At 71.1% G+C, this 49,625-nt stretch carries 57 protein-coding genes and 4 pseudogenes; 15 read left to right on the top strand and 46 right to left on the bottom strand.

The annotated features are described in order from the left end of the window. The 5 genes and pseudogenes from ABT112_RS27050 to ABT112_RS27030 form a co-directional block, all read right to left on the bottom strand. Positions 1-324 (bottom strand): hypothetical protein (locus tag ABT112_RS27050; RefSeq protein ID WP_351513865.1); only part of this gene is annotated, 324 nt, incomplete at its 3' end. Between the two features lie 822 nt (positions 325-1,146). After that, positions 1,147-1,509, bottom strand: coding sequence for a hypothetical protein (locus tag ABT112_RS27045; protein WP_351513863.1), 363 nt, complete (start codon positions 1,507-1,509; stop codon positions 1,147-1,149). Positions 1,510-2,218: 709 nt separating this feature from the next. Next, a pseudogene (locus ABT112_RS27040) lies at positions 2,219-2,410 on the bottom strand (hypothetical protein); the annotation flags it as partial. A 227-nt stretch (positions 2,411-2,637) separates the two neighbouring features. Beyond that, positions 2,638-3,306, bottom strand: a complete 669-nt coding sequence (locus tag ABT112_RS27035) for a hypothetical protein (protein ID WP_351513861.1) — start codon at positions 3,304-3,306, stop codon at positions 2,638-2,640. A 58-nt stretch (positions 3,307-3,364) separates the two neighbouring features. Then, the gene (locus ABT112_RS27030; RefSeq protein WP_351513859.1) at positions 3,365-4,294 is read right to left on the bottom strand and encodes a hypothetical protein; all 930 of its coding nucleotides are present in this window, start codon (positions 4,292-4,294) and stop codon (positions 3,365-3,367) included. Positions 4,295-4,708: 414 nt separating this feature from the next. Here ABT112_RS27030 and ABT112_RS27025 point away from each other — a divergent pair, with 414 nt between their 5' ends. Next, complete coding sequence (locus tag ABT112_RS27025) at positions 4,709-5,191, top strand: hypothetical protein (protein WP_351513857.1); 483 nt, start codon at positions 4,709-4,711, stop codon at positions 5,189-5,191. A gap of 125 nt (positions 5,192-5,316) precedes the next feature. Here the strand turns inward: ABT112_RS27025 and ABT112_RS27020 are convergent, their stop codons facing one another. Beyond that, a complete protein-coding gene (locus ABT112_RS27020; protein WP_351513855.1) occupies positions 5,317-5,502 on the bottom strand; it encodes a hypothetical protein in 186 nt (61 codons plus the stop codon). A 109-nt stretch (positions 5,503-5,611) separates the two neighbouring features. Beyond that, positions 5,612-6,976 (bottom strand): NsdA family TPR-like regulatory protein, encoded by a 1,365-nt coding sequence (locus ABT112_RS27015; RefSeq protein WP_351513853.1) that lies wholly within the window; start codon positions 6,974-6,976, stop codon positions 5,612-5,614. 168 nt (positions 6,977-7,144) lie between these two features. Between ABT112_RS27015 and dapF the strand changes: the two genes are divergently transcribed. The 5 genes from dapF to ABT112_RS26990 all read left to right on the top strand — a co-directional run bounded on the left by dapF (position 7,145) and on the right by ABT112_RS26990 (position 11,800). After that, complete coding sequence (gene dapF / locus ABT112_RS27010) at positions 7,145-7,948, top strand: diaminopimelate epimerase (RefSeq protein WP_351513851.1); 804 nt, start codon at positions 7,145-7,147, stop codon at positions 7,946-7,948. Then, complete coding sequence (locus tag ABT112_RS27005) at positions 7,945-9,030, top strand: D-alanine--D-alanine ligase family protein (protein WP_351513849.1); 1,086 nt, start codon at positions 7,945-7,947, stop codon at positions 9,028-9,030. Before dapF ends, ABT112_RS27005 begins: the two co-directional genes overlap by 4 nt. A gap of 24 nt (positions 9,031-9,054) precedes the next feature. Beyond that, positions 9,055-9,606 carry a cysteine peptidase family C39 domain-containing protein gene (locus ABT112_RS27000; RefSeq protein ID WP_351513847.1) on the top strand — a complete coding sequence of 184 codons (552 nt, stop codon included), beginning with the start codon at positions 9,055-9,057 and terminating at the stop codon, positions 9,604-9,606. Further along, positions 9,603-10,994, top strand: coding sequence for a UDP-N-acetylmuramoyl-tripeptide--D-alanyl-D-alanine ligase (locus ABT112_RS26995; RefSeq protein ID WP_351513846.1), 1,392 nt, complete (start codon positions 9,603-9,605; stop codon positions 10,992-10,994). The genes ABT112_RS27000 and ABT112_RS26995 overlap by 4 nt, the downstream gene beginning before the upstream one ends. 146 nt (positions 10,995-11,140) lie before the next feature. After that, positions 11,141-11,800, top strand: a complete 660-nt coding sequence (locus ABT112_RS26990; protein ID WP_351513844.1) for a hypothetical protein — start codon at positions 11,141-11,143, stop codon at positions 11,798-11,800. A gap of 238 nt (positions 11,801-12,038) precedes the next feature. On the opposite strand, the gene ABT112_RS26985 is transcribed toward ABT112_RS26990, so the two are convergent. Continuing rightward, complete coding sequence (locus ABT112_RS26985; RefSeq protein ID WP_351513842.1) at positions 12,039-12,476, bottom strand: RapZ C-terminal domain-containing protein; 438 nt, start codon at positions 12,474-12,476, stop codon at positions 12,039-12,041. A gap of 360 nt (positions 12,477-12,836) precedes the next feature. Between ABT112_RS26985 and ABT112_RS26980 the strand changes: the two genes are divergently transcribed. Continuing rightward, positions 12,837-13,424 (top strand): Erv1/Alr family FAD-linked sulfhydryl oxidase, encoded by a 588-nt coding sequence (locus ABT112_RS26980; RefSeq protein WP_351513840.1) that lies wholly within the window; start codon positions 12,837-12,839, stop codon positions 13,422-13,424. A 53-nt stretch (positions 13,425-13,477) separates the two neighbouring features. On the opposite strand, the gene ABT112_RS26975 is transcribed toward ABT112_RS26980, so the two are convergent. The 5 genes and pseudogenes from ABT112_RS26975 to ABT112_RS26955 form a co-directional block, all read right to left on the bottom strand. After that, positions 13,478-14,203 (bottom strand): leucine-rich repeat domain-containing protein, encoded by a 726-nt coding sequence (locus ABT112_RS26975; RefSeq protein ID WP_351513838.1) that lies wholly within the window; start codon positions 14,201-14,203, stop codon positions 13,478-13,480. A gap of 84 nt (positions 14,204-14,287) precedes the next feature. Next, a pseudogene (locus tag ABT112_RS26970) lies at positions 14,288-14,452 on the bottom strand (ATP-binding protein); the annotation flags it as partial. A gap of 53 nt (positions 14,453-14,505) precedes the next feature. Continuing rightward, positions 14,506-15,471 (bottom strand): hypothetical protein, encoded by a 966-nt coding sequence (locus ABT112_RS26965; RefSeq protein WP_351513836.1) that lies wholly within the window; start codon positions 15,469-15,471, stop codon positions 14,506-14,508. 323 nt (positions 15,472-15,794) lie between these two features. Continuing rightward, complete coding sequence (locus tag ABT112_RS26960) at positions 15,795-16,013, bottom strand: LexA family protein (protein WP_351513835.1); 219 nt, start codon at positions 16,011-16,013, stop codon at positions 15,795-15,797. Beyond that, positions 16,010-16,255 carry a DUF8825 domain-containing protein gene (locus tag ABT112_RS26955; RefSeq protein ID WP_351513833.1) on the bottom strand — a complete coding sequence of 82 codons (246 nt, stop codon included), beginning with the start codon at positions 16,253-16,255 and terminating at the stop codon, positions 16,010-16,012. Before ABT112_RS26955 ends, ABT112_RS26960 begins: the two co-directional genes overlap by 4 nt. Before the next feature lie 184 nt (positions 16,256-16,439). Between ABT112_RS26955 and ku the strand changes: the two genes are divergently transcribed. Then, on the top strand, positions 16,440-17,195 hold the full coding sequence (gene ku / locus ABT112_RS26950) for a non-homologous end joining protein Ku (protein WP_351513831.1): 756 nt from the start codon (positions 16,440-16,442) through the stop codon (positions 17,193-17,195). Positions 17,196-17,247: 52 nt separating this feature from the next. On the opposite strand, the gene ABT112_RS26945 is transcribed toward ku, so the two are convergent. Then, on the bottom strand, positions 17,248-17,442 hold the full coding sequence (locus ABT112_RS26945) for a hypothetical protein (protein ID WP_351513829.1): 195 nt from the start codon (positions 17,440-17,442) through the stop codon (positions 17,248-17,250). Positions 17,443-17,808: 366 nt separating this feature from the next. Here ABT112_RS26945 and ABT112_RS26940 point away from each other — a divergent pair, with 366 nt between their 5' ends. Continuing rightward, complete coding sequence (locus ABT112_RS26940) at positions 17,809-18,117, top strand: hypothetical protein (protein ID WP_351513827.1); 309 nt, start codon at positions 17,809-17,811, stop codon at positions 18,115-18,117. A gap of 402 nt (positions 18,118-18,519) precedes the next feature. Then, entirely contained in the window at positions 18,520-18,708 is a 189-nt protein-coding gene (locus tag ABT112_RS26935) for a hypothetical protein (protein WP_351513825.1), read from the top strand. Between the two features lie 798 nt (positions 18,709-19,506). Here ABT112_RS26935 and ABT112_RS26930 read toward each other — a convergent pair. From ABT112_RS26930 to ABT112_RS26915, 4 genes are all read right to left on the bottom strand, one after another. Continuing rightward, the gene (locus ABT112_RS26930; protein ID WP_351513824.1) at positions 19,507-19,905 is read right to left on the bottom strand and encodes a restriction endonuclease; all 399 of its coding nucleotides are present in this window, start codon (positions 19,903-19,905) and stop codon (positions 19,507-19,509) included. Next, the gene (locus ABT112_RS26925) at positions 19,902-20,078 is read right to left on the bottom strand and encodes a hypothetical protein (protein WP_351513822.1); all 177 of its coding nucleotides are present in this window, start codon (positions 20,076-20,078) and stop codon (positions 19,902-19,904) included. The genes ABT112_RS26930 and ABT112_RS26925 overlap by 4 nt, the downstream gene beginning before the upstream one ends. A gap of 88 nt (positions 20,079-20,166) precedes the next feature. Beyond that, positions 20,167-21,015: a helix-turn-helix domain-containing protein gene (locus tag ABT112_RS26920; RefSeq protein WP_351513820.1), complete on the bottom strand. Its 849-nt coding sequence runs from the start codon at positions 21,013-21,015 to the stop codon at positions 20,167-20,169. A 9-nt stretch (positions 21,016-21,024) separates the two neighbouring features. Then, positions 21,025-21,342, bottom strand: a complete 318-nt coding sequence (locus tag ABT112_RS26915) for a DUF6879 family protein (protein ID WP_351513866.1) — start codon at positions 21,340-21,342, stop codon at positions 21,025-21,027. A 98-nt stretch (positions 21,343-21,440) separates the two neighbouring features. Here ABT112_RS26915 and ABT112_RS26910 point away from each other — a divergent pair, with 98 nt between their 5' ends. Next, positions 21,441-22,007 carry a hypothetical protein gene (locus ABT112_RS26910; protein WP_351513818.1) on the top strand — a complete coding sequence of 189 codons (567 nt, stop codon included), beginning with the start codon at positions 21,441-21,443 and terminating at the stop codon, positions 22,005-22,007. Between the two features lie 313 nt (positions 22,008-22,320). On the opposite strand, the gene ABT112_RS26905 is transcribed toward ABT112_RS26910, so the two are convergent. The 5 genes from ABT112_RS26905 to ABT112_RS26885 all read right to left on the bottom strand — a co-directional run bounded on the left by ABT112_RS26905 (position 22,321) and on the right by ABT112_RS26885 (position 26,038). After that, positions 22,321-22,797 carry a MucR family transcriptional regulator gene (locus ABT112_RS26905; RefSeq protein WP_351513816.1) on the bottom strand — a complete coding sequence of 159 codons (477 nt, stop codon included), beginning with the start codon at positions 22,795-22,797 and terminating at the stop codon, positions 22,321-22,323. Positions 22,798-22,848: 51 nt separating this feature from the next. Next, positions 22,849-23,523 (bottom strand): hypothetical protein, encoded by a 675-nt coding sequence (locus tag ABT112_RS26900; RefSeq protein WP_351513814.1) that lies wholly within the window; start codon positions 23,521-23,523, stop codon positions 22,849-22,851. A gap of 292 nt (positions 23,524-23,815) precedes the next feature. After that, positions 23,816-24,265 (bottom strand): hypothetical protein, encoded by a 450-nt coding sequence (locus ABT112_RS26895; protein ID WP_351513812.1) that lies wholly within the window; start codon positions 24,263-24,265, stop codon positions 23,816-23,818. A gap of 418 nt (positions 24,266-24,683) precedes the next feature. Next, on the bottom strand, positions 24,684-25,250 hold the full coding sequence (locus tag ABT112_RS26890) for a hypothetical protein (RefSeq protein WP_351513810.1): 567 nt from the start codon (positions 25,248-25,250) through the stop codon (positions 24,684-24,686). Beyond that, positions 25,247-26,038 carry a hypothetical protein gene (locus ABT112_RS26885; RefSeq protein ID WP_351513808.1) on the bottom strand — a complete coding sequence of 264 codons (792 nt, stop codon included), beginning with the start codon at positions 26,036-26,038 and terminating at the stop codon, positions 25,247-25,249. Before ABT112_RS26885 ends, ABT112_RS26890 begins: the two co-directional genes overlap by 4 nt. 218 nt (positions 26,039-26,256) lie before the next feature. Between ABT112_RS26885 and ABT112_RS26880 the strand changes: the two genes are divergently transcribed. Then, positions 26,257-27,117, top strand: a complete 861-nt coding sequence (locus tag ABT112_RS26880) for an endonuclease/exonuclease/phosphatase family protein (RefSeq protein ID WP_351513806.1) — start codon at positions 26,257-26,259, stop codon at positions 27,115-27,117. 46 nt (positions 27,118-27,163) lie between these two features. Here the strand turns inward: ABT112_RS26880 and ABT112_RS26875 are convergent, their stop codons facing one another. Further along, positions 27,164-27,820, bottom strand: a complete 657-nt coding sequence (locus tag ABT112_RS26875) for a hypothetical protein (protein WP_351513804.1) — start codon at positions 27,818-27,820, stop codon at positions 27,164-27,166. A gap of 228 nt (positions 27,821-28,048) precedes the next feature. Between ABT112_RS26875 and ABT112_RS26870 the strand changes: the two genes are divergently transcribed. The 3 genes from ABT112_RS26870 (at position 28,049) to ABT112_RS26860 (ending at position 31,308) form a co-directional block, all read left to right on the top strand. Further along, on the top strand, positions 28,049-28,399 hold the full coding sequence (locus ABT112_RS26870) for a DUF8825 domain-containing protein (RefSeq protein WP_351513802.1): 351 nt from the start codon (positions 28,049-28,051) through the stop codon (positions 28,397-28,399). 543 nt (positions 28,400-28,942) lie between these two features. After that, entirely contained in the window at positions 28,943-30,226 is a 1,284-nt protein-coding gene (locus tag ABT112_RS26865) for a ParA family protein (RefSeq protein WP_351513800.1), read from the top strand. Further along, on the top strand, positions 30,223-31,308 hold the full coding sequence (locus tag ABT112_RS26860) for a ParB/RepB/Spo0J family partition protein (protein ID WP_351513798.1): 1,086 nt from the start codon (positions 30,223-30,225) through the stop codon (positions 31,306-31,308). The genes ABT112_RS26865 and ABT112_RS26860 overlap by 4 nt, the downstream gene beginning before the upstream one ends. A gap of 593 nt (positions 31,309-31,901) precedes the next feature. On the opposite strand, the gene ABT112_RS26855 is transcribed toward ABT112_RS26860, so the two are convergent. The 22 genes and pseudogenes from ABT112_RS26855 to ABT112_RS26750 all read right to left on the bottom strand — a co-directional run. After that, on the bottom strand, positions 31,902-32,339 hold the full coding sequence (locus ABT112_RS26855) for an ASCH domain-containing protein (RefSeq protein WP_351513797.1): 438 nt from the start codon (positions 32,337-32,339) through the stop codon (positions 31,902-31,904). Further along, positions 32,336-33,022 (bottom strand): GGDEF domain-containing protein, encoded by a 687-nt coding sequence (locus ABT112_RS26850; RefSeq protein WP_351513795.1) that lies wholly within the window; start codon positions 33,020-33,022, stop codon positions 32,336-32,338. Before ABT112_RS26850 ends, ABT112_RS26855 begins: the two co-directional genes overlap by 4 nt. Before the next feature lie 89 nt (positions 33,023-33,111). After that, positions 33,112-33,474: a hypothetical protein gene (locus tag ABT112_RS26845; RefSeq protein WP_351513793.1), complete on the bottom strand. Its 363-nt coding sequence runs from the start codon at positions 33,472-33,474 to the stop codon at positions 33,112-33,114. Then, positions 33,474-34,421, bottom strand: coding sequence for an AAA family ATPase (locus tag ABT112_RS26840; protein ID WP_351513791.1), 948 nt, complete (start codon positions 34,419-34,421; stop codon positions 33,474-33,476). The genes ABT112_RS26845 and ABT112_RS26840 overlap by 1 nt, the downstream gene beginning before the upstream one ends. A 38-nt stretch (positions 34,422-34,459) precedes the next feature. Then, entirely contained in the window at positions 34,460-34,840 is a 381-nt protein-coding gene (locus ABT112_RS26835) for a hypothetical protein (RefSeq protein ID WP_351513789.1), read from the bottom strand. A gap of 107 nt (positions 34,841-34,947) precedes the next feature. Continuing rightward, positions 34,948-35,523 carry a hypothetical protein gene (locus tag ABT112_RS26830; protein ID WP_351513787.1) on the bottom strand — a complete coding sequence of 192 codons (576 nt, stop codon included), beginning with the start codon at positions 35,521-35,523 and terminating at the stop codon, positions 34,948-34,950. Positions 35,524-35,621: 98 nt separating this feature from the next. After that, positions 35,622-36,101 carry a Pycsar system effector family protein gene (locus ABT112_RS26825; protein WP_351513785.1) on the bottom strand — a complete coding sequence of 160 codons (480 nt, stop codon included), beginning with the start codon at positions 36,099-36,101 and terminating at the stop codon, positions 35,622-35,624. A gap of 13 nt (positions 36,102-36,114) precedes the next feature. Further along, entirely contained in the window at positions 36,115-36,651 is a 537-nt protein-coding gene (locus ABT112_RS26820) for a hypothetical protein (protein WP_351513783.1), read from the bottom strand. 113 nt (positions 36,652-36,764) lie between these two features. After that, positions 36,765-37,409: a hypothetical protein gene (locus tag ABT112_RS26815; protein ID WP_351513781.1), complete on the bottom strand. Its 645-nt coding sequence runs from the start codon at positions 37,407-37,409 to the stop codon at positions 36,765-36,767. Positions 37,410-37,495: 86 nt separating this feature from the next. Further along, complete coding sequence (locus tag ABT112_RS26810) at positions 37,496-37,708, bottom strand: hypothetical protein (protein ID WP_351513779.1); 213 nt, start codon at positions 37,706-37,708, stop codon at positions 37,496-37,498. 254 nt (positions 37,709-37,962) lie between these two features. Then, positions 37,963-40,167: a putative type IV secretion/conjugal transfer ATPase gene (locus ABT112_RS26805; RefSeq protein ID WP_351513777.1), complete on the bottom strand. Its 2,205-nt coding sequence runs from the start codon at positions 40,165-40,167 to the stop codon at positions 37,963-37,965. Next, positions 40,167-41,210 (bottom strand): hypothetical protein, encoded by a 1,044-nt coding sequence (locus tag ABT112_RS26800; RefSeq protein WP_351513775.1) that lies wholly within the window; start codon positions 41,208-41,210, stop codon positions 40,167-40,169. Before ABT112_RS26800 ends, ABT112_RS26805 begins: the two co-directional genes overlap by 1 nt. A gap of 169 nt (positions 41,211-41,379) precedes the next feature. Further along, positions 41,380-42,678, bottom strand: a complete 1,299-nt coding sequence (locus ABT112_RS26795) for a hypothetical protein (protein WP_351513773.1) — start codon at positions 42,676-42,678, stop codon at positions 41,380-41,382. 5 nt (positions 42,679-42,683) lie between these two features. Next, the gene (locus tag ABT112_RS26790) at positions 42,684-42,956 is read right to left on the bottom strand and encodes a hypothetical protein (RefSeq protein WP_351513772.1); all 273 of its coding nucleotides are present in this window, start codon (positions 42,954-42,956) and stop codon (positions 42,684-42,686) included. 2 nt (positions 42,957-42,958) lie between these two features. Then, complete coding sequence (locus tag ABT112_RS26785) at positions 42,959-43,960, bottom strand: C40 family peptidase (RefSeq protein ID WP_351513770.1); 1,002 nt, start codon at positions 43,958-43,960, stop codon at positions 42,959-42,961. 181 nt (positions 43,961-44,141) lie between these two features. Further along, complete coding sequence (locus ABT112_RS26780) at positions 44,142-45,797, bottom strand: FtsK/SpoIIIE domain-containing protein (RefSeq protein WP_351513768.1); 1,656 nt, start codon at positions 45,795-45,797, stop codon at positions 44,142-44,144. Between the two features lie 223 nt (positions 45,798-46,020). Continuing rightward, positions 46,021-47,301: a hypothetical protein gene (locus tag ABT112_RS26775; RefSeq protein ID WP_351513766.1), complete on the bottom strand. Its 1,281-nt coding sequence runs from the start codon at positions 47,299-47,301 to the stop codon at positions 46,021-46,023. Positions 47,302-47,430: 129 nt separating this feature from the next. Further along, entirely contained in the window at positions 47,431-48,255 is an 825-nt protein-coding gene (locus tag ABT112_RS26770) for a hypothetical protein (protein ID WP_351513764.1), read from the bottom strand. 109 nt (positions 48,256-48,364) lie between these two features. Continuing rightward, positions 48,365-48,541: a hypothetical protein gene (locus tag ABT112_RS26765; protein WP_351513762.1), complete on the bottom strand. Its 177-nt coding sequence runs from the start codon at positions 48,539-48,541 to the stop codon at positions 48,365-48,367. 31 nt (positions 48,542-48,572) lie between these two features. Then, positions 48,573-48,959, bottom strand: coding sequence for a hypothetical protein (locus ABT112_RS26760; RefSeq protein WP_351513760.1), 387 nt, complete (start codon positions 48,957-48,959; stop codon positions 48,573-48,575). 117 nt (positions 48,960-49,076) lie between these two features. Continuing rightward, a pseudogene (locus ABT112_RS26755) lies at positions 49,077-49,319 on the bottom strand (WhiB family transcriptional regulator); the annotation flags it as partial. 92 nt (positions 49,320-49,411) lie between these two features. Next, positions 49,412-49,625: pseudogene (locus ABT112_RS26750) on the bottom strand (hypothetical protein); the annotation flags it as partial.

Here is a 49,625-nt window from a genome sequence, read left to right as displayed (position 1 = left end):
CCAGACACCGCAGAGCGGGGGTTCACCGCCCGCGCGGTTGCGCTCGCCGGCAGCAGCGCGTGCGGCCTTGAAGCCGGCCAGGGTCATCAGGACGACCCAGCCGCGGTCGGGCGCGTCCCAGTAGGTGGGCCGCAGCCGGTCGGTCTCCCAGCCGGTCGCGCCGCACAACGCGAGCAGGGACAGGCGGCCACCGCGCCAGGCGGAGACGGCCTGATCATGCTGGGCGATCTGGCTGACGCTGGTGTAGATGCCGAGCGCAGCGAGGTCTTCCCGGGTACCGGCGGCGTCCCGGCGGCCGTTGCGGTCGAGCTTGTCGTAGGACATGCGGTTCCTCTGTCGTCGCGGTCCCGGGGCGGCGGGCACCGCGCCGGGGAATCCCTCAAGGGCTGATGACGACGTGCTCAGTGTGGCCGCTTCGTGCGGCAGCTGCCAAAACGCTTTGACCTGCACAGTTGCACTACCGGCGGGTTGCTGCGGCGCACCCGCCGGACCGGGCTGCCTGCGCCGGCTGCCGGAGCGAGGCCGAGGACGCAGTGGTGCGGGGCGAGACCACGGTGCGGCGGCGAGGCGGCCGTACACCTGACCGCGGCCGCCGGGACGGGATCCGGCGAGGCCTGCGGCGCACTGTTCGTCGAGGCCCCCGCCGCGCTCCTGCCCGGCCTGGACTGATCGGTGACCGCCGGGGCCGCCCACCAGGCTGAGAAGGACGGCACGTTCGACGACGGGATGCCGGACGCCGTGGACCCACTCGCTGTGCCGGCCGCGGCCGGCGAGCAGGAGATGGCCCGGGCCCACGCGCGGGCTGCTCCTGCCCGGCGCCCGCGCCCTCGCGCCGCCCTGCGAACGGCGATCGACCGCATCCCGCACCGCGTTGGGCTTCCTCGCGCTCCAGGAGTGCTGCCAGAACGGTCGGGTCCCGGTGGGAGCACCATCGGCCTCACCGGCGGCGGCCTGGTCACTCCGGGGCCGGGCTGCTGGTACTGCTGCGCGTGCTCCCGGCGGCGCTGGTCGACCGGGCCGGCCGGGCGCGGTCGGTGGCCGAGGCCCTGGCCGAGGAGTGCGGCGACCCGCCGCCCGCACCGCACCGCCAGCCGTAACCGCTGGCGAGGTCATGGGGTCCGCCCGCCACCCATTACGACCAGGGGGTCAGCGCTGGTCAGCAGCCTGGACTGGGTACACGGACCCGTCACGCGTGACGTCTTCGTGTACCCGCTGGGCACGGTGACGTGCCCGGTGCGCGGCCTGTCGGCAGGCGTGCGAGCAGTAGACCGCGTCTCGGCGGTGTCCGTGGCCGCGGGCGAACCGCCGGCCGCACGCCGGGCACCGGACCACGTGCTCGGTCTCGACACCCTGGGTGTACCACAGGCCGATGGCGACGGCCTCCAGGAAGTCCCGGCGCCACCGGCGCTCGGCGGCCTTGCACGCCTTCGAGCAGAACCGGGCGTCGCTGCGGGCGGTGGCCCGCAACGGCTTCCAGCAGTGCGCGCACCGGCGCTCCCGCCCGGCCACGTCTCCACCGTACGCCCGGCCCGGCGGGAACGTACGGGTCAGCGGCGGCCGTCGCCCGGGGCCGTCAGCAGCTCGCGCGTGCAGGCCAGGGGACGCCACCGCGGCTGGTATCACGGGGCCGCTGATTCGGCATGGGCAACGCCTGGCGACCGGTTAGGACGCCACGACGTCCCACCCCAGGATCCCGCTCCGGGCCGGGGCAACAGACACCGGATCCGGCTCCTGGGGCAGCGGGCGGGGCCGCCCGTGTCCCGGCCGCGGCCGGGGTCGTTGTTCGGGAGACGCGTGCACCGCCCGTCCCCCGGGGAAGCACGCTGAGGGCCCCTGCCCACGCCTGCCTCGCAGGGGCCCTCACACCCCGCCGCACGGACCACGGCCCTCCTCACACCGCGCTCTGGGGCCTGAAACCGAACGGGTGACAGCCAGCCCCGGCCCGGCCGTGGTGGCGCAGGCCACTGGGCAGCCAGGGGCAGGATGCGATCACGGCAGGTGGCGCCAGCCACGCGTGCCACCTGCCCTGCCCGTTCCCTTCCCGTGCGGGCAGAGCCTCCAGGGCGTTCGCCCTGGAGGCTCAAGACCGGACCAGGACCCAAGCAGCGGCAGAACACGCGCAGCAACGACAAAGCGTCCCGCCGAACTGCCGCCCTGGGAGCAGGTGGCCGGGCCAGGCCGGCTCAGGCTGTACTGGTGAAACGATGCGGGGGCCGTCCCGCCACTCAACCCAGCGCGGATCGTCCAGCACCGGCTCGGCGTCGAGAACGCCGGCTGCCTCCAGGAAGACGATCACATCGTGATCCGAGTGCGCGAGCCCGACGATTTCCTCTCGGCCGTTCCGGTGCACCGTGACTTGCCGCCCGCCCGACGGCGACGGCCGGTGCACGGTGATCGGCGCATGCCCCACTCCCCCACTCTTCCTCGGACCAGACGAGTGGACCAGTCCTGGGCCACACCCCGGCGGAACGGCGAAGAGGGTCTCTCCCCAACCCATGGTGAGGGTGTGGTGGGGAGAGAACCCTTTCCGTGTCATGCGTCCCGTGGGCGCCTCTCTCGGTACGGTCCTGCGGAATCCGCAGGACCTGGCCCCCGGGCCCATGGGGGAACGGCCGCCGTGGCCGCTCCCCGAACCATTCACGCGCTGGCGGCGGTGAGGCTTGCGCAGGCCGCGCCGGGCAGATGGCGCAGGCCCTGCCAGCGGTAGCGGTGCGCGACGGTGCGCACCAGGTGGTGCTGGGCGGCCGGGTAGTGGCTGCCCGGTGCCTCGGCGGTGGCGGTGGCTGCTGTGACCAGGTCTCCCACGCCGGGCAGGGAACGGTCCAGGCCGTAGGTGCGGCAGTGCCGACGCAGGGCGAGACCGGCACGCAGGGAATCGGCCGCGGGTTCCACCGGCCCGTCCGGCCACAGGAGTTCGGTCACCGTGGTGATGTGGTGGTGCAGGGTGTCGTCGTGGGCGGCGTCCGGATGGTCGTGGGCAGCGTGGAGGACGATTCCGGCGGCCAGACGGGCGGCGAGCGGCAGGGTTCCAGCCTGCGCGAGCGCGGCGTCACCCCCGGCGGCCGGGGCCACACACCGGCCGTACCGCACGGCCAGGGTGTGCAGCACCCGCTGCCCTTCCTCACCGAGGGGGCGGGGGTGCCCCTCCGGGCTGACGGCGTTCACGCTCATGCTCAGTAACCCCTGCGCGCAGTGGAAAGCGTCCTCGCCCGCGCGGGCCCACTGCGGAACCCTCACGAACGTCGCCGGGTTGTACGGCATCCCGTAGAAAGCAGCCGGGGCCGGGGTGGAGTCGGGTGTGTTCATCGCGATTCCCTTCCAGGCCCCGGGCCGGGGGTACCCCGGCCCGGGGAGTGGTTCGGATTCAGAGCAGGTGGCTCAAGGCCGGGTAGGACATGCGCAGGTGCTGGGCGGCCGCGTCCCGGTCCCCGAACGCGGAAGCCACGAGCTGGGCGGCGTGGGACCGCTCGGCGCGCAGGTCCGTGAGTACCCGGCCGCGCAGCAACTCGGAGACGGCCTTCGTCGCGTGCACCACCTCGGTGGACGCCCCCAGGGCCCGGCGGACCCGGGCCCGGTAGACCTCCGGACTGTTGTCGGGCGCGGGGTCCGGAGCGGCCAGCAGGGCGACCAGGTCGGCGGCGTGACGGGCGGCCTGAAGGGCCGGCGGCAGGTCTTCGGCGACTCGATGCCTGGCCGCGTCGTAGACGTAGGGCACGGCCTGGTCCAGCGGCATCTCGGCCCATTCCAGGGGCAGTTCCTCCACCTGGAGTGAGCGCAGGCGCAGGACGTACCGGCCGCCGGCCGTCCGCCACAGGGAGGTGCTGCGGCCGTACGCGTCACGCTCGTCGTCCCGGACCAGGCACGTGGCAGCGTCCACGTCGAACCACCTCGCGCTGCGCCAGTCCGCCTTGTATTCGCCGCAGTGGAGGTCTGTCGCGGTGCTGGTGATGACCTGCCAGGTGGCGTCCGGGGCGGGCTCTTCCAGGCCGCCGTCCTCGGCAGGGATCCGGTAGGAGGGGGGGCCGTCGTCCGGCGTGGCCAACGCGGCGATGTCGTCCTCTTCGAGCTCGGTGCCGTCCAGGTAGGCGTCAAGTCCTTCGGCCGTGAGGGCGACCAGAGCCGAGTCCGAGCCGCTCCCGGCCCAGGTCTCCACCTGCCAGCCGTGCGGGCCGAGCAAGATTCCGGTCGTCTCCGCCTGCCTGCGGGACCGGGCCAGTTCGCGGATCAGGGCAGGGGTGATGTCGAGGTGCACGTCGGCCTCCAGATTGCGATGCGAGGGGGACTGCTTGCCCACCACGTTATCGGGTACCCGATAATTCGTCTACCGGGTACCCGATAATGCTGGGCTCAGGCGGTGGACGCTGTCGTTCACCGTGCCGCGACCGTTGCGGTGGGGCCCTGGCCTGTTGCCGGCCTTGCGTGTCGGGACGGGATCCGGAAGGCCGGGTGTGCTACATCCTGGGCAGGCGGTGAGCGCCCTTCTGCAAGGGCGAGGGAGTGCCTTGGACGGTCTCACTCGCCGGGGAGCTCGCCGCCCCCGACTTCGGGAAGACTTCTGGTCCGTCCGGGTGAGCACGGGGCCGCGGAAGCGGATTCCGGGAACGCGCTCCCTTTAGCGTGCGGCCATGAACAACACCCCGATGCCCGAGCCGCTGCGCCCGCGGTCAACCAGCTGGTGTACGAGGCGGTCGAGCGCTGCCAGGAGGTCATGAGCTACGCCGGGTCGGACGTCGCCTGGGACTGGAAGCGGATGACGCTGTACCGGGCCACGGACGCGGCGGACACCATGAACTGCGTGTCCATGCTGATCGCCGCGTACTGCGAGCACGTCGGCGTGGACCCGGAGACCTTGCGCGGCTACCTCCAGCTCAGCCAGCAGCACAACCGTGCCGACGGCCCGGAGGACCACGACCGGGCCCAACTGGCCGGTCTGCTGAACGAGGCGGCGCCCGCCGGCAGTGACGAGATCGGGGCGGTGCGGGCGATGTTCGACCGCGGACAGCGCCAGGCGGAGGCCGCGCAGCACCCCGAGGACCACCCGGAGGTGCTGTTCACGATGGCGTGCCTGCACGGCCTGCGGGCCCGGCTCTGCGACGACCTCAGCTCGCTGGACCAGTTCCCGCCCGAGGTGGCCGCGATGGCGCGCCGGGTCGCTGAGTGTCTCGAAGTACCGGAGCCGGCTACCACGTGATGCCGGGTGCGCGCGGTCGTTGGACCGCGCGACTCCACACCACGGGCTCCGGGGATGTCATGGCTGACCCTCGGGGCCCGTGGGCTGTCCGGTCCGGGTCACCTGTGGTGTCGGCTTCGCCGGCTTTAGTCCGAGGGCAGTCGGCGGGCCAGTGCTGCGGCCAGGTCTCCGGCGACATCGGCGGCCTCACCGCCCTGGGCGCACAGCAGTTGCAGCAGCTCCACAGCGGCCCGCGCCTCGCGGAGCGTGATCAGCGGCAGGCGTTCTTCCGGGGCATTGGCCTGGGCCTGGATCAGGGACTTTTCACTCATCACCGGTCAACGCCCCTCGCCCCGGCCAGGTCACGCCCGCGGCGTCGGAGAGGCGGGTGCTCCCACCAGCGTGCGAAGCGAACCGGCACGGCCCTCTACCCGGCGGGGGTCAGGCCGCGATGGTGGTGGTCTGCGCCGAGGCGAGGTCGCGGGCCCGGGTGCGTAGTTCGTTCACGGCGGCCGTCTTGTAGGGGCGGGCGGCGCTCAGCAGGGTGTTGAGGCGGGAGGCGACGAGCGTGGAGTCCACCCGGGCGGCCTCGGTCAGGGCTTGCTGGGCGGCGTCGGTGGCCTGCTCGACCTCGGCTTCGTCGAAGAGTGCCGCGGCGAGTCCGATCCGGTCCATGATCCGGACGCGGTCGAAGCCGGGCGTGCGCAGCCGTAGTGCGTCACGGAAGTGGTTGCTGGCCCGCCGGCCGCTCAGGCTGACACCTGCGAGGTCCCGAGCGGACACCGCTCGGGCACCGGCGTGTTCGGCGGCGTCGAAGTAGGCCACCCATTCGGGGACCTCGTCCAGCCCGTCGGCAATGAGGTCATCGGCGTAGCCGAGGTGCACCTCGGCCTGCTGCTCCTGCCCCAGGGCGGCGTGGACCCGGCCCGTCTGGGAGGCCACCAACGCCTTCAGCGCGGGCCGGTCGGCCTTGGCGGCCGCCACCTCGAGCAGGCCGAGGGCGTCGTCGGGGCGCCCGAGATAGATCATCTGGTGGGACATGCGGGTGACGATCTCGACTCCCCGGTCGCGCTGACCGGCCTCTCCGGCGGCATAGATGCCGTACGACCAGTACCGCTGAGCGGTCGCGTACCGGCCGCAGTCGTGGCTGACCCATCCGGCCAGGGCGGCCAGATCGGCGGTCGCGGCGAACACGCGGGTGCGCAGGGAAGCGGGGACGCCGTCCTGGATGCGCCGGGCGACTTCGGCGAGCTGGCCGACGATCGCCGAGCGGTAGAGCCCGCCTCCCTTGGAGGCGTCCGCGCGGGAGAAGAAGGCCGTCACCTCTTCCAGCGCGGTGACGGTGTCGGCGTCGAAGCCCCGGTGCCCCGCGTTGAGCCGGCGGGCCACCCCGCCGAGCATCCGTTCCGCGGCCAGGACCAGCGGGGCGCCCATGGCGAGTCTGAGGCTTTCGCGGCGGTCCAGGGAGAGATCCATCTGTGTCCATCCGGCCAGGGCCTGGGCGGCTGCCTCGGTCAGCAGCGGTAATTGAATCGTATCGAGCACCACGGCGGACGTCAGTCCGATGTCACCAGGCGTGAGCGGCTGTCCCACCGCGTCGGACAGGACGGCCGCGAGCAGCTCGGGTACCGGCGGTCGGGGGCGCTCGCCGTCGATCCAGCGGCGAACGCGGGTCCTGTCGGGGGAGATCTGCCGGTGGCCTCGGCGGATCGCTTCGGCTGAGATCCGGCGCGCGAGCTCGCCGTTGGAGAGGCCCGCCGCTGCGATCCACAGCCCCAGATGCGGGTTGGTGCTCGTGGTGCTCACCGCGGCCTCACCCTCCCCGAACTCCACTACAGAGCGTGGCAATTGCGCCACGTTTCGCGACGGCCACGGTACTCGCCAGGACGGGGGCGGCGGGCCGATTCTCAGAGCCGGACGCGGCCCCCAGGGCCCGGACCGCCCCTATCTCCCCTCTCACGAAGGAGCAGTGATGTGCTGAACTTCCGCAAGGTCCACGGAGCCGGAAACGACTTCATCCTGTTCACCGGCTCCGCCGCGGACCTGGACCGGGACTGGTCGCAAACGGCCAGGGAGCTGTGCGCCCGGCACACCGGAGTCGGAGCGGACGGGCTGGTCATCAGCGCCCCGCTGGCCGCAGACGTCCGCGGTGTCGCCTGCTTCAACGCCGACGGCTCCATCGCCACCATGTGCGGCAACGCCCTGCGCTGCGCCGCCTGGTGCGCGGCCGAGGACTCCGAATCCCCGGTGAGGGAGCTGCGCCTGGTGATGGCCGGTGTGGAACACCGGGCGCTGGTGGCTGAGGACGGGGTCTGGGTGACCGCCGAAGTCGGCCCGGTCGAACCCCGGCGCGTCCAGGCCGTGCTGAACGGCCGCCCCTTCTGGTTCGACTCCGCGCACACCGGCACCGAGCACGTGGTGGCGGTCGTGACGGACGTGGAGGACATCGACACCGAGGCGTACGGCCGGCTGGTCCGCGCGCACCCCGGTCTCGCGCCCCTGGGGGCCAACGTCAACTTTATCCAGGCCGCGGGTGTCCAGGAACTGAAGATCCGCACCTACGAGCGGGGCGTGGAGGCCGAGACGCTGTCCTGCGGCAGCGGAGCCGTCGCCGCTGTGGTGGTCGCGATCCTGCGCGGTCTCGTCGCGGACCGGCAGGTCATCGTCCACAACCGCTCCGGAACACCGCTGATGGTGCGCCCGTGTTCCGAGCGCCGTGGCAAGACCTTCTGGGTCGGCGGCCCTGTCGCCCAGACCTACCGAGGAGCACTGGTATGACCTCTGTCATCGATGCCCACGACGCCGCGGCGATCCACCGCGAGGCCCAGGTCTTACGGACCTGGCAGCACGGGCGGGAAGCGCTGAACGTGGCGCTGATCTACGGGGGCCTGTCCGCCGAGGACCGGCTCTACATCGCCGAAAGCCCCGCCGAGCAGATGTCGGTCACCGCGCTGTCGGAGTCGCTCATCGAGCTCGGGGCCCGCTTCAAGATCCTCGACCCGTGCGACCCGGCGTTCATCCGCGACCTCGTCACCTTCGACGTGGCGCTGTCCAACCTGCACGGCCCCTACGGGGAGGACGGCCGGCTGCAGGGGCTGCTGGACTACCTGCGCAAGCCGTTCTGCGGCAGCGGGGTCGCCGCGTCCGCGGTCGCCGCCGACAAGATCCTGTGCAAGCAGTCCATGGAGGGCCTGGGCGTGCCCACACCCGCCTGGCACACGTGGATGTCGGGGAACGCGGCCCGGTGGGAGGACCGGCCGGTGATGGTCAAGCCGGCGCTGGGCGGCTCCAGCGTGGGGATGAGCCTGGTCCGCGACGAAGCCGCGCTCGCGCCCGCCCTTGAGCGCGCCTGGGCCACCGACCCCTCCCCGGTGCTGGTCGAGGAGTACATCACCGGCCTGCCGGTGACCGTCGGCCTGCTCCAGCTGCCCGGCGGCGTGCTCGCCTTCCCGCCGCTGGCCACCCAGGTGCACGACGGGGAGTTCTACGACGCCGACGCCAAGCTCGACGCCGACGCCAGGGGCACCGTGTCCGTCACCCTGGCCGACCTCCCCGCGGAGGTCCTCGACATGCTGACCCGGCACGCCCGGACGCTGTGGGAGGGCCTGGGCTGCCGCAGCGCGGCCCGGGTCGACTTCATGGTCACCGGCAGCGGGACGGTGTACGCGCTCGAAGCGAACACCACACCGGGCATGTCGCGGGAGTCGAACTACGTCACCGGCGCAGCGTTGTGCGGACTGACCCATACCGACGTCGTTCGGGCCTTTCTCCGCGAGGCGCTGACCCGACCGCCGTACGATGTGCCCCTGCCCATTCCCGTGCTGGACAGCTCCACGAGCGTGCGGGAGACCGCTGCCTGACGCGACATCAGGAGTTTCGCTGCCGTGCCTCACGTCCACGACGTCCCCATGTGCCGCCAGCTCATCGACCCCGCCGAATGGGACCTCCACGGCGGGTGGGCCCTGGGGGACCGCATGGAGTGGTCCAACCGGGCGTGCGGCATGGCAGCGCTGCGGATGATCCTGCTGGCCTACGGCCGCGAAGCGCCGTCGGTCACCGAACTCCTCAAGCTCGGCGTCAAGGGCCAGGCCCTGACCGACCGGGGCTGGCTCCACCGCGGCATCGCCGACCTGGCCGCCGGCTTCGAGGTCCCCGCCCGCGCCGAACCCGTCGCGGCCGGGGACCTGACCGGTGCTCTCGCCCACGCCCCGCTGATCATCTCGATCACCGAGCAGTTCCCCGACGACGGCCGCAAGGGCGGCCACCTCGTCATCGCCCGCGGCTGCACCGCCGGCGCCGACCCGGACATCCTCATCCGCGACCCCTCCGCCTGGGGGCAGACCCACGACCGGGTCCCGCTCAGCCGTCTGGCCGCCTCCTACACCGGACGCGCCATCACCTTCGCCCCGCTCACCGCCGGAAGGACCCGACCGTGATCACACTCACGCTCGCCGAGATCGCCGACGCCACCGGCGGCACCCTCCACGACGCCCCCGACCCACAGCTGCCGGTCACCGGCCGCAGCGCCAGTGACTCCCGCGAGGTCGGCCCCGGCGGCATGTTCGCCGCCGTGGCCGGTGCCCGCGTGGACGGCCACGACTTCGTCGACCAGGCGGTGGCAGGCGGAGCGGTCTGCGTGCTGGCCACCCGCCCGGTCGGGGTGCCCGCCGTCGTCGTCCCCGACGTCACCGCGGCTCTCGGCCACCTCGCCCAGCGCGTCCTGACCCGCACCGGCGCGCAGATCATCGCGCTGACCGGCTCGGCCGGGAAGACCAGCACTAAAGACCTCCTCGCCCAGGTCCTCAGCCGTCACGGGGAGACCGTCGCCACCCCCGGCTCGTTCAACACCGAGATCGGCCTGCCGCTGACCGTGCTGCGCGCCGCGGCCTCCACCCGCCACCTGGTTCTCGAAATGGGCGCCCGCCACCGGGGCGACATCGCCTACCTGGCCTCACTCACCCCGCCGCAGATCGGCATCGTCCTCAACGTCGGCTCCGCCCACGTCGGAGAGTTCGGCAGCCGCGAGGCCATCGCGACAGCCAAATCCGAGCTCGTCCAGGCACTCCCCCCGGCGGCCGACGGCGGTGTCGCGCTCCTCAACGCCGATGACGAACTCGTGGCCGCGATGGCCACCCGGACCTCCGCGGCCGTCACGACCTACGGAGCCGGGGAGAGCGCCGACATCCGGGCCACCAGCATCGAGCTGACCGCGGGCCGCGCCTCCTTCACCCTGCACACCCCCCACGGCACGGCCCCCGTCACGCTGCAGCTCCTCGGCGCCCACCAGGTCCACAACGCGCTCGCCGCCGCCGCGGCAGCCCACGCGGTCGGCATGGACACCGGCGACATCGCAGAGGCTCTCTCCGCCGCCGAGCCGGTCTCCGCCGGACGGCTCCAGGTCCTGGAGCGCCCCGACGGCGTGACGATCATCAACGACGCGTTCAACGCCAACACCGAGTCCATGCGCGCCGGCCTGGAAGCACTCACCTCCATCGCCGGAGACCGGCGCACGGTCGCCGTCCTGGGCGAGATGAAGGAACTCGGCGACACCGCCGCAGCCGCCCACACCGAAGTCGGCCGGCTCGTCGGAGACCTGGGCATCAACGTCCTGGTCACCGTCGGCACCACCACCGAGATGACCGCGCTCACCGACGCCGCCCGGCCGTCCTCACCACTGCGCATCGAATCGGCCGACGACCCCGACGCGCTCCTGCCGCTCCTGAACCGCCTCCTTACCAGCGGTGACGTCGTCCTGGTGAAGGCCTCCAAATCCGTGGGCCTGGAGAAGTTCGCCAACATCCTGCACGCCGAAGTACCGGCGTAGGAAGAGGAAGGAGAGGAAGGGATGGCCACGGCGGCAGCGCTGACCCGGGCCGAGTGGAGCGCGGCACGGAACCCACATGCAGGTCGAGCCTGATCGTTCTGGCGAAGGAGACCTACGGGGCGAGCTCTGGGCGGCATAGTGCGGGAGTGACCGTGACACCGGACCGCCTCGCCCTGCCTGCCCGCCGACGTCGCCATGCGCGGCTGATCGCCGCCCTGACCGCGCTGGTCGGCGCCTGCGCCGACGCCGCCGGCGAGGTGTACCGGCCGATCGCCGCTGCCCCGCCCGGCCAGGAGGCCGTGGAGGTAGCGGTCCTGCCGTGCATCCAGGTCAGCCTCTCCGCCGCCCCCCTGCTGGACCTGGCCCGCGCCGAGGACGACGCCCGATGGCCGGCTGCTGTCGCCCGAGAGCGCGAGGAAGCCCGGCAGACGTACGCCGCGCGGTGCGCCGTGGTACAGGCCGAGAAGCTCCTGGACACGGAGGAGCCCGGCCCGTCCGCTGTGCCGCTGCCGACGGTTGAGCAGTCCGCCGCGATGGACCTGACGAGCGCCGGCGACGACGTCGCCGCGCAGTGGCGGCGCGATCCGCAGGAGGGTGCCGCCCTGGTGCACGAGTTGGTGGCCGGCGGAGAGCTCGCCCTGGACGAGGTCCTCGACGAGGCAGTCGACGCCGCCGCGTTGGCCGGGCTGCTGGCGTTGCAGGAGTCGCGCACCGCATCCGACCCGAGCACCGCGGCGGAGCTCTGCCTGAGCGCTGTCCCCCACATCGCGCTCGCGGTCACCCTGGCCAGTGCCGATCTGGCCTGAGCTGAGTGCCTATTTCTGAACTCCTGCTGCCGATTGCAGGCGCGAGCGAACGGGTGACCGTGGTCCCGGCACGGTCGTGCTGGCGCACGCATCGGGGGCAGCCAGGGGCAGGATGCGACCAGCGGCAGGTCCCGGCAACGCGTGCCACACCTGCCCGGGCCCGCTCCCTCCCCGCGCGGGCAGAGCCTCCAGGGCGTAGCTCGCCCTGGAGGCTCAACGCCGCGGACGACAGAGCGGGTCAGCCGGAGGCGGGCAAGACCGGGAGGTCGACATGGTGGTGCTCGATCTCAACACCGCGCTGGCCGCCCCAGGCGGTCCAGACCCGGCGTCCGACCTCCTCCGCGACCGCGACACTCCGGTGCCGGCCTCCCTGGCACGCCACGGTCAGGCGGACCAGGCGGCCCCGGGGCACCTCGTCCGCCAGGGCGCGGAGCTGGACGGCGGTCCGGGCGATCAGCTCCCGGGCCCCGGGCGTCGCGAGGACGTGGGCGTAGACCTCGCCGTCCAGCCCGGTGGCGTAGCGGAGTGCGGGGTCGTCGGCGGGGTTGCGGAGCGCCCGTCGGAGGTCGAGGTACAGCCCGTCGGTGACGAGGTCGTGGGCGCCCGGGTGGCGGGCGCCGATCGAGCGGATGACAGCGGCGACGGTGCCGAGCCCGTCGAGAAGTGTGGTCTGCATGCCCACCACGATTCCGGCCCGGCGGCAGCAGCGGTAGGAGTTGCCTGTTGCGTCCCGGAGTTGCCCGTTGCGGGCTTGGCGGGCCGGTCTCAGGCGGCCTCGCCGGGGCGCGGGTCGTACAGTGCGCGGCCGCCGGGGAACTGCACGAGCTCGGCGGAGGCGACGCGGAGGCACATCACGGGCGGGCCGCTCTGCGACCAGAAGTGGTCGACCTCCGTTCGCCGTCGCTCGACTTCCGGTCAAAGACGAAGGAATGCACTCGCCTTCCGGCTGGTTGCGGTGGGCGCCGTTCCGGAGCGCACAGGGCGGAGACACTCAGATTGGTGCACGTGCGTCCTGTCCGACGGGAGCGAGCGAGCCGTGAACGCTGTCGACCATCGCCATGAGCGTGATATCGCCGCCGAGCTGGGCGGCCCGGCCCCCTACGACCCGACCTGGCTGAACGGCCAGGGCCGCGTCCTGGCCGTGGACACCACTGCGGTGGCCCGGTTGTACGGAGCGGCCCGGGACGGCTGCGACGTCTGCCGCGAGGATCTGCTGGAGCAGCTGGGCCGATACCCGGGCCAGGTGGCCGCGCTGACCCTGTGGGCCTGCACGCGCGTGATGAACACCTTCAACGACCTGCCCGTGGAGATGCTCAAGCGCGGCGACCCGGCCTTTCGACAGCTGGCGCGGGCCTACTCGGACAGCACCTTCCGGCACGGCTTCGAGGTACGCGAGCTGACTGACCTGCACGAGGTCTGCCTGCGCCTGGACCCGCACGCCCTCCAGCCCGCCGCGGAGCGGGCTCTGCAGGTGCTGCTCGCAGACTCAGCCGACCCGACCCTGTTCGGCTCCCTGACCGGCGCCTACACACCCGGCGACGAAGACGATCCCCAGGACTACACCCTCACGAGGCAGATCGTCGGCCCGCAGGCCGTCATCACCCTCACCCCGCACGCTGACTGAGGCCACCTGCGCCGTGAGAAATAGCAGCACTGTGGCTCGATGGGACGTCGCGGTCAGGTCAGGACGATGCACCCCAGCCGCTCCAGCTTGCTGAGGAGCGGTAGGGAGGGATCGACCTTGTTCCAGCGCAGGTCCAGCTTCTCCAGCGATGGCATCAGGGCGAGCCAGTCGGGCAGCCGGCTGAGGTTGTTGCTCCGCAGGTCGATCTGACGCAGTCGAGAGAGGCCGGCGAGTGACTCCGGCACCTCGGTCAGGGAGTTCTCGCGTAGGTCCAGGTGACGCAGTTCGTGCAGGTTGGCTGTTGACGACGGCAAGCGCTCGATCACGTTCCCTCGGAGCCATAGCTCACGCAGGCTGCGGAGCTGGCCGATGGCGTCGGGCAGGGTGGTGAGCCGGTTGTGCTGGGCCCTGAACTCGCTGAGGCCGCTCATCCCACCGATGGTCTCCGGCAGGGTGGTGAGGGGGTTCTCGCCGACGTTGAGGTAGCGCAAACGGGTCAGGTTCCCCAGAGAGTCGGGGAGCCGGGACAGCTGGTTGTCGTGCAGGTAGAGGCAGTCGCTGAGCTCGGTCAGCTGGCCGAGCTCTTCGGGCACCGACGTCAGCGCGTTGTGGCCGAGGTCCAGGGTTTTCAGCCGGTGGAGCTGCCCGATGTCCGGCGGGAGGGCCGTGAGTCCGTTGTCCGCGAGGATCAGCACATCGAGCTCAGTCTGCCGCCAGACCGACTCGGGCACCGCTCCGAGCTCTTGACGCCACAAGTTCAATGTCTGCCTCACGGCCATCTCCCCTTCGCCGGCAGTCTGGGCTCCGATTCTCCTCCGGGACCTTCCTCGGCGGCGACGGGTCAGCAGACAGTCAGGACCAGATCAACTGGCCTCAGCGTGTTCAGCTCGGGCCCGGGTACTGGCGAGTCGGCAGGAGTCGGTGCCGGTCTCGATGATGGCGCCGTTGAAGGTGAGCCGATCAACAATGGCCGCGCAGAGACCCGGGTCGGTGAACGTCTTGGCCCAGCCGCCGAAGGACTCGTAGGACCGAGAAGGTCGGGGGCTGACCCACGGGTCGCGTACGGGCCAGCCCTCCCAGGTCAGTGCCTGCCGGCAAGGCGGGCGTCCAGCGCCATGCGCAGGCGCCCCGCGATGGGCTGGTAGCGCTGGACGAAGCCGGAGTCCTTCATCTGGGCGGGCTCGGGCAGTTTCCTGTGCGGGTCGGGCCACCGCTCGCAGAGCGTCCAGCCCAGGGGACGCAGGCCAGCGCGGTTCATGTCCCGGTCGACGCCCGCCAGGTACTCCGCATCGACGGGCAACTCCCAGGTCGCCTGCCAGATCACCCCGTCCAGCTGGATGGGCAGGCTCGGGAAGCCGAAGAGGAAACCCAGACAGCGCTCCCGCAGAACCGCCGCGCTCTGCTCGGGACTCAGGGGAACGCCCCTCTCTTCACCCCCGGGACCAGGGCGTGCGGTCCTGCAGTCGGCGTCCGGGAAGACGTCGATCTCACCGAGAACCACGTGCGCCGTCGCGCTCTCCCGATCCGGGTAGCTCCAACCTGACTTCGGCAGGAGGACGATCACGTCGTAGGCGTCGAGGGCGCCGGCCACCGCCGCCGCGAGCGGACTACGGTCCGTGCGGGGCCCGCCGCGGTCGCTCTCCCGAAGGTCGCGGACCTCCCACATGCAGGTGTGATGCACCAAGGCGCCGGGGCCGTCCGGCGAGGCCCACAGCGTGCTGGTGGTCGGCTCCGGCGGGGCGGCCGGCTCGGCCTCCTTCTTGCGGCGGTTCCGGGGACGGCGCTCGAACACGCCGCTCATGGTCCAGCGCCAGAAGTCCTCGGCCTCCTCGAGGAGCAGGACCCGCTGTCCGCTGTGTGCCCAGGCCGCCGCGATCCCGCCCACCAAGTGGTAGAGGTTGCCCGAGTGCTCAGCCAGGAACCGCAGGACGTGCGGTGCGCGCGGCGCTTCGCTGGTCGTCGCGCGGCGCAGGGCCTCGGTGTACTTGCCCCCGCTCCGGCTCGCCCGGCGGGCGCTCTGCGCGGCGGTGGACTGGTTCTTCGGCATGACGTACTCCTTGGCCGTGCCGGGCCACGCCCCCGACACCGGCTCGTACGACTGCCGTGAACACGACGGAACGTAGAACGGGAAGGAGCGGGCCCCGCAGGACCTTGACCTCCGCATCCGGCGGCGTGGCTCCGGAAGCGGGTGGTGATCGGCAGTACGCCACTAGCCGGGCAGGATGTTAACTGGCGTGGCCGCACCGGCCGAAGCCACGAGCCGCCGATTCCCTCGAACGGGCGAGGTCCCCACCCGGCCGTGGGCCGAGCGGTAGATCCGCGTCCGCGGCCCGAACTCGCGCTTGGTCAGCTTCCACTCCGCGCCGGCGTTCATCCTCCGAGGCGGATCGAGCGCCAGCGGCGCCCGTTGCGGGTGATCAGTCCCTGCTGCTCCAGCTTGGCCAGCTGGTAGGCGACCGAGCCGGTGCTGGACAGACCGACCTGCACACCGAGCTCGCGGACGGAGGGGGCTTCGCCGTGTTCGGTGATCCACTCCCGCAAGGCCCGCAGGATCTGCGCCTGCCGCGCGGTCGGCTCCCGCCCGGTCACCGGGACGTCCCGCTCTCCCGCGGGTCCGGGGAGCGGGCCAGCTCGCGGAGCCGTACCCGCCCAGCTGGCCCGGCCGGGCCGGCGGACCAGTACGGGTGCCACCAGATCCGCACCGACAGGCGCAGCAGGCGTCGGCGCAGGGCGGTGGTGTGGTGGGGGCGGGGTGCGGCGAGGGCGCGGTAGGTGGCGTTCCAGTCGCGCTGGGCCTGGAGGAGGTCGCGGGGGAAAGCGGAGGCATCCATACCCATATTAGATCTCGTGTTCGATTTTCCTGTCTTGCCGAGGCCACGGTCCGTCGGAGGCCGGGCCCGGCCCGGGGCGCGCTCTGGATCCGGCGGGCCCGCGGCCTGGGCGCGGTGGCCGCAGGGGCCGCGGTGGCCGCGGGGAGGAGATGCGGGCGGTAGGGGCCGGGCGGAGGCTGGGGTCATGAGGGCCCTGTGGTCCGGGACCATCCAGTTCGGCCTGGTCGCCCTGCCGGTGAAGCTGTACAGCGCCACCGAGGAGCAGCGCGTCCGGCTGCGGGAGGTGCATGCGGCGGATGCGGGCCGGGTGCGGCACCGGCGGGTGTGCGAGGCGGAGGACCGGGAGATCTCCTGGGAGGAGGTCGGGCGGGGCTGGGAACTGCCCGACGGGCGGCTGGTGCCCCTGAGTGAGCAGGATCTGGAGCGTCTGCCACTGCCGACCCGGCACGTGGTGGAGGTCCTCGGCTTCACCCCGGCCTCGGCGATCGACCCCATCACTTTCAGCAAGCCCTACTACGCCGGCCCCGCCGGCGCCGACCGGCCGTACGCACTGCTGGCGGCCGGACTGGAACGCACCGGGTACGCGGGGGTCTGCAAGGTTGCCATCCGCGGCCGTGAACGGCTGGCGCTGCTGTGGCCGAGGCGCGGTGTGCTGGTGGTGCAGACGCTGCTCTGGCCGGCCGAGGTCCGCGATCCCGGCGGCCTGGCGCCGCAGGTGCCGGTCGCCGAGACGGAGCTCCGCCTGGCCGAGGTCCTGATGGAGGAGATGCTGGGCGTCCAGCTCGAGGAGCTGCACGACGAGTACGGACGCGCCCTCGAAGAGCTCGTCACCGCGAAACTCACCGGCGGCGAGCTGGCCGGGACGCCGGAGCCTCAGCCGCCCGTAGACCTCATGGTCGCCCTGGAGGAAAGCGTCCGCCGCTCCAGACGGCACCGGTGAAGCACCGGTCGACCGCCCCCGGACACCGCGGGGGGCCATGCCGGTGCTGCCCTCACCTCCGGCGGCGGCGCAGATACGCGGCCCGCCGCGGATGCGGCCGGCCACCGGGGTACTGCCGTGAACGGCGCCAGACCGGCGGCGGTTTCGGCGACGGGTACAGCACCGCGCGCAGCCGGGACGCGTCCGCGGGCCTCTGGAGGTGTTCCAGGCGCTCCGGCGAGAGGTACGGCGGGATCGGGTCAACCATCAAGGCCTCCGCGCTCAAGGGGTTGGTCCCCGCACCCTCGCCCCTCCCAGCCGGCTCCAGGGCCGGGAGGCCGGTCGCGTCCCGCCGTCTGGCGCGGTGACTGCGTTCGCCGTCCCGCTGGACGGCCCCCGGCCGTCCGGCTGCGCACCGCGCGCCGCCGGGGGCCCGCCGTGTGAACGACACCTGGGGTCAGGCAAATGCTGCGCGGCACCAGTCACACGCGCCTCACACACGCCGAAAACCGACAGCAGTCGACTCCACGGTCAAGAAGCGGTACCGCTCCCCCACCCGGCGGCCCCATGCACCACGTCACCCGCTCTCCGCCCCCGGCACTGCCGGGGGCTTTCGTGCTTCTGGAGGACCAACGTGCCGACTTACGAAGCCACCCCCCGCTTCACCGCCGACCACCACCGCCTCACCCTGGAACAGCGCCGCGCCTTCCGTCAGGCCGTCATCGCGTTCGTCAACGACCTCCGCGCGGGCGGCCCGTTCTGCGCCGGCCTGCGCATCAAGGGCGTACGGCGCGCCTCCGGCGTCTTCGAGCTCACCTGGGATGGAAACGGTCGGGCGACCTGGCAGTACGGCCCGGAGGTCGTCCGCGGCGAGCAGCACATCATCTGGCGCCGGATCGGAACCCACTCGATCCTCACTGCCCCACAGGCCCGACAGCCCTAGGTTGACGGCCTGGTCACGGACGTTGACCTGCGGTTGCGGCTATCCACATGATCGCTTTAGCACACCTGTAGACGGTCGTACCGGGCTGCCCGTGACCGCCTTCGGTGTGATGTGCGTTGCATTAGCTAAGTAGGTGGCACGCCGTCACATTTCCCGAACCCGGCGCGTGCGGGTGTTTCCGCAGGCTGCGGGGCTGGGGTGGTCTGTACCTCCAACGCGGCCCGGCACGGGGTGCCGTGATGGCCTGTCGGTTCCTACCGCCGCCTCTTCTGACTCTGATCGTAGTTGTCGACAACCGCGAGTAGCATGCTCAACACCAACCTTCGTACCGGATGTTGAGACACGTTCATGGCGCCCCCGGGGCGTCATGAGCATGGGCGTCCGGAGAGGAGGAAGGCCCGGATGGCCTCCGAAAATGGCTCCCACGAGGAGTCCGGCCAGGCGGGCCAGCGCAAGACCATGATCGTCGTCGGAACGCGGGTGGCCAAGGCCGCCGGCAAGGTGGTCAACGTGGGCAAGGTTGTTCTGCAGGCGGTTTCGGCTGTTGATGCCGTGCTCCGCGTGTGGGACTTCGTCACGCACTGGTTCTGATGACTGTGGGCCCCGGCCGGGTAGAGCCGACCGGGGCCACGGTCTGCGATTGGTCCGGTAGCTCCGTCCCGCGCCTACCAAGCACTCTGGGGCGGGGCTACCTTCATGTCGCACGTCTTCCGTGCATGCGAGCACGCACACACCGGGATGTGATCTGCATCACGCCTCCCCGGGGAACTCTGCCATCTTCTCTCGCTCCCGGCGAGAAGCGCCATTACTTGCGTCACGTATTGGGCCCACCAAACTGCAGCCAGTCCGCCCTCGCGCCACATTCTTGTAGCCCACCAACTGCGATCAGCCCTTCCTCGTGCCACATTCAACGCGCACTGTGATGCACTTCACACCCGTGAGGATGGGATTCCAACCCCCGTCCGAATCCGAGGAGTCGGCACCCATGGCCAACGCCTCACATTCTGGCATCAAGAAGCACCACTGGCCCCACCCGCCCCCGGCGCGATTCCAGATGCACGTGCACCCGTACATACGCCCGGACCGCTAAATGCCATAAAGCGCCATCTAATCCTCTAAGCCCTCTACGACAGCCTGCGTATACCACCCCCCACTGACACAAGTACCGGCTTCCCGTGGCATGTCACGGCGGACCGTCGGAGATCGGACCGCCGGCCTGCAGCACGTACACCTGGTACGGCACTCGTTGCGGTGCCTGTGGTGCGCATGGTGGGTGCCCCTTTCTCGGTGCCGGTGGTGCTGCGGCCCCCGTGGCCCGGCCGGGCCACGGGGGTGGTGCCGGGTGCCGCGCCCCCGGGGATCCGTGGTCGCTCCGGGGGCGCGGCGGTCTCAGAGCGCCCTGGCGGGCGGTGGTGCGACCTTGGCGAGGTGGTCCAGGCGCTCGTAGAGGGCGTGGAGCAGGCGGGCCCGGTCCTGGGCGCAGCGCACGGTGCCGTGCGCGGTGGCCGTCAGGCGCCGGGCGGCTTCGTCGAGGACGGTGTCGGCGAGGGCTCGGGCGGGGTGGCCGGCGGGGAGCTGGTCGGCTGCGCGGCGGGCGTCGGCGGCCGCGGCCCGGGCGGCGCCGGTCAGCTGCAGGGCGATCTGCTGGAGGTCCGCGGGCGCCAGGCCGGGGTCGCCGGCCCACGCGAGGACCGCTTCGGCCAGGTGCTCGTGGGCGCTGCGGTCGAGGGCGAGTTCGCCTTCGAGGAGTCCGGCGGGGTCGTGCAGGACCGTATACCTGCGGCTCATCGAGGCCTCTGCTCGTCGCTGCGGCCGGGCCGCCGGCTGTCGTCGGTGCGTGCGAGGAAGCGGGCGAGGCCTTGCTGGGCGCGGGCCCGCAGGGCCGGGGAGGGGACGCCGTGACCGGGCGGTTGAAGTCCGCGGACGTGCGGCGGGCTGGTGGCAGGCGTGTGTGAGCTCATGTGCCGTCTCCTTGCTGGAGCGTCGGTTCCCTGACGCTACGGAGGCGACGGCCCGGGCCTCAACGAAATTGCAGGGAATTGCGGAGGTTCACTCCAGGGCGCCGAGCGCGGCCCGGATGAGAGTGCGGGCCCGGTCGCCGTACACGGCCATGGCCGCCAGGCGGGAGAACGCGCGGGTGTAGTCGGCGATTTCGCGGGGCTGGGTGACGTTGATCTCTGCGGTCAGGGACTCGACCACGACCTGGACGTCGTCGTGGAGGTAGAACGCCTCCAGCGGCCACACGGTGCGCTGCGCGGTGAACGGGATGATCCCCAGGGACACGGAGGCGAGCGGCATCACGGCCAGGAGGTGGCGGAGTTGGCCGGCCATGGCCTGTGGGTCGGCGGTGCGGTAGCGCAGGACGGATTCCTCCATGAGGACGACGAAGCGGTGGTCACCCTCGTAGAGGAAGCGGCTGCGGGCGACGCGCGCGGCGACAGCTTCGGCGACGTCGTCCGGGGTGCCCTGGAAGTCGGTGATCATCCGCATGAGGTCAGTGGCGAAGTCAGGGGTCTGGAAGAAGCCGGGCGGCACATTGGAGACGTAGACCCGGCAGACCCGGGTCCGCTCGTAGAGCGTGTAGAAGTCCTCTTGCACCTTGCGCATGCCGCCTTGGTGCAGGCGGCGCCACTCCATGTACATCGACTCGACCGCGCGGGCGGTGGCTATAAGGTCCTCGGCCTGGTCCTCGGCGCCGCAGGCTGCGCACCAGGTGCGGATGTCCGCATCGGAGGGCGAGGTATCGCCCTTTTGGATGCGGGTGGTCTTCGCAGGGTGCCAGCCGCACCGGGCGGAAAGTTCCTTCCCGGTGAGGCCAGCGTCCCGGCGCAGGTGCTGCAGACGCACCGCGAGCGCTTCACGGGCTCCCTGTGCGCTGGACGATGGGGAGGCGGGCATGGGGGCTGCTCAGGGGGCCTGGACGGTGTACTTCTCGTGCGGGACGCCGCGCCCCCACACCGACTCGAACGCCGCGGCGCACAGCGCGACCGCGGCCGGGTCGGTAGTGCGTTCCTTCCCGTCCGTCGCCCAGTCGCCGGTGCCGGTGAAGTGGTGGAACTGCACGACGCGGCCGTCCAGGAGCCAGAAGTCGTCGCCACCGGTGTTCGGGTCGATCCCGCCGAACCGTAACGTCATCGCCTGCTCCCCTGTGAGTCGGTTGCGCACAGTTGCGCCGACCGTCCCGTAGGCCGGGACCGGCGTCAAGGGCCCCTCCCTTGCCGGGATCCGGCGCCAGGCACGCCAGGAGCGGCTTCTGGTCCGTCCGGGTGAGCCCGGGGCCGCGACGGCGGACTCCGGGAACGCGGTCCCTCTACCGTGCGGCCATGGAACACACTCCGATGCCCGAGCCGCTACGGCAGGCAGTGCACCAGCTCGTTTCCGAAGTGGTCATGAACTGCCAGGAGGTGCTGCGCTACACCGAGCCGGATGTCGCACGCGACTGGAAGCGAATGACGCTGATCCGTGCAACAGACGCCTCCGACACGATGGACATGGCCTCCATGCTGATCGCTGCCTACTGCCAGCAGCACAGCGACATCTCCATGGAGACGCTCGCCTCCTACCTCCAGACCCGGCAGCAGCGCAGCCGGGCGGCCGGCCCGCGGGAGTCGGACCGGCAGGAGATCGCCGGGATGCTCGGCGGCCCGCTTCCGCCCGAGAACGCCCCCGACGCGCGGCGGTCGCACTCGTGCGGGCAGGGATATGCGGAGGGTGGGATGGTCTCCGAGGCCGATGAGCAGCGGCTGTTCACCGAGGCGTGCCTGCACGGGTTGCGGGCGCGGCTGTGTGACGACGTCGAGTCGCTGGAGGGCTATCTGCCGCCGCAGGCCGCGTCGCTGGCGCGGAAGGTAGCCGAGGTCCTGGAGGTGCCGCAGCCGGCCGCCACGTGACCGAGGGGGCGGACCGCCGTTGGACAGCGCGATGCCCTTGCCGGGCCCCGGGAAGGGCAGGCTGACCCGGGGCCCGTGGTGTGCCGGCTCGGCTCACCTCTCGTCGTCTGCGGTGTCGGCTTCGCCGGTCAGTCCGAAGGCAGTCGGCGGGCCAGTGCCGCGGCAAGGTCTCCGGCGACGTCGGCGGCCTCCCCGCCCTGGGTGGAGAACACCTGGAGGTCGGTGGACGCGACGGAGGGGCGAAGCGGGGCACCTGGGTCGTTAGGTGTCCGGGTCGGCCAAGCGCTTTCGCCATAACGTCACGGTGCTCCGGTCAACTCCGAGCTCGTTCGCCATGGCCACGGTCGTCATCTTCGCGTGCGCCGCGGCGTAGGCGGTCGGCGAACCCGAGGGATTGCGCGGCGGCGTCGATGCGCTGCAGAGACTTGCGCCGATGCCCCTGACCGCCGCGCCTGCGCGCTTCCACGACCATCGGGTAGTCGGCAGTGGCCCGGGTCCCTGCCCCGCAGGCTGCGCGCACCACCATCTCCCGGCCGGCGGCGAAGGCGGCCTGCATGTCCTCACGTGCAGCGAACCGTTCGCGGCCCTGGCCGCGGGCACGTTCGGTCAGATCAGGTGCCCGCAGGCTCAGCTTTCGAGGAAGGCGGTGCGCCTGCCGGTATTCCGCCGTCGTCATCGCGTGGGCATGTTTCAGGTGAGGGGCCATGAGCCGGAACCAGCGGCCGCACTCAAGGCATTGCAGCCGGCTGTCCTCGACCGGCTGCACGCCATCCGGCTCGGGCACGGTCACGTCGTGTCCGCCGTGATGTGGGATTGCTCAGCCGGTGCCTGGGCCATCCCGCTACTTCCACCCTCGCGGAAGGCGATCGCCGACTGCGGCGCGCTCCTGTTCGGCCATAACGCGGCGCCACTCCCGACAACCGGTTCCCCGGCACGCCGGACGATGCACTGCACCCCGCTCGTCGCCCCGGTACCCGCTGGCCGTGCTGCACTGCGGGTGGTCCTGGCCCAGCTCGCACAGGGACCATCCGGCCTCGTCCAGTTCCTCGGCGAACTCCGCGTCCCAGTTCGCCCGGCCGTAGACCTGTTGCAGCGTCACCCCGGCCTTCTCCGCCGCCGCGGGAACGGGCGTCGCTGCCCCGACCAGCTCCAGGACCCGCCTGCGCTGCTCCGCGGTGAACGCTCCTTCGGCCAGGGCCCGCCGGCGCTCCAGGCTCTCGGCGCTGTGGGCGGCCACGCACCGGGGGCAGCGGCAGCCGACCCGGTACAGGGTCGCCGGGGCGAACCTCTCGTGGTCGTACTGCACGCGCACCGGCCGCTTGGCGATGCGGAGCAGCTGCTTGCCGGTCCAGACGTGCTGGCGGCCCCCGCGGGCGTGGGGGCGGACCCTGCTGCCGGGCAGCAGGCCGTAGGTGGCCATGCCGCTGACGCTGGGAGGCGCCATACCCAGCAGGGCTGCGACCCTGCGGACCGTGTAGGTCTCCTGCGGGTCGATCTGGTCCGCGTGCGGGGCCATCGGGTCACCTTTCGAGTCACCCCCGCAGGCGCGGGGGCATGCAGCCGTGCGCGGGCCGCAGAGTGGAGCGGCAGGTCACCCCCGCAGGTGCGGGGCAAAGGTGGTGCTTCATCCCCGCAGTGGCGAGGGAGCATTTCCCAACGGGAAGGCCTCTGAATGTCCTTGAAGGACCAACCCCGCGTCGGCGGGGACAAAAGTGCGGTTCAGCCTCGCGAACTCAGCGGTCACGGGGGGCACCTCCGCTCGCGCGGAGAGCGCGCTCCTACTGTAGGCGGTCCGGCACGTGGGACCGCTACCTGATGCCGTTCTCGCGCAGGTACGCCGCGCGCTCCTCCGACGTCTGCTTCGGTCCGGTGTAGGGCCGGTCCCTCCACGACGCCCGGGTCTCGGGCTGCCCGTACCCCTCGCGCAGCCGGGCGTCGTGCTCGGACTGAGGGTGCGGGACGTCGGCCATCAGGTCCGTGTCGTCGTAGTCGGCCGGGGTCTGGGCGACGAATGCGGTCGTCTCGTTCGGCTCGTCGACCCAGTCGCCATGGAGATGCCAGCCGGCCGCAAGAAGCACCGAGGCCGCCGCCGCCTTCGCATCGGCGAGCTGTCCCGGGGCCGAGGGGACTTCGAGGGTGTGCTCCATGTCGGGGTCGGCCTCGACATCGAGGTCGCCGTCCTCGTCGTCGGCGTGGACGGTGAGGTACATGTGAGGGCCCTCGACCCAGGTCAGGTGGACACGGTGCTGCATGGGCATGGTGTGGTCTCCTCCGCGATAGCACGTGTGTGTGTTCTGCGCCCGCGTGCACGCGGGAAGGACCGGCCCTCAGGCGCGGGGGCACGCAGCCGCCGTGAGCAGGCCGCGGAGCGGCAGGTCATCCCCACAGGTGCGGGGGAACAGATGGTGCTTCATCCCCGCAGTGGCGAGGGAGCATTTCCCAAAGGGAAGGCCGGTGAGTGTCCTTGAGGGACCAACCCCGCGTCGGCGGGGACAAGTGCGGTTCAGCCTCGCGAACTCAGCGGTCGCGGGGGTTCGCCTCCGCTCGCGCGGAGAGCGTGCTCCTACTGTAGGCGGTCCGGCACGCCCCGGGGGAGAATCGCCCCGGATTCGGGGCCCACTTCGTGCCGGCTGCCTACCCGGCCAGGAGGCGGGCGCTGTGAGCCGAGCGGGCCGTTCAGTCGCCGAGGATCGCGTCGATTTCGGTGATCCGGGCGGCGAGGCGCTCACGCTCCGCCCGCAGTGCCTCATGGTCCGGCCTGCCCTCCTCGCCGACGATCTGCAGCTCGTGGTCGACGGCCACGGACCGGGGCACGTCACGCACCTCCACCACGGTGTCATCGAGAGGCCCGAGCTCGAGGTAGTTGTGGGAGCCCGCCGAGCTCTGGAATCCCCCGCTGATCAGCACGACGCCGTCGCCGAGCCGCGGCTTCTCGTCGCGGCCGAACCGCGTCGCGATCTGGCGGCCGTGCCGGAACAGCGTTGCGGGCCGTCCCCCGCGCTCGCCGCGTACGTCCTCCACGCTGATGCGCACCGTGACGGTCCCGCCGGCGTCCGGGGTGCCGTCGGTGCCGTAGACCTCCCGCGCGAGCTCGCGGACGCGCTCCTCGTCCCGGCTGTCGAAGACCCAGACGCCGCCGGACCACCTGCCGCCCAGGGCGCGGGCCGAGGAGGGCCAGTTCGGGTCGTACGGGGATCGGACGGTGGTCTTGCCGCCGGCGGTGGTGATGGTGACGGTGCTCATCGGGTCTGCTCCTCCATGTCGTGGGTGTGGCCCTGGTGGGTGGTGCCGTCTTCGTCGGGGACTGCCTCGCAGCACCCGCCGCCGCTGAGCCAGGTGTCGACCGTGGGGCGCGACGCCCCGGACCAGCGTGCGAGGTCGGCCTTGAAGCCCCGGCGGGGCCGCTCGCCCTGGTCGCGGCGGGCATTGCGCATGAGGCGGGACAAGCTCTCCTTCGTGGCCTCCACCTCCGCCTCCAGCTGGGCGAGGCGGACGCCCTGGGCCATGACCCGCTGCTCGGTGGTCAGTTTGGGCGGGCGGTGGCTGTCGATGAAGTCCGCCAGCTCACGGGCGGATGTCTCCCAGTCCCGTACGACCGGGTCGAAGTTGACGTCGGACGGGTTGCGCTTCGCGCTGCCGATGTGGGCGTCGGAGAGGTAGTGCCGCCGGAGCTTCTCGCGGTGCCATTCCTCAACGGTGCCGGCGCCCAGGAAGCGAGCCTGCTGCTCCGCTGCTTCCCCGGTGGGCACCGGGTGCAGCTCCAGGAGGGCGGGCCAGATCTCTTCCTCCGGCCGCAGCGGGGGCCAGTCCAGCTCCCCGGCCTCGGCGATGACGTGCCAGCCGGAGAGGGCGGAGGTCTCCGTCGTCTCCTGCTCCGCCAGGACCGGGCACGCCCACGACAGGCCCAGCCCAGAGCTGATCAGAAGCGTGGCGCTCCAGGCGGGCGCGGTAGAGGTGTGCCCGAGGCGCCGGTAGGCGGCGCCCAGGTGCTGCTGGGTCACGAAGTTCTTGGTGAACGCAATCTCCGTCATGTAAAGCACTTTACGGAAAGCGTAAGTCGCTTTACAAGCGCTTCGGCTGAACCCACCCGAACGGGTGACGCCCAACTTCGGGCCCGCGGGCGACGAAGGCCTCCGGGAACGGACGTCCCGGCGGCCTTCGTCGCACGCGGGAGGGACGATCAAGGGCCGCGACGATGAGCAAACGGCGTCGGCTACGCTCCGGACTTCGAGCGGAAGGGGGAGGGTCTGTGGAGCTGACCGTGGTGGTGCAGAACCTGGGACTGGGTGGTCTGCGCAGCAGTTCGGGTGATCCGGAGGACCGGTGGCCGGCGCTCGCCGAGCGGATCCGCGGCGCAGGCGCGCCGGACCTGGTCCTCCTTCAGGAGGCGTGCGGGTGGTCGGAGTACGGGCACCGTCAGCTCGCGCGGGCGATGGACGACCTGGACCTGGACGCGATGCCGATCCCGCCGTCCGGCTCCGGCATCGTGCCGATCCTGCTCTACCGGCGCGAGACGGTCGGCCGCTGGAAGATCTGGAACACCGACTTCGCCGACCAGAGCCTGCACGGGTTCGGAGTGGCGTGCTTCGACGTCGGCCTGCCCGCCCCGCTGGCCGTCGTCAGCTGCCACCTCGACCCCTTCGTCGCCGACCGGGCCCGGGACGAGGCCAAGCTCATCGCCACCCGGGCCTACCGGTACGGGCCCTACGCGCTGATCGGCGGCGACCTGAACTACCCGCCGGCCCACCCCTCCAGCCCGGCACCCGACTACGCCACGATGCGGCCCTACAACATCGCCGCGCGCACCCGGCTGCCCTCGGAAGCCGGCGCGCCGCTGGTGCCCGACCGGCGGGTCACCGAGATGCTCGCCTACGCCGGCTACACCGACGCCGCCTGGCACCGGTACCAGCAGTGCGGCAACCGCGATCTGCTGCGCGCCACGGGGACAGACGACCGGATCGACGCGGTGTGGGTCTCCCACCCGCTGCGCGAGGCGATCACCGATTACCGGCTGCTGGACAGCCCTGCCGGGGCCTCCGACCACCACGGCCTGGCCGTGCGCCTGGACCTGACGCGCGCAGCCACCGACAACGTCTGGGACTACCGATAGCCGACTCTCCCCCGGGGGCCGGGGCGGCCACGCGGGGAATGCACAGCTATCCGTGGCCGGCTGCGTCCAGGCGCTCCCACACCTGCTCCACCTCGCCCAGCAGCCCGGACAGATCACCGGTCACCGCGGCGGTGGAAGCCTGCTCCAGCAGCGGGCCGGCGGGCTGCCCGGACTCCTCGATCAGACCGGCCGCCAAATGCGCGAGCGGCTGCACCCGCGAAGGGCTGATGGTCAGTCCCAGCCACCGCCGCTCCTCGCGCACCATCAGCCGTGCCCTCCCGGGACCGAACATCTGGGCCCGGCCGGCCCACCCCCGCGCCCGGGCGATCTCATCCAGCAGGTCCCACGCCTCCACCGCAGGCCCGCCCGGCACCCCGCCCGGCACCTCCTCCCCCACGTCGTACGGTGCGGCCTCCTCCTGGAGGACGGCGCCCTGCTCACGCAGGGCCGCGTACCCGGCCTCCGTGACTTCGACGCGGTCCGGCTGCCCCGGCACACGCGGCCCGGCCACCGCGATCAGCTCCCTGGAAACCAGACTGACCACCGCCCGGCCCAGCTCCTCCTGACGGATGGACCACCGCTCCCACACCGGATCCCCGACACCACCCGACGGCTCCGGCGTCCGATAGACCGTACTGACAACGGGCTGCTCACGGGCCGCATACAGTCGTAGCAGCCTGAGCTGGGCGATGTTCAGACTCATCCCGACACAGTAGATCCGCCCCTCCGGGCGGAACCACCCCACGGCCCAGCGCCGCCGCCCGCTGTGACGTGACGCCCCGACGCGGAACTCCTGGCGGCTGGTGGTGTAGTCGGCCCCAGCTGCCGGCAGCAGAGGTGCCACGCCATCGGGTACCACGGCATCAGCGCGCTGCCTTCTTCCCTGGCTCGCCTGGACAGACCGGGATTCAAACGGCCGTACTATGCGCTCATGGGTGACTTTGCCTTTCCGGATGACCTGGTGGCTGCGCAGCGGGAGCTCGATGCGGTCCGCGCCGACCTGGCCAGGGCCGTGGCCACACTGCCGTGGTCGGTCGAGCCCGCACCGGGATTTCGCCAGAGCAAGGCCGACGGCTACTGGAGCAACCGGGAACTGCCCGACTCCCCGGGATGGGGCAAGGAGAATGAGGAGCTCGTGGCCGGGCTCCGCCGACGGCAGGTGGCGCTGGCGGAAACGGTGGTCACCCACCCGTTCTGGAACACGCTCTCCGGACCTGACCGCGTGGCCGCACGGACGGCACTCAAGCACCTGAACACCGTCAGTCCATCCGCGGCCGCCTGAGCCGACCCCTCCCCCGGGCAGACAGCGCTACGGCCCCACCCCGCCGCACAGTTCGTGTGCCGTGACACCGCCCGCACAGGCGGGCGCCGGCCGCCGCGGAGAGCATCACCAGTTCAATAAGCGGCACACCCGCGCCCCGGCACGGCTACGGTCCGGCGATCAGCCAGAGGACCAGGGCGGCATCGAGATCCTGGGAGTAGCGGTACACCACGCTGATCCCGCGGCTGCGGGTCAGCTCGGGCAGCAGCTCGATGACGTACGACTCCGAGCGGGGGCCGGCGTCCGGGAGGCCGCGGGCGTGCTCCGAATCCGGGTCGTCCTCCAGCGCGCGGCGAACGGACTCGACGGCGGCCTGCTCGGACCGGGTCAGCTCGCGGAGGGAGCCGGTCTATGACCACTCCACCCCAGAGCGAGGGCGACGGCCTTGAGGTAGAGCGCCCCGTGATTATCACGCCGTGATAATTCGGCGCCCAGGGGAGTGAACCACACCAACTAGGCGGATCTGGCTACCTCCACACAGCCACAAGTCAGTAAGGTGACGTCATGGCCTCTCCATACCCCGACGGAGACCGGGAAAAGGTGGCGTCCAAGCTCACCCCGGCGCTCCAGCAAGAGTTGAAGATCCGCTGCGCCGAGCTCGGCCTGGACATCCAGGAAGCCGTCACCACGGCCGTCACCGCCTGGCGCGCAAGCACACACCCCAACCGCGACGTCGACACAGCTGGCGCGAAGTCGTTTTCCACCTGGCTCCCGCCAGGGCTCTACGACGCCTTCAAGGACACCTGCGGCGACCGTGATCTCTCCTATGTCCAGGGCCTCGCTCAAAGCATCCGCACTTGGCTCGACGACAACCCGTCCCCGAAGGAACGCCACCAGACCACCGACCCCCAGCGCTGGGTCACCGCCAACCAGAAGGGCGGCGTCGGAAAGACATCCGTCGCGCTGGGCGCCGCGGAGGCTGAAGCGGAAGACCCGCAAGAGAGCGCTGACTGCCTGCGCCAGTACATCGAGTCTCTGTCTTACAACGACCTCAAGCGCATTGGGAACAGCAGGACCGAACTGCTCGATCAGATCGCTGATCTGACCCTCGGCGGGAAGCGGGTCCTGGTCGTCGACTACGACCCGCAGAGCCACCTCAGCGACCAGCTCGGCATCCCCCAGATTCCCCCGGGGGAGGAAAGCCTCGTCAAACACATGGTCGGCGAGGCCGAAGGCGATCTGCGGGACCTAGTCGTGAAGATCGACGATCCCCGGTTCCGGGGGCGCCTCCATGTTCTCCCCGGAGCCTTCGACGGATTCATCCTCGATTCCAGACTGGCCCTGACAGCAGCGCAGTCCCGCGGCTTCCAGAAGGAGGTCGCCCTAGAGCGAGCGCTACACCCCCTCGAGGGCGACTACGACCTCATCGTCATCGACTCTCCGCCAAGCCTTGGCCTGGCCATGGACGCCGCCCTGTACTACGCCCGTCGGCGGCGAAACGAGAAGCCCGGCCGTTCGGGCGTCATCATCCCCGTCCAGGCGGAGGACAGCTCGGCGACCGCGTACAAGATGCTCGTCGACCAGATCGAAGACCTCTGCAAGGACCTCGGTCTCGAAGTCGACTACCTGGGCCTGGTCGTCAACCAGTACGACTCCCGCCGCGGATTCGTCGCGACGTCCTCGCTCGCGCAGTGGAACAGCCTTGAGGGACAGCGGGTGCTCGCCGTCCTGGATGACCTGAAGGAGCAGCGCGAGGCGGTCCGCATGAAGGAGCCGCTGCTCGCGTACGCACCTCACAGCAAGCAGGCCAACACCATGCGGATGATCGCCATGGGAGCGGCCCGGTGAGTAAAGCCAACCAGCTGGGCAACAGCAGCGCCTTCGGAATGGCGAACACCCCACGCAGCTCCCGCCGGGGAACCATCGACAGTGCCATCAACGGCGACAACGCCAGCGCGGCGGCCATCACGGATTTGCCCGTCACGCTCATCAGCGATAACCCAGACAACCCGCGCAACCACCTGCGGTCCCTTGAGGAGACGGTGGAATCGGTGCGTGAGGTCGGCATCATTCTGCCGATCGTCGTCGCGACCGTGGAGGCGTATCTCCATGAGCGTCCCACCCGGGCTGACGACTTGGATGATGGCGCGCAGTACATCGTGGTCGACGGTCACCGGCGCCTTGAGGCCGCACGCCGCGTCGGGCTCGCGACCATCCCGGTGCGCGTCGACAACGACCGGGTCAGCAGCGACGAACGGCTCCTCGAAGCTGCCTTCGTCGCGAACTACCACCGTGACGACATGACGGACCTGGAAGAAGCCCAGGCCCTGAAGTCTCTGGTCGATTACTACAAGAGCCAAACGAAGGCGTCCAAGCGTCTTGGCATTCCGCAGGGGACCATCTCCACCAAGCTGTCTCTGCTGAAGTTGTCCCCGGAGTTGCAGAAAGACCTTGTCACTGGTGAGCGCACCGTGGAGCACGTCCGGAACCTGGGGAAGCTCTCGGCGCACGAGCAGAAGGCCAAAGCGGATGAGCGGGCGGAGGCCGCACGCCGCAAGGCCGAGAAGGCCAAGCGCCAAGAGCAGGCTGCCGGTCAGACTGCGAAGACGGAAGCGTCAGCAGCTGACGTGCCGACGCAAGTATCACGGCGTGATAATCCTGGGGCCGATGCGGACGACTCCTCCAAGGGCGTATCTGTTAGCGCTCCCGCTCCTTCGCCCGAGGAGCCTCGGTCGGAGCTGGCGCAGCCGGGGCCCCAGTCGCCGACTCCCGATGCTCGGGACGAGGAGCAGCTTCCGGATGGTGTGCTGGTGAAGTGGCTGCCGCTCGACAACCCGTCCGCCATCATGCGGATCCTCCGGGCACGCATGACGCCGGCTGACTTCGAGCAGCTGGCCAGGGACATGCATGCGAGCCTCCAGTCCGTGTGAGGCCATCGTCGTGGGGGAGCGGGTCAGGAGTGGACCGCGCCGGATCAGCCGGCCTCCGGAACTCAACGCGAAAAGCGGCCTTCTTCACCTGGCCTGAGGCTGGGTGGAGGGGGCCGCTTCGCGGTTCTCAGGTGGGGGTTGGTTACGACGAGCCGGAGTGCAGGTGAGGCGGGGTCGCCCAGCAGAAGCAGCGCCTGGGCACCGTGCCGGCCGACAGACACCTCGGTGTCCTGACGATGCTCGACAGCGGCCTCGACCTTGCCCGCCGTCTCCAGGACGGCCAACTCGTCACCACACGGCGCAGCCCCTAGGGTCCGTCTTCAAAGTTCATCGAGTGGGTCATAGAACAAGGTCCAGAGCTGTGCGACGGGGTGCATGGTGCCGTCCTGACTTTCACGCGTGAAAGTGCCGATCAGGCCCTGAACCACAAGAAGGCTCGTACCCCCCGGGCAGGGGGTACGAGCCTTCGGCGTGTGACCGCGTGGTCGTGTACGTCGGCCATGGACCGGGCGAAGTCGCCCGCATCGCTCCAGTTCAGGATCCGGGCCGGTGCGGTGGGCGGCGTGGTGCTGCTGGGCGTTGGCGGCGCGTACTCATGGCCGCAGGCCGGGCAGCTGCTGGAGGACTCGGTCCACGAGGTCCTGCGACGGCTTCCAGGCGGAAAGCGCGCCCCTGACGGGTACGGGCAGCGGCAGTTCGTGGACGTCAGCGAGGATGAGGTGGTGAACGTCGCGCTGCGCCCAGGGGCTGGTACAGGGCTCGGGCCCCTGGTCGAGGTGGCAGTCGGTGAGCCGGGCGACGCCGATGACCGCGCCGCGGTGGAGCTCGCGGTCGCGGATCGCGGTGGCCACCAGCGGGTCACGCAGCGCCGCCCTGTCCAGCTGCTTGCCGCTGTGTAGGAGGATCCAGCCGCGCCAGGGCCAGTGGACGGGGCGGTTCTCCGTGCGCTTCCCGGCGAGGATGCAGGTGGCCCAGGGCTGGCGGATTGTGATGCCCCGGATCCAGTCGCCGCCGTCGAGTGTGGTCGTCATGCGGCACGCTCCAGCAGCGCGGTGCCGGGGCGGCCGGCGCGGCGGCCGTTGGCGGTCGGCACGTCCAGGTCCTCGATCTCCGCCCAGCCGTACCGGCCGGAGTGTTTGGTCCGGTACATGGAGACGTCGGCGCCGCGCAGCAGGGCGGGCAGGGCGTGGATGCCGAGGTAGTCGGGGACGGCGGTGCCGACCGAGGCGGCGACGGGGAGCGGGCCGGCCTCGGTGGGTACGGGCTTGTGCAGCGCGCCCATCAGCTGCTGGAGGCGCTGTTGCACCGTGGCCTTGCTGGGGGTATCCACGCGGGTGGCGACGGCGAACTCGTCTCCGCCCAGGCGGCCGACGACTCCGTGCGGTCCGGCCCAGCGGGCGAGGCGCCTCCCGGTCGCGGCGAGCGCGGCGTCGCCGGCGGCGTGGCCGTGGGTGTCGTTCAGGGCCTTGAAGTGGTCGAGGTCGACCAGGCAGAGCAGCGAGCCCTGGTGGTGGCGGGCGAGGAGGCGCTGGGCGCGGTGCTCGAACGCGGTGCGGCGCTGGGCGCCGGTGAGCGGGTCGCGGCGTTCGGCTGCGAGGCGCCGGTGGAGGGCGTACGCGTGGACGGTCCAGCCGGTGAGCGGGATCGCGAGGGTGGTGATGATCAGGGCGCGATTCGCCGTAGAGGCGTGTACGCGCGCGGTGGTGGAGGCCATACTGGGGGCTCCCTCTCGTCTCGTGCGGGATGGGTGAACCCGAGGCAGGCGCCGGTTTCCAGGCCGTGGGCGCCTGCCTCGGGGCGGAGCTACCGCGAATCCCGTGAGCCGGGGACGTAGTCGATGGCGGTGGCGACGTGGTTGGTGTCCATCAGGCGTCCGGCGTTGTCGATCCGGTCGCGCAGCTGGTCCAGTTGCGCCCAGGCCTGCCGCAGCTGCTGCGTGAGCCAGTCGGTGTCGGCGGGGACAGCAGCGAGGAACTCGCCGAGGGGGAGGGGCAGGTCGCCGCTGGTGCCGAGGACCGCGATGGGGTGGCCGTGGGCGTCCTCGATGAGTCCGGCGTCGCCGTCCCGCTGCCGCCAGCCGTCGGGGACGGCCGTCAGACGGGTCTCGATGGCGTTCAGGCGGTCGGTGTCGGGGCGGCCGGGGAACGCGGTGTCGCGGCTGCTCATCACAGGCTCCCGGCGGTTTCGCGGAGCGCCTGCGGGGCGTGGTCGTCGGGGCCGCCGTGGACGGTGCAGACGCTGTCCGGGTGCGGGCGGCCGCTGGTGTGCGCGACCAGCAGGTCGGTGACCGAGTGGACGGCCTGCCAGGCGGGGGCGGTGCAGTCGTCGTCGTACGGGCAGCAGACCAGCAGGTCGAAGCCGACGTCTCCCTCGCCGTCGATGTTCGTGCGCAGGGCGAGGATCAGGCGGTCCGGTCCGAGGCGGATCTCGCCGACGCGGTCGCCGCCGGCGAGCGTCGAGCCCGTGCGCCAGCGCCACAGTGGCAGCACCTCCGCGCCGAAGACGCGGCGGACCAGGAGCAGGTTGCCCAGGCCGTCGCCGCCGTCCCAGCCGAGCTCGCGGCGTCGGGTGTCGCTGGCGCGTTGGAGCAGCGGCTGAAGGCGGTGGAGGTTGTCGGCGATCACGACGTGCTGGAAGCCCTCGTCACGCAGGCCGGGGAAGGCGGCGACGACTTCGGCGTGCTGGCGCCGTACGACGTCCTCGGGCACGGCGCGGTCCGGGCTGCGGTCGGCCTGACGCTCGACGCATACGGAGGCCGGGGTGGAGACCAGGAGCGCGACGGCAGGAACACCGTGCCGACGGGCCGTCTGCACCAGCCCGGTCCTTACGGCGGCCTCGGTGTTCGTGCTGTCGATGACCGTCATCTTTCGGCGGGCGAGGCGGGCCTCCAGGACGGCCTGGAGCGCGAACACGGCGTCTGCGGTCGCCTCCTGGCACCCCGGCTCGTCGCTGACCAGGGCCCGGAAGTGGTCGAGTTCCAGGACCTGGGTGTCGGGCCAGGTGCTGGCCCAGGTGGACTTGCCCGAGCCGGCTGCGCCCATCAAGCAGACCACGGACGGTTCGGGGATCGTCGTGTCGACGGGCAGCGTGTTGTCCAGGCGGAAGGTCTTCATGCGGCTTCTCCCTGCGGGTTCAAGAGCACGGATGGTGTTCAGTGGCCGACCGTGTGCACGGCGGCAGTGGTGCGGACGGTGTCGGCGAGCAGCGCCGCCATTTCGTGGCCGTGGTCGACGGCGTCCTCCAGGCGCTCGATGAGCTCCGGGGGCAGGCCGCGGTTGCGGGCCCCGGTCAGGACGCCCTCCAGGTAGAGGACGTCGGCGAGGATCCGGCCGCGGGCGTCCAGGACACCGGGCTGCACGGCCAGGGCGTTGTGGTTCTTCGCGGTGGCAAGGGCGGCGTGGGTGGCGGCCTCGGTGTACGCGGTTTCGGTCTGCTCGGTGAGCAGCGCGTCGATCTCGGTGGTGTCGCCGTAGGTGCGGCGCCAGCCGAAGCGCGCGGCGGCGGCGTCGATGACGCGGCGGGTGAGGGGCACGGTGACCTCCAAGGGGGCTTGCCGCCGGTCCGGGTGACCGGGCGGACACCGCGCGGCCCCGGCCACCGGGAAGGGTCGGCGGGCGGGGGCGCACGGAGAGCGGCCGGTCAGCTCGGCTCTCGCAGGAGCTCGTACTCGATGCCAGCTCCGTACTTGCTGGGGGTGGCCGACAGAACGTCGCCGCGGTCTGCGGCGAATGCCTCCAGTTCGGTGTGCATCCATTCGTCGGTGCGCTGGAGCTCCAGGCGCCGGGAGTCGAAGTGGCGGAGGTGGAGGTAGTAGTCCTGGTCCCGGCGCCGCATGTTCAGCACCCAGGTGCGGAGCAGGCGGCGGGCTGTGTCGTCGTCCGGCCTAGCTGGGAGGCTGCGGGCCAGGGCCCGGCAGGTGCTGGCGTGGCCGTTGGCGGCCTTGGCCGCGGCCTCCAGCGTGAGGCGGGTGCTGTAGGTGCGGTGCTTGTCGCGGGTGACCAGGTAGTGGCACCCGAGGCAGGCAACCGCGTAGTAGGTACCGATCTCCTTGTGGTCGGCGGTGTAGAGGATGACGACCGCGTTGGCGAGGTTGTAGTACCGCTCGACGACGGTGAGGCCCTCGGGCGTCCAGGTCTCGCCGGTCTCGGGCCACAGCTCGTCCTCGAGGGTCGGCGGCTCGTCCGGGGCGGGACGGCGGAAGAGGGTGAGTGCCACGAGCTACTCCTTGTCGATGGTGGTGTGGTGGGTGAGCCGGGCGACGGCGGCGGCCGCCACGGCGATGAGGTGCAGGGGGAGCGCGTCCGGCCGGCTGCTCATCCGGTGACCGCGAGGACGGCGGCGACCAGGAGCAGGGCGAGGGACGCGAGGATCGTGTCGACCGCGCGGGCCAGCCGCTCGAACTTGGCGACAGCGATGGTCGACAAGGCCTTGACACGGGCGGCGCGGGTGTCCGCGCGCATCGCCTGAAGCAGAGCTTCCTCACTCAACTGCGCCCAGCGGGGGAAGCCGTCGCGGACGACGCGGCCCCGGCCTCCGAGGTTGGGCCGCACGACCCGGAGCAGCAGCGCGGCAGCTGCCGTGAGCGTGAGGACGGCGGCGCCGCCGACGATCTGGGCGGGCAGTGGCAGGTCCTTGTCGGCGAGGCTGGCGAGTCCGGCGAGGACCGCGCCGTCGAAGGCGAGCAGTAAGGATGCCTTGCTGTCGGTGCGTCCGATTTCGTGGGCGACCGAGGTGCAGGCGGTGTCCAGGTTCGTGTCGGTTACGGATGGGTCGGTGCTGGTGCTGAGGGTCATGGGGTGGGTTTCCCTATTCGGGGTGGGTGGGCGTGGTGATCAGGCGGAGTCGTGCGCGCTGCGGTACCGGCTCCTGGCCGGGGATCGGCCAGTCGTCAGCGCGCAGGCCGTACGGAGGGGGCTGCCAGGACGGCGTGGTGGCCCAGCGGTAGAGCTTCAGGAAGTCGGCGTCGAAGTAGCTCGGCAGCAAGCCGCCTCGGTTGGGAACCGGGGCGGGAGCGGATGCGTTCTGCCACTTCGTGCCGGGCGGCGCGTAGCGGGGCAGGTCGTGACGGACCAGCTGGCGCAGGGTGACGGGTGAGGACTCGCCCGTGCCGAGGGCCGCACGGACGGCGGCCCAGATGCCGGTGTCCTCGTCGACCGGTGCCATGGTCAGCGCGTAGGCGACGGCCAGGAGCAGCTGCCGCGACTTCGCGTCGGCCCGCTGGTCCTGGTAGATGCGGTGCGCGTACTCGGCGAAGGTGCTGCCGTCGCCTCCGCCGGTCTGCTTCGGCCGGCGCTTGCGGGCCGAGGCCTGATGGGCGTGGGCCAGGTGCAGGGCTGCTCCCATGAACCGTTGTCCTCCTTCGGTGTGGTCGGCTGTGGTTCGCGCCGCCGACCCACCGGCCGCCCGCGCCCCCGGCAGTCGGGGCAGGAGCGGCGGGCGGGGATGGCGGCGGGCGGTCACGTCAGCGGGATGGGGCAGGCGGTGGCCGGGGCGGGCAGCGCGACGGCCCGGCACTCCGCCGCGTGCTCCTGCGCCCAGCGCTTGAGCCTGCCGCCCTGGTAGTCGTCGTTCACGAAGTCCCTGCGGGCCTCGGGACGGCCAGTGCTCTGACGGGACTTCTCCTCGGTGTAGCCACAGCCGGCACACAGCAGGACCAGCTGCAGTTCGGCCTGCGGGTAGCCGGCGCCGAGGTCCTTGACGTGCAGGGTGAGGTCGATCGAGGCGCGGACCAGGTTCTCGAAGCGGGCGATCACGCCTTCCGGGCTCGGCAGTGGGCTGGCGGCGGCGAGCTGGGCCTTCATCTGCTCGATCTCGCCCGTCAGCTCCCGGACCCGCTCCTGCGCCTTGTCGCGCAGCCGGTCGCTGAGCCGCTCCGCGCGGCGAGCCGCGGTGAGGCGTTCCTGGTAGAAGCGGGCGGTGGCCGCCTGCTCCTCCTGGTTCCTCGCCCCGGCCTGGTCGAGTTCGGTCTCCAGGCCCTGGGAGCGGCGGCGCTCGGCTTCCAGCTTCTCCTCCAGGCCGTCGCACTTGCTCCGGACCATGGGGAACGCTGACTCGAGGTTCTCCAGCTCTGCGAGCCGGGACGTGCTGATGATCCGGAGCATGACGAACATCCCTTTCAGCGGGTGACAGCGCTGCGCCCCGCCGACCGGGAGGGTCAACGGGGCACAGCGGGGGCGAGGCGGGGTAGTCAGTGGGTCGTGGGTGTGTGGTGCGTGCTGGGGGTGGTCGGGGCCGGGGTGGTGTGGCCGGGGCGCGGGTGTGGCTGCTGGTCCGGGCCGCTGTGGGCGTGGCTGCTGATGAGGTAGCCGAGGAGCAGTCCGCTGACGCCGTAGACCTTGTGCCGGTTCGCTTGCCACCAGGTGGGCGGGGTCGGCTCGGTCAGTACGCCTATGACGGCCACGAAGGGGCTCCAATCGGAGGAGGGGACAGAGGGGGTGTGGTGCGTGAGGCCGGACGGCCTGCCCGGTCCTCGCCACCGCGCCGGAGCGGGTTGCGAGGGCCAGGCGGAGCATCCGGGGTCCCAGGGGCCGGTAGGCGGCCGGTGGGTCGTCCCGGCCCGGCTGGCGGGGCCAGGAAGTGCGCAGTTGCCCACCGCATGCTGATGGCCCACACCCGAGCTGGGGTGTGGGCCATCAGGCGTGGTTGGAGCAGTGTTCAGAGATCGGACGGCAGGGGCTTTCCGGTCTCGGCGTCGTAGGCAACGCCGGTCGGGGAGAGGCGGATCGTCCGGGAGGGGGCGTGGGTGCCCTTCTTCCAGGTCCTTCCGCCAACCGCTATCTGGACTGTCACATCGGCGAGAGGATCCGTGACCGGCAGTGCGATCTCAGGAGCCCGTGCGACCCAGAGGTCGTTCCCACGGGTGGCGTGCGCTTTCTCCCCGTCGGCGTCGATCCGCAAGTACCTGGCGTTGCGGTCGGCATACGAACGGAGTTCGACGATGACGCGGTCCCTATCGCCGTTCCAGTGCGCCACCAGATCGACATCCACGCCGTCCATACGCAGGCCGGTACCCGACCTGCCCTTGTACGCGGCGGCCTTCGTCTTGCGCTCCTCCTGGTGCTGCTCGGTGTCGGCGGTCTGCCACACGCCGCCGGCGGCGATGGCCAGGGCGGCGATGGTGGCGACGTAGGGCCAGGCACGCCGACGTGTGGGCTCGGGCACCGGGCCCTCAGGCGTCGTGTCCTCGGGAGCTGCCGGTGCGGGCTGTTCGTGCCCGCTGTACCACTGCGGCTCCGCAGTGTCGGCCGTCTTCTCGAACCACTCGACGTCTTTGCCCATGCGGGTGACGGTAGCGCGGAGCTGTGCGGCCTGGTTCTGGTCTCCGCGCAGTTCAGCCACCTGTGCGCGGGTCTCCAGCCACTTCACTGCCTGATCGGAGTTGATGCCGTGGGCGGTGATGTCTTGCCGCTCGCCCAGTGCTGCGAGGTCAGCGGCTTCGCTGAACCGGCCCGCCCTCGCAGCCTGGAGGACGTCCTGGTGTCGGGTGTCGACCTCGATGACGTTCGGGGGCATCTCCCAGCCCCAGCCAGCCCCACCGTCTCCGCCGTCCCCGTGGGCGGTGTTGTCGAGTTCCTGCTCTACGGAAGCCGGCTGCTCGTCGTCCCGACCGTGGTCGTCCTGGCCGTCGGTCTCGTCGACCTGCGTCGCCCCGTCCTCAGTCTCCTGTTCCACGGCCAGGCCGTGGGCGAGGGCCTGCTGCGCGGTGCGCCGCCGGGAAGAGGTGTCGGTCAGCTTGGCCTCCTCCTCGGTGAGGACGGTCTGGATGATGTCGACATGGCCGGGGCCGACCTTCCACACCGCCTGCCCCGGGCCCAGGGTCGGGATCGCGTCGGTCGCCCACTGCGGCAGGCCGAGCACCGCCCCGACGACTGCGGCCTCCTCGGGTCCGAGGCGTCCGACGTGGGCGATCTCGCACAGGCGCGCAAGGTCCTGCGCCCGCCCGGTGCCGAGGTCGCTCAGGGTGTGCATGACCACGTCCAAGGAGAGCGCGGCCCTGCGGCTGTTCTTCAACTGCCGCTGAATCAGCGCAGCCGTGGCGGGCGACAGCAGAACCTGCCACGCCTCTTCCAGTACCAGGTGCCGGTGTGCGGCTGGTGCCTGGGGCAGCCAGACGTGTTCGACCCAGCACGTCACTGCGGCCATGAGTGAGGGGATCGCGGGGGAGTTGCGGTCCAGGCCGGTGAAGTCGAAGGAGATGATGGGCAGGTCCGTCGGGGGCAGGCTGGCGTCCTGGCCGTCGAAGATGCCGCGCAAGCTGCCTTCGGTGTAGCGGGACAGCGCGATGGCGGCGCCCTCGCCCCACTCGGCCAGCTTCGCCGCCGGCCACCTGCCGTCCTGGGGGAAGACCAGGGCTTCCACCAGCCCGTTGAGCGACGCCGCCTTCGGGTGGTTCAGGGCGTGCTGGAGCGCGTGAGTGGCCTGGGGGGTGAGTGCCGCGACCTCGACGGCCAGGATCAGACTCCGCACGAGCTGTTCGCGGACCGCGGGCGGGAACAGATCGCTGCACGGGTTCAGCGTGAAATTACCGGCCTGGATGACCCGGCCCCCGACGGCGTGGGTGACCGGGCTCCACTCGCCGGCCGCGCCGTTCTCCGCGGCATCGATCACGACGAACTGGTCCCCGTACTCCCGGTGCTCCCGGTGCGCCCGGGCCTTGGCCGTCGTGGACTTACCAGAGCCGAGGCCGCCCAGCGCGAGGGTGTTCGTGGACGGCAGGATCGCGGCATCGGCCATGACGGGGGAGAGGTGGAACGGCCGTCCGTCCAGCAGCGACCGGCCGATCGGGATGCCGGGGAACCGCGTGCTGGAGGCGACCAGAGGGGCGGTGATCGCGGCATGACTGGAAGGCAGGCGCATCATCAGAGGACCGCTCCTTTCGCGGTTGAGGCTCCGTGCGGGGTGGTCATCAGGTGGGCGCGGTGCTGCTGCCCGGGGAGCCAGTCCAGGCGGATGCGGTGCCGGTCGGCGACCAGCTCGGCGTGCCAGCGGGCGTCGGTGACGGCCTCGGGGCTCTCGCCCCAGACCGTCATGTAGGCGTCGAGGTCCACCAGGGCCGCGCCCTGGACGAGGGCTCCGTGGGTGGTGCTGCTGGCCATCTCGTGCGTCGCTTGCTTGACCTTGTCGGTGGTGAAGGCCCCGGCCGCGGCGCTCTGCCACTTCGCGGAGCGGCGGGACTGGGCGGCGGGCAGGGGCCGGTAAAGGACGGCGAGTGAACGGTCGGTCCCGAAGTGGGGGTCCTGCCCGTCCGTGTGCGTGTGTCCTTCGCCCAGCAGGAGTTTGCGCATCAGGTCACCGTCGGTGTCGTCGGGCCAGGCGGTGATCCGTGCCGTGGCCGCATACCGGCCGTCTTCCAGTCCGATCCATCCGGGGCCCTGGTCCGTCACGGCAGGGACCGGCTCGGGCTCGATGGGGGTCAGGGCGCCCAGCCGTGCGAACTCGCCCTCGAGGGTGCCAAGAACCCGGGCGGGCTGTCCGACGAGACCTTTGGGGACGTGCACGGAGATCGTCTGTACGTGCTCGGTGCAGGCCCCGACGGTGGCGTGGTGGGTGAGGTGCACCTGGATGCCCGCGGCGCGGGCCTGGCCGCCGGCGAACACTAGGGCGCGGGAGAACGCTTCATGGAACGCCGCCCGGCGCAGCGGGTCCTGCATCGTGCCGTGATCCGGGTAGAGCGCCCACGTGGTCCTCGCTCCCGGCCGGTCGGTCACGGAGGCGGGGGCGGTGCGCTCGCGCAGACGCCGGTAGCCGACAGCGGCCCAGCGGCCGATCGAGCGGGGCCCCGGCGAAACGTTGAGCAGCGCGGCAGCTGCGCCGACGGCGCCGAACGCCCAGGGGGGCGGTGGGGTGAGCATGGCCGACATCAGGACCGCGCTCCCGGCCCCGAGGTTTGCCTTCGTGAGCATGGTTTCCAGCGGGCTGAGTCCACGCTGCAGAGCGGGGATGCGGTAGCCGGGCGACAGCGAGTACACAGCAAGTCCTCCTATGAAGTGGGTGGGTGACCGGGTAGACCGGGCCCCGGCGCCCGCGCCTCCGCAGGGGGAACGCGAACGCCGGGGCCGGGACCGGCCTTTCCTATGGGTTGCGCGGCCGGGGCGGCTGAGGTGGCTGGGTGCCTCCCGGCCGGGGCGGCCTGGTGCCGGACGCCGCGGTGCCCGGTGCCGCCGGGCGGCCGGTGGCCGACGGCTGGCCGGCCGCGGATCGCGCCTGACGGCGTACCTGGTTGATCTGTACGGAGCGGGCCGCGCGGTCCGTCGCGTCCCGCCGGGCCGAGTCGACCGCGGACGGGGTGGTCAGCCGTCCGGGCCGCTCGCTCCGCTTGACCCCGTAGGCGGCGAGCAGCACGCCGCCGTCCTGCGAGGCGGCGCGGCCCGGGGTGTCCACCGTGCGCGGGCCCCGGGGGGTGTTCTCCTTCTCGTAGAAGTCCGGCACACCGGCCCGCACGGCCGCCCGCGCCACCGGATGGCTGGTGTTGCGCTCCACCACCGTCCGAGCGGCCCTGGCGACCCGGGGACCGATGTACGGCACGCCGTGGACGATCATCCGCAGCATCAGGGCATCTGCGGCAACCAACAGCACAGCGTCCATGACCAGGCTGCCCGCGACCATCTGCACGAACGGGCTGATCAGCAGCAGGGCGAACGGAGCGAACATCAGCCCCAGCAGCCGCATCGCCCAGGTCTTCACGGCGGTCATGTCACCGCCACGGGCGAGCGATGCCAGCACCAGCGGTGCCATGCACACGAACACCAGGATCCCCAGGCTCCGGGTCATGAAGACCAGCGCAGCGAACGCAAGCGCGACCACGAGCGCGGAGATGATGATCAGGATCGCCAGCGGGTTGCCGGAATCCGCTCCATGCTCCAGGTCGTCCTGGATCACCGTGAACAGGGTCTTCTCGTCGCTGTTGAACGCGACGGTGAATGCGGAGCTCACGGCCTTGTTCAGCATCATCACCGCGCCCGGGATCGCCCCCATGGCGGCGACGGCCGCGAGGGTCCACCCGGTGGAGGCGCCCAGTTGCTTGAGGCGGGGTGCACTCTTCCAGGCGGTCAGGGCGCACACGACGACCACGCAGGTGAAGATGACGATGGCCAGGTGCTGGCCGAGCCAGAGGAACTGCTGGTAGACCCAGCTGTCGGCCTTCTCCGGCGCCCACGCGTCGTCCGGAGCCACCAGCCCCGTGATCTTCTTGATGAGGTACTCGGCGAGCTCTGTGACGTTGTCGGCTGCCCCGTCGGTGATGCCGACCCCGCCGTCGGGTGGGCCGCCGCCGTCGGGGGGCCCGCCTCCGTCGGGGTTGTCCTGCGCGCAGTATTCGTAGGCCGGCGTGTCCTTCAGGGCATCGCACGGGCTGTCCTTCGGGTCGGGCATGCGGATCAGCCCTTGGCGTCGGTGACGGTGCTGAACAGCGTGTCGCCGTAGAGGGCGAGGATGACGGCGACGAACAGCGTGCCGATGGCCGTGCCCCCCTTGCGCAGCGCGCCCTTGGGGTCGTTGGACAGCTGGAGCAGCATGCGGACCGCGATGACGGCGATGACGGCGGCGATGCCCTTGGTGACCAGGCCGCCGCCGGTGAGGCCGATGGTGTCGAAGAAGTCCTTGAACCCGTCGCTCATGTCGACGGGCTTGGCGAGGTTGAACTTACGCATTCTCAAATCTCCTTGTTGTGGGATACGGGTCGTGCGACGGCGAACAGGTCGGTCATGGTGTCCATGGGGGAGTAGCGGACCTGTATGCCGGGGCGGGGGGCGTCGATCATCCAGCCGTTGCCGACGTAAATGCCGACGTGGTGAATGCTGGAGGGGCCGGAGCCGTAGAAGACCAAATCTCCGGGGCGCACGTTTCCGGGCTTGACGGGCTCCGAGGCCGCGTACTGCTGTCCCGCGGTGCGGGGCAGTGAGATACCGGCCTGCGCGTAGGCGTAGAGGGTGAGTCCGGAGCAGTCGAATCCGGTGATCGATGCACCGGAACGACCCCTGGGGGAACAGCAGGTTCCCTTACTGGGGCCGTTTGCGTTTCCTCCGCCCCACGAATACGGCTTGCCGAGCATCTTCTTCGCCGCGTTGACGGCGACCGTGGCCCGATCCGAACTCGCGGGATTACCGCCCCGGCCTCCGCCGGGGTTCTTGTTGGCGAGTGTGGTGATGGACTTTACGTAGTTCTGCGTCTCCTTGATGGGCGGGACGCCACCGGCCTTTCGGACGGCGTAGGGCCCGGCGTTATAGGCGGCGAGCATGTTGCTCTGCTTGTCGCCGGGCACGTCTTTGACGTCCTTGGCGATGGAGCACAGATACTTCGCGGATGACGGGATGGCGTCCTCGGGGTTCAGGACGTCACGCTTTCCGTCGCCGTTGCCGTCGATTCCGTGGGTCTCCCACGTGGACGGCATGAACTGCGCGATGCCCTGCGCACCAACATGCGACTTGGCTTCCGGGTTGAACCCGGATTCCTGCGTGAGGAGCGCAGCGAGCAGATTGGGCGTGACCTCGGGGCAGGTGTTTCCGGCCTCCTCGATCAAGTTCCTGTATTCGGCTGGGACCGACATGCTGAGCGCCGCTCCTGCCGGGGTGTCGCCGGCGCCCTGGACGAGCGCGGCCACGGCGACGGCCGCGGTAGCTCCGACGCCGACGGTTACGGCTGCTGAGGCACGCAACGGGCCTCCTCCCTCCCTTCCTTGGGGTATCGGGTGTTTCCGCAGGTCAGGACTGTCATTGGGGACCGTCACCCGACCGTCATGGGACCGTCATCCGAGCGCCGGTGACCGTCATGCCGACCGGCGGCATGACGGTCCGATGACGGTGGGATGACGGTGCCGGTGACGGTGCCGGTGACGGTCATGACGAGGACCTGGCGGCCACCAGGAGGTCGGCAAGCCTGTAGCCGCGCCCCTGGGCCGTCCGGCCGGCGGGGACGCCGAGCAGTTCGTTGAGCTGCCTTCCTCGCTCCGCCGGATCGGTACTCGTGATACCGAGAGCGGGGGCGAGTTCAGCCGTGAACATGAACTCGACTCCGTCACTGCGCATCAGCTCGATGGCCTGCTCGATCGGAGATTTCGGTGGCGCCTGCCCGATCTCTTTCTGCTGCCGCGCTTGCACTTCGTCCACCACGCCCCAGATGAAGTGATCCTCGAAACTGAATCCGCGGATCAGCGTGGAACGCCCCTTGGCGAACAGCACTCCCTGGCCCCTGATGTCCGGGTCGAGGAGTGCCGGGTTGATCGGTGCGACCGTGTCGAAATAGGTGTCGCCGAGGGCGACCTTGGCAGTGCCCGAAGATGCCACATACAGGCAGAGCCGGTAGAGGAACTGATCGCGCACCATGACGGGAATCGCGTTGGCGGATGGCCGCTGGGTCATCAGCACCGTGGAAATGCCGGATTCCAGGGATTTGGCGACCAGCGACCGGGTCTTTTCCGCGATCCTGCGGGCCTGCTCCTTTCCTTCCTTCGACTCGTCATGGGCGAAAAAGTCGGCAGCCTCATCCACGATGAAGATCACCGGCTTGAATGCCGGTGCGGGCTGCCGGTTCCGGATGGCTTCCTTGAGTTGCCCATACCGGTTGTCCGAGCGGTCGTTCAGCTCGTCGACCATGTTCTCGAAGACGGCCGGGTCGTCGGACGACTCATAGCGGGTGGCGATTTTCTCGAACTTGGTGAGCCCGCAGAATTTTCCGTCGAGCAGATACAGTTCGAATTCGCCGTACGCGATCAGCAGGCAGGTAATGAGCCCGTTGACGAGCGTGGTTTTGCCCGTCTGTGTCATTCCGGCGACCAGCAGCGATGCTTTGTCGAACGTTGGCACTCCGGCGAGCTGGCCGGTGACGTCGTGGCCGAGCGGAATCCCGGCGAACGTCGCGATTTCCTGCCGGGCCGGCGCGGGGAACGGGCGGGTGAACGGCGGCTCGTGCAACTTCAGCAGCTTCACCCGGCGCTCGTTGTCGCGGCTGCGCTCCAGCTTCATGTGCAGCCGGGTGACCCCGAACATGCCCGCCACGGTGCCCAGCCGCTTCTCGACGTCCTCGTAGGTGCGGCCCTCGGGGACCAGGAGGTCGTAGACCGTACCGGTCTGCACGTCGGCGACCGTCACCTCATCGGCCCGGATCACCTGCTCCCGGCCGATGGCCCCGGCCGTGCGCAGCGCCGCGGTGAGCTCCGGGTGCGCCGGGACGGCCGTCTCGGTGTCGTCCGCCTCCTCGCCGCCTGTTGCGGGCGCTTCCTGCGCCAGGGCCGCAGCGGACGTCCCCTGGGCCGTGGCCGGCTTCGCATCACGCTTCCAGAGCTGCTTCAGGCCCGTTTTGATCCGCCATGCCAGGTAGCCGAGGGCGACCAGCGCTCCGGCGGTGACCAGCAGGGTGGCGGGCCAGGACAGGCCCGTCTTGTCCTTGACGGCGGCGAGGCCGCCGGCGGCGATGGCGATGGCGCCGATGGCGCCTGCTGCCTGCCCGTAGACCTCCTCCTCGCTGGCGCTGGCCTGCTGTTTCTTCCTTCCCACATGCTCTCCTTCGTGGATCTGGGCGCGCGAGCATAGTCGTACGCGCATTCGATTTCCTGGGGTTTTTTGGTGCTCGCCGGGTCTGCTCGCCGGGTCTGCGAACGTCGTTCGCTCGCCGGGTCGCTCGCCGGGTCTGCACCGGATCGACTGCTGGTTCCGGCAGTCGCAGCGAGGGCCAGCCCGCGGGGGATGCGGGCTGGCCCTCACTGGTGGTGCCGGACACTCAGGCGCCTGGGGCGCCCTCCTCTTCGGTCTCCTCCGCGTCGTCCTCGGAGGTCTCCTCGCCGTCGGTCTTCTCGTTGGTCATCAGCGCGGCCCACGCCTGGCGGATCCGCTCCTCGCTGCCGACGAACCCCGCTCCGCGGAAGTCGACGCGGGCCTGCCGGTAGGACGCCGGCGGCTCATCGCGGTAGCGCAGGTGCCGCAGCACGACACCGACCTGAGCGTCGGTGAGCTGGGCGTCGGGCACCGGGACCGGCACGCCCGCCACGGCGGCGAGCTCCTCCAGCGTGACGGTGTGTGCCGCCTGCCGTGACGGCTCTTCCTCCGGGTGTGCCGCCTCGGCGTCCGGGTGTGACGGCGCGCCCTGCGCACCGGCGTTGACCTGCGTGCCGGTGGTGTCCCGGCCCGTGCCGGATGCCGTGCCGTCCGTGCCGGTGTCCGTGCCGGAGGCGTCACGCCCGGCGGGCAGCGCCGGGGTACCCGTGACGGAGGCGTCACGGCCGGGTGTGCCGGGCAGGGCGGGCGCGTTGGGCGTCCAGTCCTCCAGGACCGGCAGCGGGATACTCGCGACGCTGTCCGGCAGCCCCGTCTCCGCCACGGTCTTCTCCGTGGCCTGCGCCTGCTTGTGCAGCGTCTTGGTCGTGGTCTGCTGCCGCTTGAGCACCGACTTGCGGTAGGCGGTCTCGGCCTTCGCCACGCCCTTCTCCAGCGTGGTGGCCAGCTCCAGCAGCTCGATCCGGTGTGCGGCCTCCGCCTCCATCTCCTCGAGGCGGTCGCTGACCGTCTGGCGCTTGGCGTCGAGCTTCTGCCGGGTGGTGGGGGAGACCCGGCGCCCCAAGGATGGGAGGGTGAACCACCAGGCCGTCTTGGTCGCGACGATCGCCAGCGGAGTCAGTACCACGGCCAGGTCCAGCTTGCCGCCGCTCAGGACCAGGTGGGCCGTCGGGATGGCGGCGTTGACGGCCGTGAGGAACAGTCCCGCCGACCGCACGCGCGAGGCGCGCCGGCTGTTGTTGCCCGCGAGGATCTCCGTGATCTGGAAGACCACCCAGAGGGCGTCCAGGGCGCCCACGGTGGGAACCGCCCAGCCCCCAAATTTGGGCTCCAGGATCTTGTAGCTCACGGCCACCGACAGGATGGCCACGCCCAGGGTGACCACCCCGAGGATGCTGAGGACCGTCCCCCGCGAGGAGGGGGCCTTCCACTCCTTGCTGGTGTCGTTCGTGTCCGTTCGCGGGGAGGGCTCCCGCTTCTCCATGATCTTGCTAATGATCTTGTTCATGTCTTCTCCCTTCTGGAAATTCGCGTGAGTTGCGGCCGGGCGCTCAGCGGCCCAGCAGATAGACGGCCAGGACGATGAGCGGGCCGGCCATGCCGAGCCAGTTGACGAAGCGCATGCGCGCGGGCCGGGTCAGTCGGCGGTCGTGCCGGACAGGCGGCCGACCTTGGCGAGGTGGGCGTCCTGCTGCTCGATCAGGGCCCGCACGGTCTCGGCGAGCGGGGCGTAGTGGAGGCTGCTGTGGTAGCCGCGGTAGCTGTGGCAGTAGTGGTCGGCGTCGGTGATGTGCCAGTCCTTGGCCTCGGGGCAGCCGGCCTTCGTGTAGGCGGCGTCGCTGCCCAGCTCGGCGTACACGTGCCGGTCGTGGACCTTCGCGATGTCCTCGGCCCGCTCGTCGAACGCGACGGCGGCGGCCAGGGCCTGCTCCTGGGCGTCGACCAGGCGGGAGATCGCCGACGGCCACTCCGCGGCGGCCTGGGGCGTGCGCAGGTAGCCGTTCGCCGCCTCCAGCGCCTTGCGGGCCTGCTCGTACGCCCGCCAGCGGCTCGGGGCGTCCCGGAGCGCGGCCTTCAGGTCGGCGACGTAGGCGGCGTCCTTCCACTGGTCGCACGCCCTGTCGTAGAGGTCGGTCAGGATGTGAGTGGCCTTCAGCCGCAGCTGGTGCTCGGCCGCGTTCTCCGACTCGCGCACGTAGCGCAGCTGCGGGTCGTCGTAGTAGGAGGAGGGCTTGGCCGGTTCCTCCTCCCGGCCGGTGAAGGTGGCGAACTCGTACCGCATCCCCCAGCCGGACTCGTGCGGCTCGATCTTCCGCAGGTAGGGCGGCAGGTGCGGCTGGAGGCGGGCGAAGATGGCGCGCATCTCGTCCGGGGTGATGGTGAAGGTGTCGCCGAGCATGGCGTCTCCTAGGTCGAGGTTGTTGGGGGTCAGTGGCGCTGTGTGGTCCGGACTGTCCGGCACCCCGCCAGGTGTGCGGAAGGCCGGGCGCCCGCCCTGCGGGCACCCGGCCTGGCGAACGGCACGGGGTGGGATAGAAGTTGGGTTCGCCTCCCGCACCGCGGGAGCGGGTTCAGCCCCGCCGTTGCTTCTGCTGGGCGAGGTAGGCGTCCTGGAGCCGGGCGAACGACTCGTGCAGACGCCGGCCGGTGCCGCACCGCGCGTCCGGCGAGCACCTGGTGCAGGTCTCACCGTGCGCTCGGTGGGCGGCCGCGGCCTTCATGTAGCGGTCGTACAGGGACTCAGCCATGTGCGCGGGGCCGTGATGCCGTAGGGACGGCTCAGTGGCGCTGCGCGGGCAGTTCGGGGCGCCGGTTGGCCGTCGCGTGGTGCTGGGTGAGCCAGGCCGTCGCGGCCGGCGTCATCTCCTGCGCGGCGCCCTCGGCGCTCAGCGGGGCGGTGTCGATGTCGCGCATCGCGTCGGCCGGCGGCAGCAGCCGCATGTAGTCGCCCCGCGCGGCGTAGACCCGGCCGCCGCCCGTGACGGGATCGAGGGTGTACCAGTGGCCGTCGGTGTTCCGCTCGGCGCGCACGACCCGGCAGACGTAGGTGTGGCCGGGCCGGCCCGCCCAGAACAGGGCGGGGTCCCGGTACAGCACGTAGTCGCCCCGCGTGAACGTGATCTGCGTGGCGACGTTCTGCACGGTGGTGCTCGGCTTGGCGTGCATTCGAACTCCTTGACGAGTCAGGTGGTCCGGACGGACTGTCCGGCTCCCCTTCACCGCCCGACCCGGCCGCCGGGGTTCGGCGGTCGGTGCGGGCGGATCAGGCAGCCGCCAGGCCGATCAGCTGGTGGCGCGCCGTTTGGTGCGGCGCTTCATGGCGCGGCGCTCGTCCTCGGACAGGCCGCCCCAGACGCCGGAGTCGTCGCTGGTAAGGGCCCAGCGCAGGCACTGCTTGATGACCGGACACCGGTTGCGGCAGACGGCCTTGGCTTCCTCGATCTGGAGCAGTGCCGGGCCGGTGTTGCCGATGGGGAAGAACAGCTCCGGGTCTTCCTCGGCGCAGGTGGCGCGCTCTCGCCAGTCGAAGGCGGTCTCATCGCGACCGGTGGTGCGCTGTTGTTCGGCCGCCTGCGGCGGCGTCGTGCGGGTCCCGTTCACGGGTACCTCCCAGCAGTTCAGGTGATGGGGGACCGGCGCCGCTGATGGCGGCGCTGGTGGAGATCGGTGACGCGGTGCCCGGCGTCCCAGGCCGCGGCGGCGGCCAGAGCGGCCGTCGTCAGCAGCAGGCGGGTACGGGGATGGCCGGGGCCGATCGTGCGGACGGCGCGGGCCGCGCGGGACGAGCATCGAGGCCGACTTCTCACCGAGCAGGAACTCCAGCCGCCGGTA

Source organism: Streptomyces sp. NPDC002055 (assembly GCF_040296705.1).
Lineage (GTDB): Bacteria > Actinomycetota > Actinomycetes > Streptomycetales > Streptomycetaceae > Streptomyces.
The sequence above is the reverse complement of the archived record's forward strand: the minus strand, read 5'-3'. Positions and strand labels throughout refer to the sequence as shown.

Excerpts from the sequence above, each read along its gene's own strand:
- ABT112_RS27035 (WP_351513861.1), bottom strand. The coding sequence starts at position 3,306 with ATGAACACACCCGACTCCACCCCGGCCCCGGCTGCTTTCTACGGGATG.
- ABT112_RS27025 (WP_351513857.1), top strand. The coding sequence starts at position 4,709 with ATGAGCTACGCCGGGTCGGACGTCGCCTGGGACTGGAAGCGGATGACG.
- ABT112_RS27020 (WP_351513855.1), bottom strand. The coding sequence starts at position 5,502 with ATGAGTGAAAAGTCCCTGATCCAGGCCCAGGCCAATGCCCCGGAAGAA.
- ABT112_RS27005 (WP_351513849.1), top strand. The coding sequence starts at position 7,945 with ATGACCTCTGTCATCGATGCCCACGACGCCGCGGCGATCCACCGCGAG.
- ABT112_RS26985 (WP_351513842.1), bottom strand. The coding sequence starts at position 12,476 with ATGCAGACCACACTTCTCGACGGGCTCGGCACCGTCGCCGCTGTCATC.
- ABT112_RS26975 (WP_351513838.1), bottom strand. The coding sequence starts at position 14,203 with ATGGCCGTGAGGCAGACATTGAACTTGTGGCGTCAAGAGCTCGGAGCG.
- ABT112_RS26965 (WP_351513836.1), bottom strand. The coding sequence starts at position 15,471 with ATGCCGAAGAACCAGTCCACCGCCGCGCAGAGCGCCCGCCGGGCGAGC.
- ABT112_RS26955 (WP_351513833.1), bottom strand. The coding sequence starts at position 16,255 with ATGGATGCCTCCGCTTTCCCCCGCGACCTCCTCCAGGCCCAGCGCGAC.
- ku (WP_351513831.1), top strand. The coding sequence starts at position 16,440 with ATGAGGGCCCTGTGGTCCGGGACCATCCAGTTCGGCCTGGTCGCCCTG.
- ABT112_RS26945 (WP_351513829.1), bottom strand. The coding sequence starts at position 17,442 with ATGGTTGACCCGATCCCGCCGTACCTCTCGCCGGAGCGCCTGGAACAC.
- ABT112_RS26935 (WP_351513825.1), top strand. The coding sequence starts at position 18,520 with ATGGCCTCCGAAAATGGCTCCCACGAGGAGTCCGGCCAGGCGGGCCAG.
- ABT112_RS26930 (WP_351513824.1), bottom strand. The coding sequence starts at position 19,905 with ATGAGCCGCAGGTATACGGTCCTGCACGACCCCGCCGGACTCCTCGAA.
- ABT112_RS26925 (WP_351513822.1), bottom strand. The coding sequence starts at position 20,078 with ATGAGCTCACACACGCCTGCCACCAGCCCGCCGCACGTCCGCGGACTT.
- ABT112_RS26920 (WP_351513820.1), bottom strand. The coding sequence starts at position 21,015 with ATGCCCGCCTCCCCATCGTCCAGCGCACAGGGAGCCCGTGAAGCGCTC.
- ABT112_RS26910 (WP_351513818.1), top strand. The coding sequence starts at position 21,441 with ATGGAACACACTCCGATGCCCGAGCCGCTACGGCAGGCAGTGCACCAG.
- ABT112_RS26900 (WP_351513814.1), bottom strand. The coding sequence starts at position 23,523 with ATGGCCCCGCACGCGGACCAGATCGACCCGCAGGAGACCTACACGGTC.
- ABT112_RS26895 (WP_351513812.1), bottom strand. The coding sequence starts at position 24,265 with ATGCCCATGCAGCACCGTGTCCACCTGACCTGGGTCGAGGGCCCTCAC.
- ABT112_RS26890 (WP_351513810.1), bottom strand. The coding sequence starts at position 25,250 with ATGAGCACCGTCACCATCACCACCGCCGGCGGCAAGACCACCGTCCGA.
- ABT112_RS26885 (WP_351513808.1), bottom strand. The coding sequence starts at position 26,038 with ATGACGGAGATTGCGTTCACCAAGAACTTCGTGACCCAGCAGCACCTG.
- ABT112_RS26875 (WP_351513804.1), bottom strand. The coding sequence starts at position 27,820 with ATGAGTCTGAACATCGCCCAGCTCAGGCTGCTACGACTGTATGCGGCC.
- ABT112_RS26870 (WP_351513802.1), top strand. The coding sequence starts at position 28,049 with ATGGGTGACTTTGCCTTTCCGGATGACCTGGTGGCTGCGCAGCGGGAG.
- ABT112_RS26865 (WP_351513800.1), top strand. The coding sequence starts at position 28,943 with ATGGCCTCTCCATACCCCGACGGAGACCGGGAAAAGGTGGCGTCCAAG.
- ABT112_RS26855 (WP_351513797.1), bottom strand. The coding sequence starts at position 32,339 with ATGACGACCACACTCGACGGCGGCGACTGGATCCGGGGCATCACAATC.
- ABT112_RS26850 (WP_351513795.1), bottom strand. The coding sequence starts at position 33,022 with ATGGCCTCCACCACCGCGCGCGTACACGCCTCTACGGCGAATCGCGCC.
- ABT112_RS26845 (WP_351513793.1), bottom strand. The coding sequence starts at position 33,474 with ATGAGCAGCCGCGACACCGCGTTCCCCGGCCGCCCCGACACCGACCGC.
- ABT112_RS26840 (WP_351513791.1), bottom strand. The coding sequence starts at position 34,421 with ATGAAGACCTTCCGCCTGGACAACACGCTGCCCGTCGACACGACGATC.
- ABT112_RS26825 (WP_351513785.1), bottom strand. The coding sequence starts at position 36,101 with ATGACCCTCAGCACCAGCACCGACCCATCCGTAACCGACACGAACCTG.
- ABT112_RS26820 (WP_351513783.1), bottom strand. The coding sequence starts at position 36,651 with ATGGGAGCAGCCCTGCACCTGGCCCACGCCCATCAGGCCTCGGCCCGC.
- ABT112_RS26815 (WP_351513781.1), bottom strand. The coding sequence starts at position 37,409 with ATGCTCCGGATCATCAGCACGTCCCGGCTCGCAGAGCTGGAGAACCTC.
- ABT112_RS26805 (WP_351513777.1), bottom strand. The coding sequence starts at position 40,167 with ATGATGCGCCTGCCTTCCAGTCATGCCGCGATCACCGCCCCTCTGGTC.
- ABT112_RS26800 (WP_351513775.1), bottom strand. The coding sequence starts at position 41,210 with ATGCTCACGAAGGCAAACCTCGGGGCCGGGAGCGCGGTCCTGATGTCG.
- ABT112_RS26795 (WP_351513773.1), bottom strand. The coding sequence starts at position 42,678 with ATGCCCGACCCGAAGGACAGCCCGTGCGATGCCCTGAAGGACACGCCG.
- ABT112_RS26790 (WP_351513772.1), bottom strand. The coding sequence starts at position 42,956 with ATGCGTAAGTTCAACCTCGCCAAGCCCGTCGACATGAGCGACGGGTTC.
- ABT112_RS26775 (WP_351513766.1), bottom strand. The coding sequence starts at position 47,301 with ATGAACAAGATCATTAGCAAGATCATGGAGAAGCGGGAGCCCTCCCCG.
- ABT112_RS26765 (WP_351513762.1), bottom strand. The coding sequence starts at position 48,541 with ATGGCTGAGTCCCTGTACGACCGCTACATGAAGGCCGCGGCCGCCCAC.
- ABT112_RS26760 (WP_351513760.1), bottom strand. The coding sequence starts at position 48,959 with ATGCACGCCAAGCCGAGCACCACCGTGCAGAACGTCGCCACGCAGATC.